The organism is Streptomyces sp. NRRL WC-3618, from assembly GCF_001280005.1.
Lineage (GTDB): Bacteria > Actinomycetota > Actinomycetes > Streptomycetales > Streptomycetaceae > Streptomyces.
The window spans coordinates 1-57,671 of record NZ_LGDW01000201.1; the positions used below are offsets into that span (position 1 = coordinate 1).

General features: G+C 71.7%; 42 protein-coding genes. 15 read left to right on the top strand and 27 right to left on the bottom strand.

Going from position 1 to position 57,671, the window contains the following annotated elements; translation table 11 throughout:
- The 4 genes from ADL01_RS19135 to ADL01_RS19150 all read right to left on the bottom strand — a co-directional run.
- Nucleotides 1-1,221, bottom strand: a 1,221-nt coding sequence (locus ADL01_RS19135; RefSeq protein WP_053743229.1) for a hypothetical protein, incomplete at its 3' end; no start/stop codon positions are given.
- Nucleotides 1,218-1,790: a sigma-70 family RNA polymerase sigma factor gene (locus tag ADL01_RS19140; RefSeq protein WP_063783547.1), complete on the bottom strand. Its 573-nt coding sequence runs from the start codon at nt 1,788-1,790 to the stop codon at nt 1,218-1,220. The genes ADL01_RS19140 and ADL01_RS19135, both read right to left, overlap by 4 nt.
- A gap of 335 nt (nt 1,791-2,125) precedes the next feature.
- Nucleotides 2,126-2,431: a hypothetical protein gene (locus ADL01_RS19145; protein ID WP_053743231.1), complete on the bottom strand. Its 306-nt coding sequence runs from the start codon at nt 2,429-2,431 to the stop codon at nt 2,126-2,128.
- 182 nt (nt 2,432-2,613) lie between these two features.
- Nucleotides 2,614-4,119 carry a hypothetical protein gene (locus ADL01_RS19150; RefSeq protein ID WP_053743232.1) on the bottom strand — a complete coding sequence of 502 codons (1,506 nt, stop codon included), beginning with the start codon at nt 4,117-4,119 and terminating at the stop codon, nt 2,614-2,616.
- A 304-nt stretch (nt 4,120-4,423) separates the two neighbouring features.
- Here ADL01_RS19150 and ADL01_RS19155 point away from each other — a divergent pair, with 304 nt between their 5' ends.
- The 3 genes from ADL01_RS19155 to ADL01_RS19165 are packed head-to-tail and all read left to right on the top strand — an operon-like array spanning nt 4,424 to nt 18,317.
- Nucleotides 4,424-14,683 (top strand): hypothetical protein, encoded by a 10,260-nt coding sequence (locus tag ADL01_RS19155; protein ID WP_053743233.1) that lies wholly within the window; start codon nt 4,424-4,426, stop codon nt 14,681-14,683.
- A 10-nt stretch (nt 14,684-14,693) separates the two neighbouring features.
- Nucleotides 14,694-17,372 carry a right-handed parallel beta-helix repeat-containing protein gene (locus ADL01_RS19160; RefSeq protein ID WP_053743234.1) on the top strand — a complete coding sequence of 893 codons (2,679 nt, stop codon included), beginning with the start codon at nt 14,694-14,696 and terminating at the stop codon, nt 17,370-17,372.
- Nucleotides 17,373-17,432: 60 nt separating this feature from the next.
- Complete coding sequence (locus tag ADL01_RS19165; RefSeq protein WP_053743235.1) at nt 17,433-18,317, top strand: hypothetical protein; 885 nt, start codon at nt 17,433-17,435, stop codon at nt 18,315-18,317.
- Between the two features lie 31 nt (nt 18,318-18,348).
- On the opposite strand, the gene ADL01_RS19170 is transcribed toward ADL01_RS19165, so the two are convergent.
- Together ADL01_RS19170 and ADL01_RS19175 are read right to left on the bottom strand one after the other, a co-directional pair.
- Nucleotides 18,349-19,083 carry a flavodoxin family protein gene (locus ADL01_RS19170; RefSeq protein ID WP_053743236.1) on the bottom strand — a complete coding sequence of 245 codons (735 nt, stop codon included), beginning with the start codon at nt 19,081-19,083 and terminating at the stop codon, nt 18,349-18,351.
- A gap of 155 nt (nt 19,084-19,238) precedes the next feature.
- Nucleotides 19,239-20,585 (bottom strand): hypothetical protein, encoded by a 1,347-nt coding sequence (locus ADL01_RS19175; protein WP_053743237.1) that lies wholly within the window; start codon nt 20,583-20,585, stop codon nt 19,239-19,241.
- 211 nt (nt 20,586-20,796) lie between these two features.
- On the opposite strand from ADL01_RS19175, the gene ADL01_RS19180 reads away from it, so the two are divergent.
- A complete protein-coding gene (locus tag ADL01_RS19180) occupies nt 20,797-22,707 on the top strand; it encodes a hypothetical protein (RefSeq protein ID WP_053743238.1) in 1,911 nt (636 codons plus the stop codon).
- 94 nt (nt 22,708-22,801) lie between these two features.
- Here the strand turns inward: ADL01_RS19180 and ADL01_RS19185 are convergent, their stop codons facing one another.
- The 7 genes from ADL01_RS19185 to ADL01_RS19215 form a co-directional block, all read right to left on the bottom strand.
- Complete coding sequence (locus ADL01_RS19185) at nt 22,802-23,590, bottom strand: YcnI family protein (RefSeq protein ID WP_053743239.1); 789 nt, start codon at nt 23,588-23,590, stop codon at nt 22,802-22,804.
- Nucleotides 23,591-23,632: 42 nt separating this feature from the next.
- The gene (locus ADL01_RS19190) at nt 23,633-24,232 is read right to left on the bottom strand and encodes a hypothetical protein (protein WP_053743240.1); all 600 of its coding nucleotides are present in this window, start codon (nt 24,230-24,232) and stop codon (nt 23,633-23,635) included.
- A 146-nt stretch (nt 24,233-24,378) separates the two neighbouring features.
- Nucleotides 24,379-26,451, bottom strand: coding sequence for an SWIM zinc finger family protein (locus tag ADL01_RS19195; RefSeq protein ID WP_078960612.1), 2,073 nt, complete (start codon nt 26,449-26,451; stop codon nt 24,379-24,381).
- A complete protein-coding gene (locus ADL01_RS19200) occupies nt 26,451-29,291 on the bottom strand; it encodes a DEAD/DEAH box helicase (protein WP_053743241.1) in 2,841 nt (946 codons plus the stop codon). The genes ADL01_RS19195 and ADL01_RS19200 overlap by 1 nt, the downstream gene beginning before the upstream one ends.
- Before the next feature lie 114 nt (nt 29,292-29,405).
- Nucleotides 29,406-30,008 carry a hypothetical protein gene (locus tag ADL01_RS19205; RefSeq protein WP_053743242.1) on the bottom strand — a complete coding sequence of 201 codons (603 nt, stop codon included), beginning with the start codon at nt 30,006-30,008 and terminating at the stop codon, nt 29,406-29,408.
- The gene (locus ADL01_RS19210) at nt 30,005-31,195 is read right to left on the bottom strand and encodes an ROK family glucokinase (RefSeq protein ID WP_053743243.1); all 1,191 of its coding nucleotides are present in this window, start codon (nt 31,193-31,195) and stop codon (nt 30,005-30,007) included. Before ADL01_RS19210 ends, ADL01_RS19205 begins: the two co-directional genes overlap by 4 nt.
- A gap of 145 nt (nt 31,196-31,340) precedes the next feature.
- Complete coding sequence (locus tag ADL01_RS19215; RefSeq protein ID WP_107090934.1) at nt 31,341-32,078, bottom strand: GntR family transcriptional regulator; 738 nt, start codon at nt 32,076-32,078, stop codon at nt 31,341-31,343.
- Between the two features lie 130 nt (nt 32,079-32,208).
- On the opposite strand from ADL01_RS19215, the gene ADL01_RS19220 reads away from it, so the two are divergent.
- Complete coding sequence (locus ADL01_RS19220; protein WP_053743245.1) at nt 32,209-33,222, top strand: Gfo/Idh/MocA family oxidoreductase; 1,014 nt, start codon at nt 32,209-32,211, stop codon at nt 33,220-33,222.
- Between the two features lie 52 nt (nt 33,223-33,274).
- On the opposite strand, the gene ADL01_RS19225 is transcribed toward ADL01_RS19220, so the two are convergent.
- Nucleotides 33,275-34,870: a sigma-70 family RNA polymerase sigma factor gene (locus ADL01_RS19225; protein WP_053743246.1), complete on the bottom strand. Its 1,596-nt coding sequence runs from the start codon at nt 34,868-34,870 to the stop codon at nt 33,275-33,277.
- Between the two features lie 280 nt (nt 34,871-35,150).
- A complete protein-coding gene (locus ADL01_RS19230) occupies nt 35,151-35,861 on the bottom strand; it encodes a response regulator (RefSeq protein WP_199834871.1) in 711 nt (236 codons plus the stop codon).
- Between the two features lie 97 nt (nt 35,862-35,958).
- Between ADL01_RS19230 and ADL01_RS19235 the strand changes: the two genes are divergently transcribed.
- Nucleotides 35,959-36,993, top strand: coding sequence for an aldo/keto reductase (locus ADL01_RS19235; RefSeq protein ID WP_053743247.1), 1,035 nt, complete (start codon nt 35,959-35,961; stop codon nt 36,991-36,993).
- 29 nt (nt 36,994-37,022) lie between these two features.
- Here the strand turns inward: ADL01_RS19235 and ADL01_RS19240 are convergent, their stop codons facing one another.
- The gene (locus ADL01_RS19240; protein WP_053743248.1) at nt 37,023-38,345 is read right to left on the bottom strand and encodes a histidine kinase; all 1,323 of its coding nucleotides are present in this window, start codon (nt 38,343-38,345) and stop codon (nt 37,023-37,025) included.
- A gap of 178 nt (nt 38,346-38,523) precedes the next feature.
- Here ADL01_RS19240 and ADL01_RS19245 point away from each other — a divergent pair, with 178 nt between their 5' ends.
- Entirely contained in the window at nt 38,524-38,724 is a 201-nt protein-coding gene (locus ADL01_RS19245) for a hypothetical protein (RefSeq protein WP_053743249.1), read from the top strand.
- A gap of 62 nt (nt 38,725-38,786) precedes the next feature.
- On the opposite strand, the gene ADL01_RS19250 is transcribed toward ADL01_RS19245, so the two are convergent.
- The 4 genes from ADL01_RS19250 to allB form a co-directional block, all read right to left on the bottom strand.
- Nucleotides 38,787-39,182, bottom strand: coding sequence for a ribonuclease domain-containing protein (locus tag ADL01_RS19250; protein WP_053743250.1), 396 nt, complete (start codon nt 39,180-39,182; stop codon nt 38,787-38,789).
- 180 nt (nt 39,183-39,362) lie between these two features.
- Nucleotides 39,363-39,989, bottom strand: coding sequence for a dihydrofolate reductase family protein (locus ADL01_RS19255; protein WP_053743251.1), 627 nt, complete (start codon nt 39,987-39,989; stop codon nt 39,363-39,365).
- 104 nt (nt 39,990-40,093) lie between these two features.
- On the bottom strand, nt 40,094-41,209 hold the full coding sequence (gene alc / locus ADL01_RS19260) for an allantoicase (protein WP_053743252.1): 1,116 nt from the start codon (nt 41,207-41,209) through the stop codon (nt 40,094-40,096).
- 73 nt (nt 41,210-41,282) lie between these two features.
- Nucleotides 41,283-42,623, bottom strand: a complete 1,341-nt coding sequence (gene allB / locus ADL01_RS19265) for an allantoinase AllB (RefSeq protein WP_053743253.1) — start codon at nt 42,621-42,623, stop codon at nt 41,283-41,285.
- A gap of 330 nt (nt 42,624-42,953) precedes the next feature.
- Here allB and ADL01_RS19270 point away from each other — a divergent pair, with 330 nt between their 5' ends.
- Nucleotides 42,954-43,760, top strand: coding sequence for an IclR family transcriptional regulator (locus ADL01_RS19270; RefSeq protein WP_053743254.1), 807 nt, complete (start codon nt 42,954-42,956; stop codon nt 43,758-43,760).
- Nucleotides 43,761-43,801: 41 nt separating this feature from the next.
- Here ADL01_RS19270 and ADL01_RS19275 read toward each other — a convergent pair whose 3' ends face one another.
- Nucleotides 43,802-44,116, bottom strand: coding sequence for a DUF5955 family protein (locus ADL01_RS19275; protein WP_053743255.1), 315 nt, complete (start codon nt 44,114-44,116; stop codon nt 43,802-43,804).
- 180 nt (nt 44,117-44,296) lie between these two features.
- Between ADL01_RS19275 and ADL01_RS19280 the strand changes: the two genes are divergently transcribed.
- Together ADL01_RS19280 and aceB are read left to right on the top strand one after the other, a co-directional pair.
- Nucleotides 44,297-44,896 (top strand): nucleotidyltransferase family protein, encoded by a 600-nt coding sequence (locus ADL01_RS19280; RefSeq protein WP_053743256.1) that lies wholly within the window; start codon nt 44,297-44,299, stop codon nt 44,894-44,896.
- A 151-nt stretch (nt 44,897-45,047) separates the two neighbouring features.
- Entirely contained in the window at nt 45,048-46,679 is a 1,632-nt protein-coding gene (gene aceB, locus ADL01_RS19285) for a malate synthase A (RefSeq protein WP_053743257.1), read from the top strand.
- Between the two features lie 18 nt (nt 46,680-46,697).
- On the opposite strand, the gene ADL01_RS19290 is transcribed toward aceB, so the two are convergent.
- Together ADL01_RS19290 and ADL01_RS19295 are read right to left on the bottom strand one after the other, a co-directional pair.
- Nucleotides 46,698-47,003, bottom strand: coding sequence for a SelT/SelW/SelH family protein (locus ADL01_RS19290; RefSeq protein ID WP_053743258.1), 306 nt, complete (start codon nt 47,001-47,003; stop codon nt 46,698-46,700).
- The gene (locus tag ADL01_RS19295) at nt 47,000-47,914 is read right to left on the bottom strand and encodes a HipA family kinase (protein ID WP_053743259.1); all 915 of its coding nucleotides are present in this window, start codon (nt 47,912-47,914) and stop codon (nt 47,000-47,002) included. The genes ADL01_RS19290 and ADL01_RS19295 overlap by 4 nt, the downstream gene beginning before the upstream one ends.
- Before the next feature lie 181 nt (nt 47,915-48,095).
- Here ADL01_RS19295 and ADL01_RS19300 point away from each other — a divergent pair, with 181 nt between their 5' ends.
- Nucleotides 48,096-48,362 (top strand): LuxR C-terminal-related transcriptional regulator, encoded by a 267-nt coding sequence (locus tag ADL01_RS19300; RefSeq protein ID WP_053743260.1) that lies wholly within the window; start codon nt 48,096-48,098, stop codon nt 48,360-48,362.
- Nucleotides 48,363-48,416: 54 nt separating this feature from the next.
- Here the strand turns inward: ADL01_RS19300 and ADL01_RS19305 are convergent, their stop codons facing one another.
- The 3 genes from ADL01_RS19305 to ADL01_RS19315 all read right to left on the bottom strand — a co-directional run bounded on the left by ADL01_RS19305 (nt 48,417) and on the right by ADL01_RS19315 (nt 51,803).
- Complete coding sequence (locus tag ADL01_RS19305; protein ID WP_053743261.1) at nt 48,417-49,166, bottom strand: TIGR03943 family putative permease subunit; 750 nt, start codon at nt 49,164-49,166, stop codon at nt 48,417-48,419.
- Entirely contained in the window at nt 49,163-50,206 is a 1,044-nt protein-coding gene (locus ADL01_RS19310; protein ID WP_053743262.1) for a permease, read from the bottom strand. Before ADL01_RS19310 ends, ADL01_RS19305 begins: the two co-directional genes overlap by 4 nt.
- Before the next feature lie 85 nt (nt 50,207-50,291).
- The gene (locus tag ADL01_RS19315) at nt 50,292-51,803 is read right to left on the bottom strand and encodes an IucA/IucC family protein (protein ID WP_053743287.1); all 1,512 of its coding nucleotides are present in this window, start codon (nt 51,801-51,803) and stop codon (nt 50,292-50,294) included.
- Between the two features lie 148 nt (nt 51,804-51,951).
- On the opposite strand from ADL01_RS19315, the gene ADL01_RS19320 reads away from it, so the two are divergent.
- From ADL01_RS19320 to ADL01_RS19330, 3 genes are read left to right on the top strand one after another with little or no spacing between them, the layout of a single operon-like run.
- Nucleotides 51,952-53,469, top strand: a complete 1,518-nt coding sequence (locus tag ADL01_RS19320) for an IucA/IucC family protein (RefSeq protein ID WP_053743263.1) — start codon at nt 51,952-51,954, stop codon at nt 53,467-53,469.
- Between the two features lie 47 nt (nt 53,470-53,516).
- Nucleotides 53,517-54,779 (top strand): vWA domain-containing protein, encoded by a 1,263-nt coding sequence (locus tag ADL01_RS19325; RefSeq protein WP_053743264.1) that lies wholly within the window; start codon nt 53,517-53,519, stop codon nt 54,777-54,779.
- A gap of 32 nt (nt 54,780-54,811) precedes the next feature.
- On the top strand, nt 54,812-55,615 hold the full coding sequence (locus tag ADL01_RS19330; protein ID WP_053743288.1) for a hypothetical protein: 804 nt from the start codon (nt 54,812-54,814) through the stop codon (nt 55,613-55,615).
- A gap of 112 nt (nt 55,616-55,727) precedes the next feature.
- Here the strand turns inward: ADL01_RS19330 and ADL01_RS19335 are convergent, their stop codons facing one another.
- On the bottom strand, nt 55,728-56,372 hold the full coding sequence (locus tag ADL01_RS19335) for a winged helix-turn-helix transcriptional regulator (protein ID WP_053743265.1): 645 nt from the start codon (nt 56,370-56,372) through the stop codon (nt 55,728-55,730).
- Between the two features lie 87 nt (nt 56,373-56,459).
- Here ADL01_RS19335 and ADL01_RS19340 point away from each other — a divergent pair, with 87 nt between their 5' ends.
- Entirely contained in the window at nt 56,460-57,668 is a 1,209-nt protein-coding gene (locus ADL01_RS19340) for a pyridoxal phosphate-dependent aminotransferase (RefSeq protein WP_053743266.1), read from the top strand.
- Nucleotides 57,669-57,671: the final 3 nt, after the last annotated feature.

Sequence of the window (57,671 nt, forward strand, 5' to 3'; positions counted from 1 at the left end):
CGCCCGGGTGGGGCGCGTGGGGGCGGTGGCCGGCTCGTACAGCAGGTCGGCACCGGTCGGGGGCGGGGCCGGGAGCACGGGTTCCTCCACGAGTTCCGGTGACAGGAGCGCCTTCTGCTCCGGCAGCACGCCGGTCTCGGCGGCCGGCTCGGCCGGTCCGCGCCGCTCGGGCGCGCGGCGCGAGCGGCGCCGGTCCGCCCGTACGGCTGCGGCGACGGCCCTGCCGAGCGGGGCGCAGTCCGCGCGCAACCCGAGTTCCGGGGCGGTGACCCAGCCACGGGCGTCGACGCGCAGGGCCCAGCTCTGCCCGGGTGCGGGGCCGTCCACGAGACAGACGACCGTGCCCGAGGCGGTGAGCGCTGCCAGCCGCCGGGTCTGTTCCCGGGTGGGTGCGGCACAGACCAGCACCGTGGTGGCGGCGGAGACCGTCTCCTCCGACTCCACGGGGGGTGTGTCCTCCAGGTCCCGCAGCACCGTCTCCAGCCGCTCCCCGTGGTAGTGCGGGTGGACGCCGTCCGTCACGGTCACCGACGCTCCGCTGCCGGGGCGGTCGAGCTGTGCGGCCAGCGCCTGCAACAGGCGTGTCCGGGCGGCGGAGTCGCCCTCGACCGTGATCATCCGGGGCCCGGCGGCGAGGTCGAGATGGACGCAGGCGTCGTCCGACATACCGACGGTGACGGGCAGCGGCCGGATGCGGGCGCCGGCTCGGGGGGTGGGGTCGGGCAGGGCCGTCCCGTCTTCGAGGCGGTCGAGTTCCAGGTACCAGGACTGCGCGCCCGGTACCTCGTCGTCCTCCCAGGGGGCGGGCGGCGCGGGCAGCCGACGGGCGGCGATCTGGACGCCGGCCCCGCCCGGCTCCGTCCGCAGTCCGTAGGGAAAGGCGCCGGGCACATCGCCGAGGGCTGCCTCGGCCGCGCCCAGCAACCGCCGCACCAGCAGGCCGGCCCGGGGGTCGCGCAGGTGCCGGGCCAGGGTCCGTACGCCGCGGCGGTGGCGCCGGAAGGCCCGCAGGGGCTCGCCGAACGCCTGCCGGGTCAGGGCGAGCTCCTGGGAGACGCGGCGCCGGCACCGCCGCCAGCCACCGTGCCTGCGTACCAGGTGCCGCAGCAGGAGGAACAGCAGCAGAAGCACGACGACGGCGACCAGGATCCCCGTCATCAGCGACTTGTCGGGCTTGGCCAGCGCGATCAGGTGCGCGTGGAGCCGGGTGTCCGTCGTCATGCCGCCACCAGCGTGTGCTGAGGGTGCCGCCGGCGCAGCTCCCGTATCGCGTGATGGGTGCGGGACTTCACCGTGCCCGGCGGTATGGACAGCGCGTCCGCGGTGTCCGGGCCGGTCCAGCCCAGCACGTAGAGGTAGAAGAGGACCTCGCGGTGGGACGGCGAGAGACGGGAGAGGGCGTCCACGAGGAAGCAGCGGTGCACCGCCTCGCTGATCGGGTCGACGAGCTCGGCGTGTGCCTCCAGGAGTTCCTGATGGCGCTCGGGGCGTGACTGCTCGCGTCGCGTCCAGTCGACCACCAGGTTGTGCGCGACCCGGAACAGCCAGGCCCGCGAGGGCGCCCAGTCCGCCGGCTGGTCGGCGGTGCTCAGCCAGGCGCGCAGCAGTGTTTCCTGGACGAAGTCCTCGGCGCGCTGGCGGTCGCCGTGCAGCAGGCCGCTGACGTAGCGCAGGAGAGGTCCGTGGTGTCGCTCGTAGAGCAGTCGGGTCTGCCCCTCGCCGCAGGGAACGGACACGCCGGCGGTGGGAGCACTCGGGGGCGCGGCCGGGCCGGATGAAGTCGTTCTCATGGGATGTGCCTCCCCCAGTACCGGCATCGGTCTCATGATCCGGTCGCGTTGGGCGCCGCGCGTGCGGCTTGAGTTGAGCGGGACGAACGCGGGAATTCGGAGCCACGACATCCACAAGCGGAAGAAGTGGTTCCTATTGGGGCGTGAGTCTATGTAGGCCGTCGAGACTTTCAAGGGGCCTTGAGGTGAACGTGAGGTTTTGCACGCGGTGGAAATCGGGGTGAAAAGGTCAGCGCCGCGTCCGGCACCCCGTCCGGACAGCAGGCATGACAAAGGGGTGCCGGCCCGGGAAGGGGATTCCGGGCCGACACCCCTGGATGCCGGCAGAGCCTTGGTCACTTGCCAGTGGGGATGCTCTGCCTGATCTGGGCGTCCAGGTTCTTCACGGAGTCCTTGACCGACACGAACTGCTTGGCGAACTCCCTGATGTTCTGCACGGCTTCGGTCACCGATTTGTTGAAGCTCTGGTAGGAATCCTGCAGCGCGGGGCTGGTCTGGGCCAGCACCAGGCCGTTGCCGAGAAGGTCCACGACCTCGCGCTGCAGGCTCTCCAGCTGGGGTACGAGGGTGCTGTCGACGGCGCTGGTGAGTTTGGCGGCCGTCGCGTCGACCTGCTCGTCGTCCACATGGGTCTTGGGCATGGTGTCCTCTTTCGCCTTTCGGTGCGACCGGTCATGCCGACCGGTGCGCGGTGGTGAGGGTGGAAGCCGGTGCGCGACCGGGTGGAAGCGCTCCGGTGGGCCCTGCGGGCGCCGGGAGGGAGGGGCGCCCGCAGGGAGTCATGGGTGGGGAAGCCGGGGAGGGGCGTCCGTCCGGGGGACGGTCACCGCCAGTTGTCCCCGAGCGTCCCGAGGGGAGGTTCGTCGCCGTAGCGGATGAGCTGGGAGGCGGAATCCTTCAGGTACCAGCCCCCGGCCCGGTTCTTGTACCAGACCTCCTGGATCTCGTTGCTCCCGTCGGCGACGTAACGGACGGTGTCCGTCGTGACGACCGTGAGCTCGGAGCCGTCGGGACGCGTGTAGTCCGTCCGGGTGCTGCCGCCCGACAGCTCGGTGGTCTTCGCCCCGGGGGAGTAGCCGTCGAGCGGCCGCCCCGCGCCGTTGACGAGCGGCTTCTCGACCGTCAGGTACGCGGGCGGCCTGCCCACGCCCTCCTCGGCTTCCTCCTCGCCGGAGGGATCACTGTTTCTGTCCCAGACCATCCCCCACTCACCATCCGGTGACTTGCTCCAGGTCTGGAGCGCGGCGCCCTTTTCGTCGGTGATGTAGCGGATCGATTCCCCCGGGCCCAAGCCCTCGGGATTGTTGTCCACATAGATTTTGGTGACCGACCCGTCGGAGGCCCGGATCGTCGTCACGGAGTCCCCGTCACCGGCCAGTGAACGGTTGGTCTCGGAGTAGGTCAGGCCGTTCTTGTTGGTGACGGTGGTGGTCGTCTCGAGGGGATTTCCGTTCTTGTCCAGCTCGATCTCGCCGTTCTCGTCGAGCTTGTAGGAAACCTCGGTCCTGCCGTCCGCGGTCTCCCGCACCAGGCCATTGGGCACCGGCGCCGGTGGAGTGTCCGGATCATCGGCCAATTCCCGGCGCCCACGCACCCAGCCGGTGTCGTCCCGCAACGACTCGGGCGGAGTTTTCCGCAGTTCGTCGAGTTCGTCGGTGTAGTCCTTCAGGAAGCCCTCGGACCGTTCGCGCAGCGGCTCCCCTTCTTTGTCGAGCCGGTCCTGCGCCTCGTCGAGCCGGTCCTGGTCCTTCCACAGGCCTTCCTGCTCCCGCCGCAGATCGCCGACATCCGCGTCCGGCGTTTTCTGCCGGTCGTCGTACCGCTTGTTCAGGTCCTCCTGGCGCTTGTTCAGGACCTGCTGCTCGTTGTCGAGTGCCGCCCGTTTCCTGTCCAGTTCGGCCTGCTGCTTGTCCACGGTCGCCTGCCTGGCCGCGTAGCGCTGCCGCAGGTCCTCGGCCTTCGCCTGGACCAGCCGGGCATCCTTCTTCTGCTCATAGGCCTGGTTCTCCCGCGCGGACTCCTGGCGCACCATGGCCGCTTCCTGCTGGCGCGAGGAGACGGCACCCTGTGCGTCCTGGTCGTAGAACGCCTTGCCCATCTCGTCGAGGAGGTTCCCGAGATCGGTCATCACCTGCCAGGCGTCGTCGAACGAGTTCTTCCAGGCGCCGTAGAAGTAGGTCAGCGCCCCGGCGGTCTCTTCTCGGGGGCCGATGTCCGACGGTGTGAAGCCGTGGTACCCGCGCGAGGTGTCGAGCAGCCTGTCGCGGAGAGCCCAGATGTCCCGCGCGAGCTGGTACATCAGGTCGTAGTCGACGGATATGCGACCCATGTCTTCCGTCCTTTCTCCAGGGCTCGGTGGCATTACGGGCCGGTGGCACTACGGGCCGGTGGCATGACAGGCCGGGCATCTTTCGGCACAGGCCGGGCGCCTCTCGGCTCCGGCGTCATGTCCGCCCTGTAGACGCAGTCACGGGCCCGAAGGGTTCAAAGAAATTTTCCTCACCCCCGCACCGACCTGCGGATATGTGGCGTCCATCACTCCGTTGAACTGCCGCTCCCCGTTTTTACGTCACCACCACGTCATCCGCGTATGTGCGGGCGACCCCTGAGTCCTGGACATCTTGGAGGACCCCGTGGCCAGCCCCGACGACTGGACAAAAGTCGGTTACAACGGAAATCCGGTCTCCGGGAACCCCGGTGTCATCGACGACATCGCCAGGGACTTCCGCCATCTCCAGGATCTTGCCGCCGAGGCTGCGAGAGGGCTCGACGCCTTCCTGCTCAAATCGGAGAACGGGGGCTTCGAGGGACAGACCGCGGACGGCCTGCGCGACTACATCCAGCGCGAGCTCCGGACGACGTTCGTGCCGAACATCCAGCGCTCCTTCGACCAGGCCGCCTCGGCCGCGGAGCGCTACGCGAACGCCCTGAGGGACGCCCAGGGCAGAGCGGACAGCGCGGCGAGGCGAGGCGGCGCCGTGGCGATTCCCCCGGCGGGTGTCGTGGCGAGCGACGCCCCGCCGCCCTGGGAGGCGGCGTTGGGCCTCGTGAGCCGGAAGAAGGCGCTGCCCCCCGAGCTGGCCGCCGCGAAGAACGATGTGCGAGCCGAGGTCGACTTCATCACCGGCGAGGCCAAGCTCCTCGAGAACGCCCTGGAGGACGCGGCCAAGCTGGTGTCCAAGCCTGTCCCCAAGCCGAGGAAGAGCGGCTGGCAGAAGTTCTGGCAGGCCCTGGAGATCATCGCGCTGGTGGTCTCGATCCTCGCGATCGTCTTCACCGGCCCGTTGGGGCTGATGGCCCTGGGCCTGAACGCGGCCCTCTTCCTCAAGGCCGTGGCGGACTACGCGTCCGGCAAGACAGACGCCAGGGGTCTGGGCCTGGCCACCCTGGGCCTTTTCGGGCCGTCGACCAAGGGGCTCACCACCTTCGGCAAGATGGCGGGCCTGTTCAAGACAGCTGCCGCTGCCGGCGCCAGAGGCCTTCGCGCTGGCGTCAGAGCGATTCCCCGCATCCTGGCGGGAAGCGGGAACCTGGTGCTGCAGGGCGGCAAGCTGCTGCTGCGCCCCGACACCCTGGCCGTTATGACCGGTCAGGCTCTGACCAGGTGGTCATCGAGGATCGGCGGCCTGGCCTCCCGGGGACTGTCCCGCGTACCCGGTCTCACGGCGAGAGCGACCCGGATGCTGGGGGGCGCGCTGCGGTCCATCCCCGGGTTCCTCAAGGGCGTGTGGCAGCAGGGGCGGTTCGCGCTGCGTCGCGACTTCTTCATGTCCACGGCGTTCGTCGGCGGAAGCACGGCCAAGCGTCTCGGCGTCTACGCGGTCATCAACGCGGGCCGGGCCTTCGACCTCGCGGTGGCCGCCGTACTGCCGGTCCGGTACGGGGAACTCGCCGCGTTCGGCTACCGGGGGGCCTTCCGCATGGGCTTCCTCGAGCGCGGCCTGCTCATGCGGCCCTCGGTCGGCCGCTCGATCAGCCGGGGTACGGGCGCCGCCGGGGGCGGCGTCTTCGACCTGACGAGGAAGGGCCTGTACACACCCGGCGCCGGACGGCCGGGCGAGGACATCGGCAAGCTGGTTCTTCCGGGCACCAATGCCTGGGACGACGCGATCGGCGACCTGGCCGAGTTCGTGCCCCCGCCGACCGCGGTGCCGCGCACCCCGGGCGTGAGCTCCCTGTCCCCCGTCTCCGGCATCTCCAGGGCGACGCCCGGCCGGTTCGCCAACGGCCTCGACGACCTGGCGGAACCGACCTTCTTCGACGACCTCGACACGGCGGGTTCCTCCTTCGGCAGGCCGCTCGGCGAGCAGGGCATCGACGTACTGGACCTGGAGCCGGGCGGACTGCTGCCCCCACAGATGCGCCAGACCCTGGACACCCTCGACACCCTCGACGAGCTGGGCAGCGCGAGCATCCCCGGCCCCCGGTCCGCGCTGCTGGAGCAACCGCAGAGCGCACTCACCCGGCTGCGGCACCTGGACACCGTGATGGGTCTGGACCGCACCGGCGCCGGCCTGCTGAAGCCTGTCGACGACCTGGCGGACCTCGGTCTCGACGGTGACTTCGGCGGCCTGAGCGTCGCCCAGGTGGGCAAGATCCTCGACGGTGAGATCGACCTCGTGAAGGTCACGCCGGACGGGGTCGTCCTGCGTATCGGGAAGACCGACCCGGTGGACGTCCAGATCCGGCTGAAGGGCGAGGTGACGGTCCGTGTCCTGGACCCCACCGAGACCGTCGCCGGTCTTCCCTCGTTCGCGGGGACGATGGCCGGACCGCACACCGCCGGTCCCGGCATCAAGCTCGACGACCTGGTACGGCTGCTTCCCGACGCCGGTGGCGACATCCGCCGCGCGCGGGAGTTGCTGGGCCTGGGGCCGGTGAGGACCGGCCACGTCGCCGGGGCGGCCACGACGCCGACCGGGTTCCCGCCGCTCACCCTGCGGGAGGTCATCACGGGCGGTGAGGTCGGCAAAACCGCCACGGACCGTTTCCATGCCTGGCTGCGGGTGCAGGACGCCGAGATCGGGCTGGACGCGGCCGGCCGCGAACTCTCCCGGCTCACCGAGCTGCCCGACGTACCTCCACTGAACCGCGCTCAGGCCGAACTGGACCTGAGTGCGGCGGAGTTGAGGTTCAACGAGGCACGGATGGACTTCGAGGACCTCGGGCTGAACCTGGACACCGTCCGCCAGAACGTGACGGTGATGATGGCCCGGATGGACGGTCCGGGAGCGCACCTGCCGATCGGTGAACTGCACCTGACGGACGCGCTGGGGCACCCCACCGGCCGGTGGATCACGATGGAGGGCGGGGAGACCGTCACGTGGGTGGTCAGGTCGGAGACCGGAATCGTCCCCGGCATCAGGGTGGAGATGGCCGAGGACGGCTTCCTCCTCACCGGCACCGACGGCATCGTCACCAAAATCGGCCCCGGGGGCGAGACCCTGCCCCCTGAACTGCCGCTCCACCTCGAGTCGTTGCCAGGTCCGTCAGTTCCCCAGCGGGTCGTCGGCCCACAGGACCCGCACGTCGCTCCGGTGGTGCCCGCGCCGTCCGTGCCGCAGGTGCACTGGCTGGTGCGGCAGGACATCGACTTCACGGCTCAGAGCCTCAAGTCCGGCCTGAAGACGCGGCTGACCGAGGAGGGCCTCGTACCGGTCAGGCTCGACGGCACCGTCACACCGCTCCAGGCGGTGACCACGGTCAACGCCAAGGCGTTCAAGGAGAACAGCCCGTTCACCGCGTTCTCCCCGCCCGCCACTCTGGCAAAGCCCTACGGAACCAACGAGATCGGACTTGATCTGGCCGCCCTCAGCAGGGACATCAGGACCGGAGCCGACAGCGTCAAGGACGTGGAGATCGTCTCCAACGCGCAGTTGCAGCGGGCGATCCTGGACGAGATCCGGCAGCGGGTGGGCAACCCCCAACTGGACGTCCCGCCGCACTTCACCCACACGACCGGCAACAAGGACATCCAGAACCTCCTCACCGGCGAATACGGGATCACCAAGGGAATCGCCACCAAGGTCACCCCGGACGTCAAGGCGCTCCTCCAGGTACGCCGCGACAACACCTGGCTGGTCAAGGGCGCCGTCCCCAAGGAGTACCTGACCGGCCCCTACCCGGCCGCCGACTCCCTGAAGTTCGTACCGGAGGCCCCGAGCACTCCGCTCGCGCCGGTGTCGGACCTGCTGGACTCCGCGGGCCGGGCCTCGGGATCCGGGCTGCCGTCCGTGGACCTGCCGAACCTGGCTCCCCGGCCGGACCACTCCTTCATCAACCGGTTCGAGCTGGAGGAGCTGCGGGGTGTCAGGCTCGTCCGGCAGGACAACGTCCCGTTCCAGCGGATCCTCGATGTGGACAAGGGCCTGGTCAAGTCACACTTCGACCCGGCCGTCGGCATGATCCCGGCCAATCCGACGGGACTGACCTCCGCGTTCGATCATGTGCGTGGCGCCCAGAACGTCAAGCTGAAGAGCGACAGCCCGTTCACGTCCTTCGCGGAGGCCACCAACGACGCGCACAAGGTGTACGGGAACTTCGAGTTCACCCTCGACGCCCACCGGCTGGGCGCGGACATCAAGGCCGGAAGGCTGCCGGACGTCGGTATCCTCCCGGCGCGCGACCTCCAGCAGCTGATCCGTGAACAGCTCGACTGGACGATCCGCAAGCAACTCGACTTCGGATCACTGCGCGCGGACAGTTCCACGCAGGACGTCATCAGGTTCCTCAAGCAGAACGACGTCAAGCTCGTGGGCCGAGGTGGCAAGGACATGACCACCAGGATCGCCCACGACGTCCGCGCCCTGCTGAACACCACCCGGGACCAGGAGTGGCTGGTCAAGGGTGTGATTCCCCGGGCCTATCTCGACGGCCCGAACCCCACTGCGGCCGAGGTCGGTGCGGGTCACGTCCTCGACGAGGCCGCCGGAGATCTCCGGCCGGTGGCCACGATCAAGGCGGACTTCACGCCGAAGCCTCTCGTCGTCGAACCGCGCGGCCTCGATGGCGTGAACGCCGGGAGCCTGCCGACCCCGCACGTCGGCGCGCTGACACTGCTGGACGACCTGAAGCGGCCCACCGGGCAGTGGATCGCGTTCGAGCCGGGCGCGGAGATCAACTGGGCCCTGCACGACGGCAACGGGATCGTCCCCGGCACCAGTGTGCGGATGGGCGACGACGGCTTCGTGGTCCACACCCCCGAGGGCGTCTACGGGGTCGGCCCGACGGGTGAGCGCATCGCCGTGGAGAGCCCGGCCGACGTGCACATGACCGTGGAGAGCCCGGCCGTCCCACGCCCGGCGGATCTCGGAGTTCCCAGCGACCTGACGATCACCCGCCTGACACCGTTCGACGGCGCGCACCTGTCCGGGGTGGGCGACCTGGCGGGCCGGGAGTTGCGGATCACGCATGTCACCGCCCGTGACGGCTCGCCCGGCCCGTTCCGGCTGGAGGTCGGGGCCGCGCAGGTCCCTCCGACCCGGGGTGTGCCGGACGGGGGGCCGCGGTTCACGGTGGAGGGGATGGCGAACGGCGGGTTCCGTGTCACCGACCCGGCCGGTACCGCCCGGTGGGAGTTCGACGCCGGTGGCACCTTCGCCGCCCGCGAGACGGCGCTCGTGGACCACGATCTGGGGCTGCCGTCCGACCTGTGGTTCAGGGTGACGAAGACCTCTGTCACCCCCGACGGGACGATGAGCCGCTTTGTGGGGCTGGTCGGTCGCGACAGCGTGTCCTCGGCCGTGGCCGACTCCTTCCGGCTCACGTCGGTGGAACGGAGCCTCCAGGAGCGGCTGCCGGGCGGCTTCACCCTGGCCGAGTCCGTCACCGGCGGTCGCTTCCACTTCGACGCGCACGGCACCCTGATGCTCCGGGACCTGCCGGCCCGCGACGGTTCCGGCTTCCTCCGCTTCACCGAGGGAGCCGACGTCCCGCCGACCCGGCTCGACGACCTCGACGGTGCGTCCGGCCACTTCACGGACGGCGCCCTGGACGACCTGACGCGGATTTTCCACCGCACGCTCGACGAGGCGTCCGGCGCCACCCGCGCCGTGCCCGAGGCCGGTGACCTCGGCCTGGGCCACCTGCGCCTGCCGGACGGAACGGTCTCCAGTCTCGGCGCCGACAGCCTGCCCGAACTCGACGACGCGGCCCTGCGGGCCCGGTTGGAGGAGCACTGGCAGACGCTTCTGGACGCGCAGCCCGTCATCCGCCCCTCCGGCGTGGACGACCTCGCGGACTTCGAGATACGGACCGTACGCGTCCCCGGCACCGACACGGAGGGCACTCGTCTGGCCCTCGAACTGGTCCACCGCGACCCGGCGGCGGACTCGACGCTCAGGGGGGCGGACTTCACCGTCGAACGCATGTCGGGCGGTGAATACCTCGTCACGCATCCGACCGGAAACACGTCGTGGGTGTTCGACGACCAGGGCCACTTCCTGGCCCGCGAGACGGTTCTGTCGGGGGACGGACTGCCCACCGACCTTCCGATCGTCGTACGTATGGTCACCGGAGCGGGTGGGGAGGCGCTGACCGATGTCGAGGTGAGGGGTACGTCGGGCGTCCTCAACTCGATGCCGCTCACCCCGACCGAGGGAGCGCTGGCCGGACACCTGCCCGGCGGGTTCACTCTCACCGACGCCGTCACGGGCAGCCGTTTCCACTTCGACCGCACCGGCCGCCTCGCCTTCCGGGACCTGCCGGCCCGCGACGGCTCCGGCTTCCTCCGCTTCACCGAGGGAGTTCCCGGCACCCCGCCCACCCGGCTCGTCGACCCGCCGTCCGAGCGGTTCCCGCTCACCTCCGTCCCCGAGGAAGGCGTCCTGGACGAGGACTTCGGCGATGTGGCGCACATCTTCGAGCGCACGCTCGACGAGGCAGCAGGCACACCCCACGTGCCCGAAGGTGCGGCCACGGACCTGTCGGACATCGCTCCGGCCATGGACTTCCTGCATGCCGGCGCCGACTCCCCCGCCTTCCGGACACCGGATCTCCCCCAGATCCAGCAGCTCGCCGCCGACGCCACGCGGTCGCTCGACAGGTTCGGTCTGGGCCCGGGGCTTCTCCACGACCAGCTCCGCGCGATGACCTCGCAGGCTCACCTCGGGATGCGACAGGGGGCAGCCACCACCCTGCGCGAATATCTGGACCTGCCGCTCGCCACGCGTCTCGAGGACCTCCGAAGCGAGGTCGGCCGCACCCTCGGCGACTTCACCGTCACGCCGACACCACACGGCGGGCCCGGCGGCAGCCGTTACACCGTCACCCATACGGGCACCGACCTGAGCACGGGCTTCGGCCCGAACGGCGAGCGTCTCCACCAGGAGATCTTCCTGCGGGGCGGCCCCGACGGCGTCGACGGGCTGAAGGTCCAGATCACCGGCCGCACGGCCGAAGGCGGGACCTGGACTCCCGACTCGTTCGCGTTCTCGGGCGCACACCCGGCCGACGACACCCTCACGATCACGCGTCTCGCCCCGGAAGCCCCGGCGGAGCTGCGCGGCGGCTTCACGATCACCGACGCCTCCGGCGTCACCAAGTGGCACTACGGGCCCGAGGGCATGGCCGCCCTGCGGGATGTGAAACTCCCCGCCGACCGGGGCGGCCTCCGCTTCGACCTGGGCGCACCCGACGGCGTACCGCGGGCGCTCGACCGGGCGGGCCTCGCGTCCACCGCGCCGCGCGTGGAGCGGCTCGACGACGGCCGGATCGCCCTGTCCTCCACCGGAGCGGCGGCGCACACGCTGGAGCGGGCGGTGTTCGACTCGGACGGTGGCCGGCTGCTGGAGGAGGTCATCGCCGTGCGCGGCAAGGCAGGCGGGTTCACGGGCGAGTTCTGGAAGATCGACCACGCCGCAGGCAAGGCCGTCCGCACCCACGCCGACGGCACCCCCCTCACCGGCACCTTCCACACCGCCGCCGTGGAGCGGTCCGGTACCGGCCAGTTCAGGCTGACCAGCACCAGTCAGGGCAAGGTGCCCCTCTTCGAGCGCGAGGTGCTGGGGAACGGCAACACCCTGCACATCGACTGGCGCCCGTCCGGCCGCGCCCGGTGGAGCGAGTTCGACGCCGCCGGCAACCGGCTCCGGCACGGCCTGCGCATCGGGGACGTCAACCAGCGCACGTTCCACGACGTGACGACCGGTACCTGGCGCCCCCTCAACACCTTCGACGTACGGACGTACAACAAGGCGGTCGACGGCGGGCTCGTGCGGGCCGAGAAGGGGGCGGACGGGCACTGGACGTGGCAGCGTTTCGACAAGAGCGGCGCCGAGGTGCTGGCCGGGGAGCGCCACTGGAGCTGGAACCACGTCGCGTTCCAGGACACCTACCGTGATCCGGCCACCGGCCTGGAGACGGTGGCCCAGCAGCGCGGACAGACCTGGCCGTTCGACGGTCTGCACGGCTCCGGGATGTACAAGGAACACACGTTCCTGCCCGGCCACTCCCCCGCCGGAGCCCGGATCGATCCCGGCGACTACACCGGTATCGGCCCGGCGAACGCCCAGATCGAGCGGATGGAGGCCTTGGCGGACGGCGGCAGCCTGCGCGTCGCGCGGTTCGCCGACATGCGTCCGCCCGCCTTCATGTGGAAGGGGGCGGCGGGCCGCAACCCGTTCGACGGCTTCTTCCGCGACCTGTTCGGCGGGGAGTCCCTGAACCGGGTCAGCTACTGGACCGAGACCGCCACCGACGGCACCAAGCTGACCGGTGTCCGGCTCCACCCGACCGGCTCCAACTGGGTCGACCTCGACCAGTACGGCCGCGTCGTGCGCGAGGTCAGGAAGCTGGAGAACGGCCATGTCGTCGAGGTCGGACGCAGCCTGGAGACACCCTCACGCTGGGCTCCGGCACCCGAGTACCACAGCGGCGCCTCGTACGAACTGCACTGGAAGGACACGACCTCCGGCCAGAGCGGCATCCGCCATGTCGACGGCGACGGACGGTGGAAGGACGTCTTCACCGACCCCCAGGGCATCGAACGGGTACGGCTGCGCGGCGAGGGCGTGGGTGCGGGAACGCGGGAGTACCTGTACGAAGCTCCCACCACCGAGGAACTCCGCCTCCACGACAACGCGGGTGTCTGGGTCGACCGGAACGCCGTGCAGCACCTCTCCGGTCGCCGCGACCTGGTGGACGGCCGGATCGTGGAATCGTCCGGCAACCCCTACCGCTCCCGGTGGACCTGGAAGGCCTACGACCCGGCCGCCCCGGAGACGGTCGTCGGCGAGGGCCTGCGCAAGCAGAACCGGGGTTCGGTGTACGCGCTGCCCTGGGACGACTCGTTCAAGGACTTCGACCTCGCCGGCAACCTCGTCCGCGAACGCAACGCCACCGACACGGGAAGCTCCTGGATCGACGCGGTGAAGCAGCAGGACGGCACCTGGAAGTGGACCAAGAAGGCGGACGACGGCACCGTCCACTCCGCGGGCGTCCGCGTCCACGACGACCTCGAGGCCGGGCGTTGGCGCGACCTCGTCGACGACCAGGTGGTCCGACAGCGGGTCGGCGAGCGGGTCCGCGAGTTCAAGTACGAGATCGTCACCCCCGACCCGGTGACGCCGCCGGCCCCCCGTCCCACGGGGGGAACGCTGCGCGACCTGCTCGACGCCTCCGGCCGCCACGAGGCGCCCGCCACCGCGGAAGCCGGCCGTCTCACCCTGCGCGACCTGCTCGCCGACGCCTCCCGCCACTTCGAGCCGCCCGTCACCGTGCGCGTCGACCCGGACGTCTGGAAGGAGTTCGACGCCGGCAAGGTGTTCCGCGAGAAGGTCTCCGTGGACGGCGTCCCCGGCCGCTACCGAGTGATCGACAAGCAGTGGGGCCAGTGGGCGGAGTTCCAGAACAGCCACCTCGTCCAGTGGCGGACCGTCGACGGACGCGTCTGGTCGACCGACGCGTTCGGCCGTTTCGGCACGTCCGGCCGTGCCAGAATCCTCCAGTTCCTGGAAGGGGGCCTGCCTCGGATCGGCGGCGAGATCGGCCTGCCCGGCGCCAGGGGCGGCTGGGCCCGGATCGGCCGGGAGGCCGACTTCCGTGGCATGGACGTCGAGATCATGGGCCACCTGCGGGAGATACAGGACGTGTGGCACGGCCCGTTCACCGGCTTCAGGAACGGCGACGTCGTCGAGATGCCCATGTGGCAGCGCGAACTCCGCAGCGGTCTGACCTCGTTCGGCACCGGCTTCGTCACCGACCTCACCGCGGGCCTTGCCATCACGGCCGCCACCAACAACGGCACCGTCACCGACATCGACGTCTACAAGGCGCTGCTCTCCGGCACGGTCGGCGGAACCTTCGGCACCGGCCTCAACCTGCTCTACAACCACACCCGGCTGGGCCTGCTGAAGACGCGCATGGGCGTGAGCGACTGGGGCGGGCACCCCAACCAGACCCTCGCCACCCAGACCGACGACTGGGCGACCGAGTTCGCCGCCCAGGACAAGCCCACCCGCTGGCGCAGCGCCACCTACGCCAACACGGTCGGCCTGGCCACGGGGGCGCTCAGCGGCTTCGTCAGCACCGCCATCAGCTCCGCCGTCTTCGGCGTCAACGGCCACGAGATCAAGGGCTGGGACGCGCTGAAGGCCGGCGCGTGGGGCGCCGCGGGTTCCCTGTTCGGCGGTGTGAGCACCGGTCTGGCGAGGAACGCCTGGCATCTGTCCACCGGCTCCAGGGTCTTCCACAAGGGCGGCCTCGGCGAGCTCGGGATGAACTGGGTCGAGTCCGCGCTGTCCCGGTACATCTCCTACGAGATCACCCAGGCGGCCGGCAAGTACGGCGGCGAGCTGCCCAGCCCGGGTCGCGCGTTCCCGCGCGTCACCCCGGCGCCACCACTGCCACCGCCGCCTCCGCCCGCGCCCGACCGACCCGCCTCCCCCACCACGTAATGGAGCTTCCGTGACCGCCACCGCCACCGTGCACCAGGTCGCCCCCCGGGGCCGCGGCGCCCACCGCAGCATCACCGCCGCCGTGCGCGCCGCCGCCCACGGTGACGAGATCCGTATCGCCCCGGGCGAGTACGTCGAAGCGCTGGTCCTGGACCGGGCGGTGTCCCTGCTCCCGCAGGACGGGACGCCGTTTTCCGTACGGGTGCTCGCGGCGGACCCGGGCCGTCCCGCCCTGGAGGTCACCGCCCCCGGCGTCCACGTCGGCGGTGTCGCGCTGACGGGCCAGGACCCCGGGCTGCCCGCCGTACTGGTGACGGCCGGCGGCCTGGACCTGGACGGCTGCGACATCTCCGGCGGCCGGGTCGAGGCGAGCGGTGACGCGGCGCTGACCCTGCGCGGCTGCCGTGTCTCCGGCGCCGCCCTGGCCGGGGTGCACGCGAACACCACGGGCCCGACCGAGCTGACCGACACGGTGGTCGAGGACGTCGACGGCACGGGTGTCGTGCTCGGCTCCGCCACGGCCGCGCACGCCACCGGGCTGACGGTCCGCCAGGTCACGGGCTCGGGCGTGAGGGTACGGGGCCGGGCCGGCGCCGTACTGCGCGACTGCCGTGTCACCGCCCCCGGCCGCAGCGGGCTGCTGGTCGAGGACGCCGCGACCGTGAGTGCGCTGGACTGCCGGGTGGAGGAGACGGGCGCGGAAGGCGTCCGGGTGCTGGGGAGCTCACCCCGCGCCCAGGAGGCCCCGGAGCGCCCGGACTCCGCGGACGGAGGGGTCGTGCTCGCCGACTGCCAGGTGCTGCGCACCGGCGCGGACGGGGTGTCCGTCTCCGGCTCCGGTGACGTCCTGCTGCTGAACTGCCGCCTGCGGGACGGCTCCGGTCCCGGGGTGAGCGCGGACGACGACAGCAGGGCCGTCCTGGTGGACTGCCAGGTGGACCGGGCGCACGGCTCCTGCCTGGTGGCCCGGGGCCACGCCCGGCTGTCCGCGCAGGGCACCTCGACGCACGGCAGCCACACAGGGGGTCTGCCGGCGGACGACCGCTCCCGGGTGCGGCTGTCGTCGAGCGATGTGCCGGGCGGTGGTTTCGGCGCGGTCCACGTCTGCGACGACGCCCGGCTGTCGCTCACGTCCTGCCGTATCGGCAGTACGCCCGAGCACGGCGTCCGGGCCACCGACCGGGCCGAGCTCACCGTGGAGGGCGTACGCCTCAGCGACTGCGGTCTGTCGGGCCTGCGGGTCGACGCGGCGGCGGGGGCCCATGTGCGCGGTCTGTCGGTGGTGCGGGGCGGTACGGGGATCAGCGCCGATTCCAGCGGGTCGGTGGTCCTGGAGGAGTGCGACGTCGCGGACACCGAACGCGCCGGCATCAGTTGCGGCACCGGTACGTCGGCCGTACTGCGGGACTGCCGGATCAGCGGCACCGGCACCGCCGGGCTGGTGGTCGGGGAGCGGGCGACGCCCAGCATCGAGGGCTGCACGGTGCGCGACGCCACCGGCTCCGGGCTGGTCCTGGGCCCGGCGGCCGAACCGCGCGTCAAGTTCGTCACCGTGGCGCGTTCCGGCAAGAACAGCCTGTTCGTCGGCGAGAAGGCGCGGGGCACCTTCGAGGACTGCGTCTTCACCGGCGCGGGCAGCGAGGGCCCGGCGTTCCCGGCCGTCCATGTGTCGGCGGGGAGCGCGCCCGTACTGCGCGGCTGCCTGGTACGGGACGCCGAGGAGGACGTGGCCGCGGAGAAGGGAGCCCGGCCGGTGTTCGACGACTGCCTGGCGCGGAACGTGACCAACCCGGCCCTGCCGACCCGGCGTACGGAGGCACTCCCGTCCGCCTCGGACAGCGACCCGGCCTCCGGGACGACCGCGCGGGAGACCGAGGCACCGGCCGAGGACTCCCTGGAGGACCTGCTCGCCGAGCTCGACGGGCTGGCGGGGCTGGAGCGCGTCAAACACGATGTGTCGTCCCTGGTGAAACTGATGCGGACGGTGCGCCTGCGCGAGGACATGGGGCTGGCCGCTCCCCCGCTCAGCCGCCATCTGGTCTTCACCGGCAACCCGGGCACCGGCAAGACCACCGTGGCCCGGCTCTACGGACGCATCCTGGCCGCCGTCGGCCTGCTCGGGCGCGGCCACCTCGTCGAGGCCGACCGCTCCGCGCTGGTCGGCGAGTACGTCGGCCACACCGGCCCCAAGACCGCGCGCGTGTTCGAACAGGCGCGCGGTGGTGTCCTCTTCATCGACGAGGCGTACTCCCTCACCCAGTACGCCGGTACCAACGACTTCGGCCAGGAGGCGATCGCCACCCTGCTGAAGCTGATGGAGGACCACCGTGACGACGTGGTGGTGATCGTCGCCGGATACCCCAAGGAGATGGAGTCGTTCGTCCGCTCCAACCCCGGACTGGCCTCCCGCTTCACCCGTACCGTGCTGTTCGACGACTACGGGTCCGCCGAGCTGGTCAGCATCGTGGAGCACCAGGCCGCGCAGCACCAGTACGAGTTCACCGCGGCTGCCCGCGAGGCTCTGACGGCGCATTTCGACGCGGTGCCCCGGGGGCGGGGGTTCGGCAACGGACGCGCTGCCCGCCAGCTGTTCCAGTCGATGACGGAACGTCAGGCCTACCGCGTCGCCGACCTTCCCGACGCCTCGGAGTCCGACCTCATGACCCTGGTGCCGGAAGACCTCCCGTAGCGCGCCCTTCAGCCCGTTCTCAGCCTCTCCTCAATCCTCTCGTCGTGAAGGACCCAGCTCATGCCACAGACTTCGGTTCGCCCCGCGCGCTCGGACGGCGAGTTCGCCGACGTGTTCGCCCGCAGGGCGCGCACTCCCCTGCGCGGGTTCCTGCCCGGCCGCCGGGTCTGGAGCGCCGTCGGGGGCTCGGCGGCCGCGGTCGTGGTGATCGCCGGGGCCACGGCGCTCATCGCCCGGATCGACTGGAGCGGCGGTCCCGAAACCGTGACCACCACCGCCGCCGCGAAGAAGGCGGGCGCGACGAAACAGGGCTCCACCAAGGCCGGCGGTGACACAGCCACCACCGCTCCCTCGGCCGCCGCGAGCGCGGGGAAGGACAAGGGGCCCGACGTCGTGTATCTCCCGCCCCCGGGTGGCTACGGGAGCGGCACCTCCGTCGGCGGGCCCGCCTCCAGCGCTTCCGGTTCCGGCTCCCGTTCCGGTTCCGGAACGAGCAGTGGCGGGACAGCGGCCGGGGACGCGCAGAAGTCCGCATCGCAGTCGGCGGGCGCCACCTCACAGCAGTCGACCCCCTACCTGTCGTCGGACGGGAGCGTGGTGGCCGACACCAACAACTACTGGGACCAGAGCCTCGTCACCGTGAAGTCCACGAAGGCGCTCAGCGGCCTCAAGGTCGTCTTCAAGATCATCCAGACCGGCGGTGTCGCCAACACCGGCACCTGGAGCTCTCTTGAGGGCAAGGTGTCGGTCTCCTCCGGGGCGAGCAGCGGTGAGCTGGACTACGTGATCACGCTGAAGCCGGGAGTCACCCTGGAGCCCGGCACCTACAGCTTCGCCGTCCAGTACAACCACGCCCCGGGCCACCGCGACGCGGGCGGCGACCGCTACAACGTCACCACCACGTCCACCACTTCGGTCACGGAGTACGGCAAGGGCGGCTTCTGAGGATCCGGACCGGACGGCTTCCGGGTCCGGCTCAGCGGTGCTCGGGGTTCTCTGCCCCCGGCCGGCAGCCGGCGTCCCACTCCGAGCGCTGGTTGCCGTGTGCGGGGACACCTCCGGCGCGTTTGAGCAGGGCCGCCATATGCATCAGGTTCCAGGTCATGAAGCTGGTGTTGCGGTTGGTGAAGTCGTTCTCCGGGCCGCCCGAACCGGGATCCAGGTACGAGGGACCGGGCCCCGCCGCTCCGATCCAGCCCGCGTCCGCCTGCGGCGGGATGGTGTAGCCCAGGTGCTGGAGGCTGTAGAGGACGTTCATCGCGCAGTGCTTGACGCCGTCCTCGTTCCCGGTGATCAGACAGCCACCGACCCGCCCGTAATAGGCGTACTGGCCTTGGGAGTTGAGGAGGCTGGAGCAGCTGTAGAGCCGCTCGATGATCAGCTTGGTGACAGAGCTGTTGTCGCCCAGCCAGATCGGTCCGGCCAGCACGAGGATGTCGGCCGCCATCACCTTCTCGTACAGCGCGGGCCAGGCGTCCGTGGCGAAGCCGTGCTCGGTCATGTCCGGATAGACGCCGACGGCGATGTCGTGGTCGACGGCACGGATCTCGTCCGTGGCCACCCCACACGCATCCATGATCGCCCGGCTCTTGTCGATCAGCCCCTGGGTGTGGCTGAGCTGGGGAGAGGGTTTGAGCGTGCAGTTGACGAAGAGCGCACGCAGGTCGTCGAAACGGTAACTGTCCCCGGTCGGGGAGGGCGTTGCTGTCATGGCGGGCTCCAGGTGGAGTGGTCAGGGTGGGGCGGGCAGGCGCCTGCGCGCCGTCCCGGCGGCAGCGTCTCGCGGAACGTGTGCGTTGTCCCGCTGCGACGCACCGGCGCACGGGGCTTTCCGCCGAGACGCTCGTCCCCTCGGTCGGCGCCGTGTCACCACCCCGTCACCAGCAGGTGGTTGAGGAGCAGGGCGAGGGCGGCCTGTGCGGTGAGCCAGGCGCGGGGTCGGTTCAGGAAGGCGGCGGCCGGGAGCAGCCACACCACGAACGGTAGCCAGATGCGCTCCGTTTCCGCTTTGCTCATGCCGGAGAGGTCGGCGGCGAGAAGCGCGAGCAGGGCGGCGCCGACGAGCAGGGCGAGACGGGGTTCGCCGTCGGGGCGGCGCAGGCACCCGCGAACACCCTGGCGGACGGGAGCCGCACCGGCGCGGCGCAGCCCGGCCACCGTCGCCGGACCCACGAGGAGCACCGTGCACGCGAGGTTCGCCCACACCCAGTACCAGTACGGACGAATACCGCCGGCCCCTTGGTAGTAGCGGGTGACCAGCAGGCGGTACGCCTCCCACCAGTTGAAGCCCACGAACGTGAACACGGCCGGCAGGACGACGAATCCGGCGATGACGTAGGGCAGGGGCTTAAGCCGTCGGGAGCCGAGCAGCAGGACACCGCCGGCGATCACCGCGAACAGTGTCAGGCCGTACGACAGATACACGACCAGGCCGAACAGGAGCCCGGAGGCAAGACCCGCCGACCGGGGCCGGTGTCCCGTGACCGCGAGGGCGAGGAAGGCGACGGCCCAGGCGGCGACCGCCGTGAAGTACCCGTCGGCCGAGGTGCCCATCCACACGGCGGCCGGGGCCAGCACCAGGAAGGGCGCGGCACGGCGGGCGAGTTGCTCCCCGCACAGTGCTCGTACGGTGACGAGAACCGCCGCCGCCGCTGTCGCCCCGACGGTGATGCACCAGACGCCCGCCCAGGCGCCGCCGCCCAGCCCGATCCGGTCGAGGAGGACGAAGGTGAGGGTCGCCGCGGGTGGATGTCCGGCCACATGAGCCGGCCAGGCGTCGGGTGAGTGGATCACGATGTGGTGAGTGAAGTCCCGCAGGGCGGCCGGGATGTCGTGGAAGCGGTTGACGGGGTTGATGACCTGGAGGTACTCGTACTTGGTCGTCAGCCGCAGGGCGATTCCCCGCTGCCATCCGTCGACCAGGGCGAGCGAGAACGTCCACGCCATGGCGGTGCCCCAGGCGCTCCACAGCAGCGCGCGCCAGGGCAGCCGGGCGGCCAGGGACGGCCCGTACGCGACGACCGCGACGGCCACCAGGATCGCGGCGGGGGTGCCGGGGCCGAGATGCGGCTCCCAGTGGCCGTACAGCGGCGGCCAGCTGACATGAAGGTTTCCGTAACGGTGTTCGAGGAAGGTGCCGACCACAGCCGCCGTCGTGACGAGCAGCGCTGCGGCCAGGGCCGCGGACAGGTCGCGGAGAAGATCGCGGTTCACACCGGCACGCTAGGCCCGGAAGGGCCGCCTGAGGCTCCGGCGAGCCTGAACGTCAGTGTTTCGTCATGAGTTGCCGGGCCCGTCCTCGGCCGGTTCCCGGCACGGTGAGGAGCCCGAGGCGCCGACTCCCCGCCCGAGCGCGGGTATGTCGATCTCCTGTACGGGGGATCGTCAGAAGTACGGGACGGGGGAACGTACGGGGGGATGTGCCATGGGGCGGGGACTCAGCGCGCCCGCGGCCACTGACGGCGGCGGTTTCTGGGAAGGCTTCTGGCAGCAGAGCGGCGGCACCGCCGTGTGGGTGCTCGGCATCTTCGCGGTCACCGTGGTCGTCGTCATGGTGCGCCTGGGGTCCGGGCTGCTGCTGCGCCACCAGAGCAACCGGTTACTGCCGGTGGTGGTGTGCGAGGACCGCGGTCTCCTCGGCGGTCAGGGCGGCGGGCACCGGGGCAACGGCATCGGGCAGGGCGGCGCGGACCACGCCCGGCAGTCCGCGCGTACCGGGGAACTGGCCGCCTACATCACGGAGCACATGGCCGCCGACGGGCTCGGCCCGCGCGTCCTGACCCCCGGCAGCGGCACCACCACCGGCCCCGACCCGGCCCCGGAGACCGCCTCCTCCCCGCACGGCTGGGTGGACGTGATGAAGCGCCTCGCCTTCTTCCAGCCCCGGGCGTATCACGTGATGCTGCACTGCGTGTCGGCCGACAGGACGCAGCCCAGCTTCTCCGTACGGATTATGTACATGCCGAAGAACGTCATCGTGGCCGCCGCCGTCCTGGAGGGCGAGACCCTCGCGCCCGGGGCGACGACCGAGGAAAGACGCAGACGCGACAAGAAGCTGTACGAGCGGATCGCCTGCTACTGCACCGTCAAGATCCTCGGCGACCCGCGCTCCCAGGACCGCATCCCCCGCTGGGAGAGCTGGGGCGACGACCTCGACTCGTACCGCTTCTACCGCATGGGCATCAGGGCGCAGGAACGGGCACTGGCCGCGAAGAAGCAGCGCGACCCCGATCAGGAACTCGCCCACTACCGGCACGCCCTCAAGCACTACGACGAGGCCGCGGCCCTGGTCCCCGGCAACCTCACCGTCCGGCTCCAGCAGGCCGGTGTCCGGGAACTCATCGGCCAGGACGGCGGCACGGAGGAGCCCGCCACCCACATCCAGCGCGCCATCGAGATCTACGAGGACTGCGTCCAACTGTGGCCCGAGCACGTCGAGACCGCTTACCGCTTGTCCATCGCCTGCGCCGAGCAGCGCCGGCACCGGGAACAGGGACGCCACTGGCCGGCGGACTACGAACGGGAGTCGCGCGAGCATCTGAGGCTGCTTCAGAAGCGCCTGTCCTGGTCGGTCATGGCCCGCCGCTACGCCCGCACCTGGCTTCCGGGCCGCCGCAATCTCGGCGAACGCCGTTACTGGCTCCAGTGGTTCACCTTCGAGCGGCCCCACCCCTCGCTGCGCAGTCGCCGCCGTTCCTTCCTCGCGGCGGTGCGCATCGCCGAGGCCGCCGACCAACTGCGGATGCTCCAACCGCCGGAGCCCGAGAAGCTGCGGGAGGCGTTCAGAACGGTGGCCAAGGAAGTGACCGGCGGTGTCTGGGCGCGCTGGGGCTGGCTCTGGGGCGGTCCGAACTGGGGGATACGCCGTCTGCTGCACGCCGACCACCGACGCGGCGGCGACCACGCGGGCTATGGCTCCCCCATGCCGACGTCCCGGCAGCGGGGAGCGCATGCGCGTACCCACGCCGAGGTGCTGATCGCCGGCCCGTCGCCACGGCACCGCGTGCCCACCCGCGCCTCCACCGGCTATCTCGTCTACTACAACGCCGCCTGCTTCCTCAGCCTGGCACTCGGGGTGGAGCCCCCCTCGGGCTCCGTGACCTGGTCCGGTGACGAATGGCGGGAGGACTGCGCGAGGGCGGCCGTGGCCCACCTCAACAGCAGCCTGCGGGTCACCCGCAGCCAGTTCTCGGCGGCCTGGGCCGAACGTGACACCGACCTGCGCCCACTGTTCACCGGCCGCCTGCGCGACGACACCGTGGCCGCCGACCCGCCGCGTTGGGCGCGGATCGGGCGCAACTGGGCCGGTTTCGCGGGGATCCACGTCACCGACTGAGGCCGTCCGATCCGCGCGCGGCCGACGCCGGGCCGGCCGGTCCTGCCGTCGGGTGACGTACGGCAGGACCACCGCCCGGCCTACTCGGACCGGCCTACTCGGACCGGGATCCGGCGGAGCGGGATCCGGCGGAGCGGGTCCGGACGATGGCGAAGGCCGCCGCCGCCAGCCCGAGCGCGCCCACGACCAGCCCGGCGATGCCGAGCCCACGGGCGGTCGAGTCGCTGCTGGAGGCGGTGGCCGTGGCGGCGCCGGAGCTCTTCGCGGTGGCCGAGCCGGTGACGGCGGTCTTCGCCCCGCCTTCCGTGGCGTCCGTGCCGCCGGTGCCCTCCGTGCCCTTCGCGGTGAGCTTGAGCACTGGCGCCGGATTTTCCGGCTCGTCCCCGCCCGAGGACGCCTCCTCGATCCAGCGGACGGTCGTGCCGTCGGAGTACGTCTGCAGGGTCTTCAAGGTCAACTGGCCGACGTCGTCGGGGAGTTGACCGAAAACCACGTCGAAGTCCTCGAACTGCCCGGCGCCGATCCGACCGCCGGTCCAGGTGATCTCGGAGACGGCGTCGGAGATGGTGCCGTCGTCGGTCTTGACCGGCGTCTTGAGCTTGGTGTTCGTGACCTTGGGGGTCCAGCCGTCGTGCGGCGAGACGAGCACACCGAGCACCGGGTGGTCGGTCGGCAGGAAGACCTGCACCTTCGTGGTGCGCGCGGTGTCCTCCTCGTTGGGGACACGGAAGGTCAGGACGCCGTCCGTGGCGCCCTTCGCGTAGCTCTCGGGGTGCACGGTGACATGCGCGGAGGCGACACCGGCGGCGGCGAGGACCCCGGCGGCGGCGAGAGCGGCGACGACGCCGGCGCGGCGCAGGGTGGTGGTGCGAGTCGTGGACATGGCTGAGTGGATCTCCGTACTGGGGAGAAGGGATGTCGGGTGTCAGATCGCGTACGACATCCCCGTCGGCGGTCCGCGCCGGTGCACGGCGTACCGCAACCGCACCTGTCGCGGCCGCCACGCCCCCTCGGCGGCGGAACGCACGGAACCCGGCGTACCCGAAGCGCCCCGGAATCCCCGCACCACCTGCCACCAGGCGGCGAGCCCGGGCAGGAACGCGACCGCCCGTCGCAGCAGCGACCACAGCGCGGCCTCGCCGCGCCGCAGCCACCAGGTCAGTACCAGGGCCGCCCCGACATGCGCGGCGGTGGCGTGCGGGGTCAGCGCGTGGGAGTGGGACATCCGCATACCGTGCATGACCATCGCGGCATGCGGCCGGGCGACGCCGAAGGTCAGATGCAGCCCGCCCTGGGACGCCAGCGTCGCGCCGCCGATCCCGGTCAGCGACCGCTCCCGCCCGCCGAGCAGACAGCCCACCGCGAAGACCGGAAGGGCCCCCGCGACCTGCGCCCACACCGGCGGCGCCACTCCTACGGCCAGCGCGTGTCCCCCGGCGGCGAGCAGCACGCACAGCACGGCGAACACCGCCGCACGCAGGCTCCGTACCGCCAGGGAGGCACTCACGTCGCACGATGCTGCCATGCGGCGCGAGGGTCTCTCCCCCTGCCCCCGCATACGCATCACGCCACGGCCGATCGGATCGAACCTGCTCCCTCCTTACGGGTCGGACACGGACGCCGTTCAGTACCGAGACCTGTCCCCGGTCACTTCTCCGCCCGGGTGGCCGCTCAGTCGTCTGTCGGGTTGCCCAGGCCTGTGAGAGCGCCGACGGGGTCCAGGTCGGGGGTGTCGCGGGGCCACCAGTCGTCGTGGCCCGGTTCGGACTCGTACGCGTACCACAGGCCGTCCTGGCCCAGGCGCAGTTGTATGTGGCCGCGTGGGTGGGTGAGGTGGTTGCGCCAGGGTCTGAAGGCGGGGAGGTCGGCGGCGAGGAGGAGGGGGCGGGCCCGGTCGAAGCGTCCGGCCGGCGGGTCCCAGGCCTCCTCGAGGACCGCGAGTCCGTCGAGCCCGCCCTGCCGCCAGGCGGCCACCGCGCGCGCCAGTTCGGCCGGGGTGCGGCCGGCGCCTCTGGCGAGCGAGGAGTAGAGGGCGCGGGTGCCGGCGGTGAGGCCGGAACCGGGGCGGGCGGCGGCGAGACGCACCGCGTCCTGCCACAGGGTCAGTTCGCCGACCGGGTCGTGGCCGGTGGTGAGCAGGGTGTGGGCGCGGGCGGCGGCGTCCGTCGCCAACTGGTCCAGCGCGAAGGGGTCGGGGCCGCCCGGGGACGCCGGGTAGGCCGGGGGTGGCTCGGGGTCCGGGCGGGGCGGCAGCGGCGCCGGGAGCGGCGAGAGGAGGCGCGGGGCGAGCGCGTCGGAGGCCCGGACACCGGGGAAGGACGCCGGCCGCTGCTCCTGGGCGGCACGGGCGGCGTGCGCGGCGTTGCGCCGGGACAGCTCGTCGAGCACCTCTTTTTCGCCCCGGCCCCGCAGCAGGAGCAGCACGAAGGGGTCGGCGTCGAGGAGGCGGGCGGTCTGGTAGCAGAGGGCGGCGGCGTGCTTGCAGGGGTGCCCGGAGTCGGGGCAGCTGCACCGGGGGTCGAGGTCGCCCGGAGCGGGCAGCAGCGGTGCTCCGCAGTCGGCGAGGGACTGGGGCATCTCCTTGTCGAGCAGCGCGGCGATGTGCCCGGGCCGCGCCACGGCGGCGTCCAGGAACCGTTCCCACTCCTGGTCGCCGAGGGTGCGCAGCCGCACCTGGACGCGGTACGGCCGCGGCCGGGAGCCCTGCACGTAGGCGAGCACGAGTCCCGGCGTCACGGTGATGGCGTCGACGTGCCCCTTCGCGGCGTATCCGCGTCCCCGTGTCAGCCGGGCGGCGTCCAGGGCGCCCTCTTCCAGGGCCGCCACCCAGGCGTTTCCCCACCAGCTCTCCGCGAAGCCGCCGCCGCTGGATGCCGTCTGCCGGTTCCCCGAGGCCGGCAGAGCGGGGAAGGTGCGGCGCAGCTCACCGTCGCGGCCGGGAGCGGCCATGGAGGAGGACACGGAAGAGGAAGAGGAAGCGGTACGTGGGCTGCCGGGACGGCCGTCGAGGGGTGCCCCCTGCCGGAACGCGGCGGTGGTACGGGGGTCCGCCGCACCCGGGGCTTCCGGGGCGTTCGGGGCGTTCGGGATGTCCCGCGACGCGCCCGTTGACGCCTCCGGAGCCGCGACGCCCACGGTGGCGTACCGCGAGGCCGGCGAGGCGACGGCACGCAGGACATCCCCGACGGTCACCGGCGTCGAGGTGTCCGGGCGCGGCTCGTCGTCGTCAGGAATGGAACCGGCGAGCAGTTCCCGTACATCACGCACCGGTTCCCTGGGACCGCGCTCCCGTGGGTCCCGCGCGGGCGGGGCGGGCCGCCGGGTGGCCTCGGCTGCCGCCGCCTCCGCGTCGAGACGGGCCCGCAGAGCCTCGCCCCGCGCGGCGCGCAGCGCCTCTCGGGCCACGTCACCGGGACGCCCACCCTTGCGCGCCCCGTCGCCCACCCGTCCCTCCGGAACCTTCCGGGCCGCCGAGCCGGTGTCGTCCGCCGGTGGTGTCGAGCGCCGCAGGGCCGCGCGGGCCGCGTCTCCCGGCCGGGCCTCGCGCCCGGCGGTCCCGGCGGCGCCACTTGTCCCGATCGTCTCCTGGCCCGCGCGCTCCCGTGCCGCCCGCAACGCCCTGCGCGCGGCGTCGGCGGGCCGGTCCTGCTCGGCTTCGTCCGCCAGGGGCTGCCGACCCGCCACCGGCTCCTCCCACACCGCGTCGTGTCCTTCCGCGCCCTCCGGGCGCTCCTGCGACGACATCACACCGCCCCCCTCAGCGAGACCAGGTCGGACAGTGCCCGGTCCGTCAGTTCCGTGAGGGACGACTCGCCGGAGGCGAGGATCGCGTCGGCCAGGGCCCGCTTTGACTCCAGCATTTCCGCGATGCGGTCCTCGACGGTGCCCTCGGTGATCAGGCGGTGCACCTGGACCGGCTGGGTCTGGCCGATGCGGTAGGCGCGGTCCGTGGCCTGTTCCTCGACCGCCGGGTTCCACCAGCGGTCGAAGTGGATGACGTGGCCCGCGCGCGTGAGGTTCAGGCCGGTGCCGGCGGCCTTCAGGGAGAGGATCAGGACCGGGGTCGCGCCGTCCTGGAAGCGGTCCACCATGCGTTCCCGTTCCGGGACGGGCGTGCCGCCGTGCAGCAGTTCCACCGGGACCGCGCGGGCCGCGAGGTGGGCCGTGATCAGCCGGGCCATCCCCACATACTGCGTGAACACCAGTGCCGAGCCGTCCTCGGCGAGCAGGGTGTCCAACAGCTCGTCCAGCAGGGCGAGTTTGCCGGATCGGGCGGCGAGCCGGTCGCCCGCGGCGGGCCCGGGGGCGTCCTCCTTCAGGTACAGGGCGGGGTGGTCGCAGATCTGCTTGAGGGAGGTCAGCAGCTTCAGCACCAGGCCCCGGCGGGCGATGCCGTCCGCCGTCTCGATGGCGAGCAGCGACTCGCGCACCACCGCCTCGTACAGCGCGGCCTGTTCGCGGGTCAGCGGGACCGGGTGGTCCGTCTCCGTCTTCGGCGGCAGTTCCGGGACGATGCCCGGGTCGGACTTCTTGCGGCGCAGGAGGAACGGGCGGACCAGGCGGGCGAGGCGGGCCACCGCCTCCTCGTCGTCGCCGGTCTCCACCGCGCGGGCGTGCCGGGCGCGGAACGACTTCAGGGGGCCCAGAAGACCGGGGGTCGTCCAGTCGAGCAGCGCCCAGAGTTCGGAGAGGTTGTTCTCCACGGGGGTGCCGGTGAGCGCCACGCGCGCGGGGGTCGGGATCGTGCGCAGTGCCTTCGCCGTCGCGGAGTACGGGTTCTTGACGTGTTGCGCCTCGTCCGCGACGACCATCCCCCACCGCTGCTCGGCGAGCCTTGGTGCCGCCGAGCGCATGGTGCCGTACGTCGTGAGGACGAAGCCGCCCGCCATGTCCTCCAGGGTGCGGTCCGGGCCGTGATAGCGGCGGACGGGCACACCGGGCGCGAACTTGGTGATCTCGCGCTGCCAGTTGCCCAGCAGGGAGGCCGGGCAGACCACCAGCGTGGGTTCGCCGTGGTCCCGCCGCAGATGCAGGGCGATGACGGTGATCGTCTTGCCGAGCCCCATGTCGTCGGCGAGGCAGCCGCCGAGGCCGAGGGAGGTCATGAGGTCCAGCCAGGCCAGTCCCCGAAGCTGGTAGTCCCGCAGGCGGGCCCGCAGCCCCGGGGGCGGTTCCACCGGGGTGATGCCCGCCGTCAGCCGGTCACGCAGGGCCGCCAGCGCGCCGACGGGGACCGCCTCGACGCTCTCGCCGTCGACCTCCACGCGGCCGGTGAGTGCCGCGGAGAGCGCGTCGACCGGGTCGAGCAGGCCCAGTTCGCGTTTGCGCGCCTTGCGCACGAGCGCCGGGTCGACCAGCACCCACTGGTCCTTGAGGCGGACGACGGGACGGTGGGCCTCCGCCAGGACGTCCATCTCGGCCTCGGTGAGCGGATCTCCGCCGAGCGCCAACTGCCAGCGGAACTGGAGGAGTTCCTCGCTCTCGAAGAAGCCGGTGCCGTCCTTCGCCGAGCCGGGCGCCGGACGGACGACGGCCTGGACGGTCAGGTCCTGGGCGAGGTCCCGGGGCCAGTGGACGGCGACTCCGGCGGCGGCGAGCCTGGTCGCGGCCACCCCGAGCAGGTCGTACAGCTCCTCCTCGGAGAGGGCCAGGACGTCGGGCGTTTCCTGCTCGGTGAGGCGGTCGAGCGGGGGCCAGACCCGGGCCGCGCGGCGCACCGCGAGGGCGGCGTCCACGCGTGCGCGTGCCCCGAAGGCCGCGTCGGCGGTGCCCGCCCACAGGGTCGCCGCGTCGGTCACGAGGGTGGGGTCGGCGAGGCTGTGCACCTGGACGACCGCCGCGCCCGCGGTGCGCACCCGGTCGGGGTCGTCGAACAGCTCGTACGCCGACAGGTCGAGGCGGAGCGAGATCCGCACGCCCGCGTCCATGCCCGCGGCGACCTCCGCCGCCCAGTCGTGGGCGTCCGGCAGCCGCTGGGCGGGGCGCGCGGCGAAGGGCAGCCCTGACGCGTAGGGCGCCGCCGGGGTGCGCGGCAGGGTGTCCGCGACGGCGTCCAGGAAGGCGCGCAGCAGCGCCTCCGGCTCGGGCAGCAGCAGGGGGCCTGAGCCGGGCAGGGGCACCGCGTGGCCTTCGTACGGAAGGGCTGCGGCGATGGCCCTGAGGTGGGCGATGTCGTCGGGGTCCAGGGGGCCCGCGCGCCAGGCGTCGTGACCGGTGGGGGTCAGGCCGGGGAGCAGCCGGCCGCGAGCGGTGAGGCGCAGGGCGTGCAGCGCGGCGGCGCCCCAGCAGGCCGTGGCGGGGTGGGCGGCGGGGTCGCGGCGGGCCCGCACGAGCAACGGCAGCGCCGCGTCGACGGGCAACGTCAGCGCGGGGGTGGTGCGGCGGCGGACGCCGGCGCCGTGCCGTCGTACGACCGTCAGTTCCGTATGCCCACCCGGTCCGTCGCCCTCGTCCGGGAGGCCCGTGTCCCCTTCCGGGTCCCAGAAGGCGATGCGGCCCTCGCGCGGGAGGGGGGCGGGGAGGAAGACGGCCGCGAGGCGCACGGACACGTCCGCCACCGCTGTCGCCGGTGTCTGCCGACTCATGCGTGCGTCACCTCCCGCCCTCGTGTCGTGTCCGTCGAGTCGGACGTCTTCGACTGTACGGGCGGGGTCTGACAATCGGTCCCGGCGACCGGCCGGAGGGGGTCGCGCGGCCGGTCAGGGGGTCGTGCGCGAGACGACGTACACCATGTAGTGGTTGGGCTTCGCCCACTTCACGACGATGTGCTGCGTGGGCGCCGGGTTCTTCTGCTTGTGGGCGAGACCCCACCACGGGCCGGGCTGCTTGAACTTCCAGCCGACGATCTTCTGGTCCCGGGCGCTGATGGGGAACTGGTCCTTCTTCAGGCTGGTGCGGGGGACGCCCATGGCCTTGAAGAAGTGGTCGAGCCCCGCGTTCGTGGTCATGAACTGGACGTACAGGCGGCTGGTGCGCCAGTTGTTCGTCTCGTAGTACGCGACCTTCGTCGACAGGATTCCCGGGCCGTCGGCCTTGCGCGGGACGGGCACCTCGTAGATGTGCCGCTGGACCTTGGAGGGCCAGGCCGTGGTCAGGCCGCGCGCCGCCCATTTCCGTTCCTTGTCCTTGCCGCTGTCACGGCTCTGGTTGGCGGAGATCACCAGATAGCCGGCCGGGACACCGATGAGCAGCACGATGATCAGCAGGGTCAGGGCGCGGCGGCGGATCATGTGCCTGCGGTCCTCGGGCTGCCCGGGCTGCTCTTCGAGGGCCATGACCTGGCGCGGCAGGGAGGCGGTCACAGCGGCCCCTGGGTGGCGCGCCGGGTGGTCTCGACGAACTTCTCGAAGCGCTCGTACCGCTCGACGCGGCGCCGGTTGGCGCGCCGGAAGCGGCGGGCGACCAGCCGGGCGAGGTCGGCGGCGCCCACCATGCCGGCCTCCGGGCCGAGCTGGGCGCGCGCGATGCGGGCCTCGGGCCGGTAGCCGCGGCCGGTGAGATGGCGGCGGAAGGCGTCCCGGGCGGGGCCGATGAGCAGGTCGTCGGCCGCGGAGACACCGCCGCCGATGACGAAGCAGGAGGGGTCAAGGGCGGCGGCCAGGTTGGCGATGCCGACGCCGAGCCACTGGCCGATGTCCTGGAGCAGCTCGATGCACATGGCGTCGCCCTCGCGGGCCAGCTCGGTGATCATCGGGCCGGTGATGTCGGCGATGTTGCCCTTGACGTGCTCGATGATCCCGTACGCCACCGGGGAGTCGGCGGCCGCGAGTTCCCGCGCCTCTCTGACCAGCGCGTTTCCGGAGCTGTACTGCTCCCAGCAGCCGCGGTTGCCGCACGGGCAGCGGTGGCCGCTCGGGACGACCTGCATATGGCCGAACTCGCCGGCGACGCCGAACTTGCCGCGCTTGACCTGGCCGTCCTCGAGGATCGCGCCGCCGATACCGGTGCCGAGCGTGATCATGACGAGGTGGTCCTCGCCGCGTCCGGCGCCGAAGCGCCACTCCGCCCAGGCGGCGGTGTTGGCGTCGTTGTCGACCAGTACGGGGACGGCGAGCCGGCCCGCGAGGCGGTCGCGCAGGGGCTCGTTGCGCCACGACAGGTGGGGGGCGAACAGGACGCGGCTGCGTTCGGCGTCGACCCAGCCGGCCGCGCCGATGCCGACGGCGTGCACGTCGTGCCGGTCGGACAGGTCGAGGACCAGCTCGGTGATGGTGTCCTCGACGACCTTGGGGCTCTTGGACTTGTCCGGCGTCTCGGTCCGGATCTTCTCCAGGATGTTGCCGTCGGCGTCGACCACTCCGGCCATCACCTTCGTGCCGCCGATGTCGATGCCGACGGTGGGCACCCGGGGGGCCGTGAGGTGGGAACGGCGCTCGCGCGTGCCGACGGTACGCAGCGCCGGTGCCCGGCGGGAGCCGATGGGGGCGCTGCCCTCTCGGGCGGAGCCGGCCAGTGCCCTGGGGAGTGGGAGATCGCGGTAGCTGCTCATCGGGAGTGATTCTGCCTCACCGGCAATGGGCGTGCGTTGCGGGGGAGCGAGGGGGCAGTGCGGGGCGTTCGCCGGGTGCGGGTGCGTCGGGGTCGCTCGCACGGTTCCCCGCGCCCCTGAGGGGAACGGGGCCGCGTCCCTCCCCTCAGGGGCGTACCAGTAGCTGGAACTCGAACGAGTAGCGGGTGGGGCGGTAGGTGTGGGTGCCGAACTCGACCGCTCGGCCCGTGTCGTCGAAGGTCGTGCGCTGCATCGTGAGGAGCGGGGCGCCCTCGTGTTCGGCGAGGCGTTCCGCCTCCTCGGGCGTCGCCCCCCGGGCGCCGATCGACTGCCGGGCGCTGTGCAGGGTGATTCCGGCGGTGCGCATCAGCCGGTACAGCCCGGTGGCCTCCAGCTGGCCGGTGTCCAGGTCGAACAGGTTGGGCGGCAGGTAGTTGCAGAGGTACGCCATCGGCTCGCCGTGGGCCATCCGCAGCCGTTCCACGCGGTGTACGTCGCTGTCCTCGGCCACGTTGAGCGCGGCGGCGACCTCGGCGGAGGCCCGCACGACGGTGTTGACGAGGACCTTGGTCGCGGGGCGCTGGCCCGCCGCCTCCAGGTCGTCGTACAGGCTGCTCAGCTCCAGGGGGCGTTTGACCTGGCTGTGCACGACCTGCGTACCGACGCCCCGGCGGCGTACGAGCAGGCCCTTGTCCACCAGGGACTGGATCGCCTGGCGCACGGTGGGGCGGGACAGGCCGAGCCGCCCGGCCAGCTCTATCTCGTTGCCCAGCAGGCTGCCGGGGGTGAGTGCGCCGTGCTCGATGGCGGCTTCGAGCTGCTGGGACAGCTGGAAGTACAGCGGTACCGGACTGCTCCGGTCCACATGGAGTTCCAGGGGCACTGTCGGATCCACATCTGGTTTCGGCACGGCCTGAGCGTAGCTCCGGTGATTGTTGACGGGAAGTCGTGTAGTTCGATTGTCCTGACATACGCATTGACAGCGCGCCCGGTCGGACCCCAGTTTGGTTCTCATGCGCATCGGAGTCATCGGGACCGGCCGTATCGGTACATTCCACGCGAACACCCTGAGCCGCCATCGCGAGGTCGGGGGCTCCCTCATCGTCACGGACGCGGACAGTGGGCGGGCGCAGGATCTCGCGCACCGTCTGGGGGCGACGGCCGCGCCGGGTGTCGACGAGATCTTCACCTGGGGCGTGGACGCCGTGGTGGTCACGGCGGCGACCTCGGCCCACGCCGAACTGATCGGTCGGGCAGCACGGTCGGGCCTCCCGGTGTTCTGCGAGAAGCCCATAGCGCTCGATCTGCCTGCCACGCTGTCCGCGATCGCCGAGGTCGAGGCGGCCGGGACGATCCTCCAGATGGGCTTCCAGCGCCGTTTCGACACCGGTTACACGGGTGCCCGCGACGTCGTGCGCTCCGGGAAGCTGGGCCGTCTGCACACCGTCCGCATGATGACGTCCGACCAGACGCCGCCCGCGCCCGAGTATCTGCCGCTGTCCGGCGGCCTCTACCGGGACGCCCTGATCCAGGACTTCGACATCCTGCGCTGGGTCACGGGGCAGGAGATCGTCGAGGTGTACGCGACGGGGTCGGACGCCGGGCCCCCGATGTTCCGCGAGGCCGGCGACATCGATACGGCCGCCGCGGTACTCACCCTGGCCGACGGCACGCTCGCCACGGCGACGGCGACGCGGATGAACGGCGCGGGCTACGACGTCCGCATGGAGCTGGCCGGCGAGCTGGACCAGGTCGGCGTCGGCCTGGACGACCGTACGCCGATCGCGTCCACCGAACCGGCCGGACCGCCGGCCGCGAGCAAGCCGTGGACGGGCTTCCTGGAGCGCTTCGGCCCCGCCTACGAGGCGGAACTGTCGGCCTTCGTCGAGGTGGTGCGCGGTGAACGCGCCAATCCGTGCGACGGGCGCGAGGCCCTCTCGGCCCTGCGCGTCGCCGAGGCCTGCGAACTGTCCAGACGGGAGCACAGACCCGTACGCCTCACGGAGATCGCGGGCGGGCGGGAGTAAGGGCCGGGGCGAACAGCCTCCGTCACTTCTCCACCAACAGGCGAACGCCCTGTCAGGTCCAGGGCGCCACGACGACGAAGGAGCGGTCGGCCCGGTACGCGGCGGTGTTCTCGACACGGTCGAGCCACAGCTGAAGGTTGTCCCGGTGGCGGAGGTAGCGGCCCGGGTAGTTGTACGACTCCAGGGAGACCGAACCGGCCGTGGCACCGGAACGGGGGCAGAAGGTCGCGTCCTTGTGGAAGAGGACGGATCCGTCGCCGGTGTCCAGCCGGATACGGAAGGCGTAGTGCCGCAGATACCTGCCCGTGGCGTCCCTGAATGAGTAGCAGCGGGGGTCGGCCAGGCCGGGAACGACGGTGAAGGTGGCCGCCCGCCGGGTGGCCGCGGAGCTGGTGGCGCCGACCGGGCCCAGGATGCCGAGCCCGCCGGACTGGCTCACGTAGTCGCCGGGGTTGTCGACCGACCGAAGGGCATGCCGCCCCAAAACCCGCGCCGCAGCCGTCGCCGCCGGGGCTGCTGTCGGCGTCGATGTCGGAGTGGATACCGATGTCGGGGTCGGGGACGGGGTAGATGTCGGTTTCGGTGCCGCGGACGTTCCCGAGGACGGCGGCACGGACGAGGTGGCGGGCGACAGCGGGGCCGCGGCGGCGGGTCGCGGGGCCGGCTCGTGCGATCCCGTGGCGGTGTACCAGACCACTCCGGCGGCCGCGAGCGTGACGGCCCCTGCGGCTGCCGTCATCGCGGGTTTGGCGGCCAGCCTGCCGATCGTCCGCGCCGTACGGCTCGCAGCGCTCGTCGTCCGTGTGCCCGGGCCGACGGTCGCCCCGGCCGAGCCCGCCCCCAGCGTCCTGGCCAGTACCAGGCCGGTCAGGCCGACCGGCACCGGCACCAGCGCGAGGCCGGCCAGCAGCCCCTCCGCCGGTACCAGGTCGGACGAGCGCAACAGGCACTGCGGACAGTCTCGGACATGGCGGGCCAGCCGCTTGCGCCACAGCCCGGACGGCCGCCCGTCCCACGACGCGAGCACGGCGGACAGGTCTGGACAGCGCGGCGAGGCCGTCACCGCTCGTACGACGGTGCGCGCCGTCTCCAGCCGTTCCTTGACCCGCTGGACGCGGACCGCGGCGTGCTGCGGTGTGAGGCCGCAGGCCGCCGAGAGCTCGCCGCGGTTCAGTTCACCGGCGCTCTCCATCCACCACAGCGCGAGTACCTCGCGTTCCTCGTCCTCCAGCCAACGGGTCGCCTCCACCGCTTCACGCCGCTGGCCCGACAGCGCGAGCCGGAGAATCGCCAGGTCGGAGAAGTCGGCCTGGGAGTCCGTGTCGTGGGCGTTCTCGTCCAGGGGTTCCGCGGGGAGGCGGGCGCGCCCGCTCCGCCACCGGTCACGGATCTGTCGCACGGTGATGGCGACGAGCCAGGACCGGAACCGATCCGGTCGCTCCAGTCCGGGCAACCCGTCCAGGACCCGCATCATCGTGTCCTGGACCACGTCGTCGACGTCGCTGTGCCCGTCCAGCGCCCGCCCGACGATGTTGTAGACCAACGGCAGACAGCCCCGTATCAGCTGGTCCGAGGCCTGCCGGTCCCCGGCCCGCGCCGCCATGACGACGGCGACGTCCGGTCGTTCCTGCGTGTTCTGCGGGCGCACCCCGCCCCACCTGCCCCGTCCCGTTGCCGACGTGTCGAGGGCGACAGTCTCTCAGGAGCGAACCCGGAGGACTTGCCTGGGTCGCTTCCCAGGACCGCCCCACACCTCGGTCCGTGCCGTGGTTTCCGTTGTGCGCGCCGCGCCGGTGCGTCTCCTGAGCGGACGACCGCTGCGGACGACCCCGTCCGAGGACTGACGGAGGCGACGCGCCATGGCTCTCGGAACAGCATTCGACACAGCGAACGCCTGGAAAGGATGTGCCGTGCTCCTGGCGCCGGCCCTACAGTCCGGCCCTACTGTCCGCCTGTCCGTCCTCTTCCCGTTCTTCCAGTTCTTCCAGGAGTCCGGCGTCGTATGCCAACAGGGCGATCTGCACGCGGTTGTTGAGGTCGAGTTTGGCCAGGACGCGGGAGACGTGCGTCTTGACGGTCGCGACGCTCATGAACAGGGCGGCGGCGATCTCGGCGTTCGAGAGGCCCTGGCCGACGGCGACCGCGACCTCGCGTTCCCGGTCGTTCAGCGCGCCGATCCGCTCCCGGGCGCCGGCCCGCCGGGTGCCGGCCGTGCCGCCCGCCGCGTGGGCCATCAACTGGCGGGTCACCGCAGGTGAGAGGACGGGGTCCCCGGCCGCGACGCGGCGTACCGCCGCCAGGATCTCGGCGGGCGGGGTGTCCTTGAGGACGAAGCCGGCGGCGCCCGCGCGCAGGGCGCGCAGTACCTGGTCGTCGGCGTGGAAGGTGGTGAGGACGACGACCTGCGGGGCGTTCTTGAGGGCCCGCAGGCGTTCGGTGGCGGCGAGGCCGTCCATCGTCGGCATCCGGATGTCCATGAGCACGACGTCCGGGCCGGTGCGGCCGACGAGCGCCTCGACCTCGCTGCCGTCGGCGGCCTCGCCGACGATCTCGATGTCGTCGGCGCCGCCCATCATGAAGGACAGGCCCGCCCGTACCAGGGGGTCGTCGTCGACAAGGAGCAGTCTGATCACGGTCATGGCCCCACGTAATCACGGTTGTGCGGCACCCGGAGCCGTCCTGGGCGCCGCACCGCTAGATTGCGGACCTGAACTCCCGTGAAGTGAGGGGCCTTTCGTGCGTTACCGACTGCTGGGCCGGACCGGCCTACGTGTCTCCGAGCTCTTCCTCGGGGCCATGACCTTCGGTGAACAGGGCGGGGTGGGGGCACCCCGGGAGGAGTGCGCGCGCCTTCTCGACGCGTACGAGGACGCGGGCGGGAACGTCGTCGACACCGCGATCAACTACCGCGGTGGTGCGAGCGAGCGGATCCTCGGCGAACTCCTCAGAGGGCGGCGCGACCGGCTCGTACTGTCCACGAAGTACACGATCTCGCGCGACGGCTCCGACCCCAACGCCGCCGGCAACCACCGCAAGAACCTCGCGCTGTCCCTGGAGACGAGCCTGCGCAGGCTCGGCACGGACTACGTCGACGTGTACTGGGTGCACATCTGGGACCGTGCCACGCCCGTCGAGGAGACCATGCGCGCCCTTGACGACGCCGTGCGCTCGGGGAAGGTGCTGTACGTCGGTATCGCGGACGCGCCGGCCTGGGTGGTGTCCCGGGCCAACACCCTCGCGGAGTGGCGGGGTTGGTCACAGTTCGCCGCGCTGCAGGTGCCGTACAGCCTGCTGAACCGGGACATCGAGCGTGAACTGCTGCCCATGGCGGAGGCGTTCGGGATGTCGGTGGCGGCCTGGAGTCCGCTGCACAACGGCATTCTGTCCGGCAAGTACACGCGCGCGCGTGGCATCGCCCCCGACGAGTCGGTACGGCTGTCCGCGGACGCGATCGGCGAGCGCGAGCACACGGTCGCGCGGGCGGTGCAGTCGGCGGCGGACGAACTCGGCGTGTCCCCGGCGCAGGTGGCCATCGCGTGGACCATGGCGCACTCCCCCGCCGTGCACCCCATCGTGGGCGCGCGCCGGGTCGAGCAGCTCACCGACAACCTGGGCGCGGCCGAACTGGCGCTGCCCGCCGACCTGGTGGCGAGGCTGGACGAGACGACCGGTTTCCGGCCGGGCTTCCCGACCGAGTTCATCGAGGAGACCTCGGCCTGGGTGTACGGGGAGGCGGGACAACGGGTGGTCCCGCGTACGGGGCGCGGCTGACAGCGCCCTCTTCTGTGCCGACCGGCCCGTCAGGAACCCCATGGCAGCCAGGCCCGTACGGCGAACCCCTTGTCCCCCGCCACGCCGTGCTCCAGCCGGCCGCCCGCCAGGGTCGCGCGTTCGGTCAGGCCGATGAGGCCCTGTCCGGAGCCGGGGACGTGCGGGACCTCTCCGGGAGGTGCGGGATTGCGTACGGAGACGGTCAGGCCGTCGCCCGGGGCTCCCGCGAGACGGACCGTGACCTCCGCGCCCGGGGCGTGCTTGCGGGCGTTGGTGAGGCTCTCCTGGACGATCCGGTAGGCGGTGCGGCCGACGGAGGCGGGGACGGCGGCCGGTGCCGTCACGCGGCTTTCCAGCACGATCTTCATGCCGGCCGCGCGGGACTCGGTCACGAGCGGGTCGAGCGCGGCGAGCGTCGGCTGCGGGCGCCCCGCCTCCTCCGCGTCGCCGGTCCGCAGGACGCCGATGATCTCCCGCAGGTCCTGGAGGGCCTCGTGGGCGCTCTCGCGGATGACCCCGGCCGCCCGCGCGACCTCCTCGCGGGGTGCGTCGGGCCGAAACTCCAGGCCGCCGGCGTGGACGCTCAGCAGGGTGAGGCGATGGGCGAGCACGTCGTGCATCTCGCGCGCGATGGCCTCGCGGGCGAGCCTCTGGGCCTGCTCGGCCCGCAGCGCCGCCTCCGTCTCGGCCCGCCGCAGCCGGTCCCGCAGACTCAGTGTCAGCTGCCGCTTGGCCCGCACGAACATGCCCCAGCCGACCGCGGTCGCGGACAGCAGGACGCTGAGGGCCACCGCGGCGAAGTACGGCAGGTCTGGGTCCGGTCGCAGCCAGAAGTAGCACGGGATCACCGCGGCGGAGGCCCCGCCGACGAGGCCGACGTACCGGAAGGGCCGGTGCACGGCGAGGGAGAAGAGGGCGACCAGGCCCGCGCCGCCCGCTGTGCTCGACACGAGGCTCACCGCGAGCATCGCGACGGCGAGGCCCAGCGGCCAGCGGCGGCGGAGCCAGACGGCGGCGCAGGAGAGGGCGCCGAGGCACTGGTCGGCGACGGCGATCGCGTGGGGTGTGTGCGGGTCGCCGGCCAGGGCGTTGGCGCCCAGCACGCCGACGAGAACGGCCAGCAGGAAGCAGGTGAAGTCGACGACCCAGTCGCGCGCGGTGCGCCGGGGCTGTGCGGACCTGCCGAAGCGTCCGGCGCGCTGTTGCCCGGGGCCACGACCGGTGTCGGATCCGGGGTCGGTTCCGGGTTGCGGTCCGAGTGCGTCGAGCACTGCCGACGGGAAGAGCCATCGCCGCCCGGGGAATGCCGTCGGGGCGTCGGGAACGGACGTCGTCGACCTGTCACCACTCACGGTCGACAAATCTACGCGGGGATGGGCGGCGCCGGACGTGCCGCATCATGATCGTCGACCAAAGTCGCACCGGCGCAGACTTTAGGCGCCCGTGCCGGAAGGGATCGGCGACTTCGGGAGGGCGGGCATCACCCTGCGGCCGATGGAGGCGAGGGGTCCGGGGGGCGAGGATCCCCGCATGAAGCAGCTACTGGAAGTCCTCGGTTTTGTCGCCCTGGTGCAGGGCGTCGCGGGCCTGCTGAGCGAATTCACCGACCTGGACTGGGGCTTCGTACACAGGATCGGATTTCTCGACGGCTACGAGACCTACGCGAGCGTGGCGCTGCTCGTGCTGGCGCTGGCGCTGTTCGCCGCCGCCGAGAGCCGGAAGTCCGGGTGACCGAAGTGGGGTTCGGCTCGCCCGGGCTTCCGGCCTGTCGTGCTCTTCAGTCGGCGGCGGTGTCAGCAGCCGTAGTTGACCAGGTCGAACGTCGCGTAGTGGTCGGAGGTGTAGTAGTCCTCCTGGGACTCCTCACCCGTGATGATGCGGCGCGCGCCGCGCGTGGAGGAGCCAGGGGTCTTGACCGTGTACTCGTGGTAGTAGCCGGAGGACTGCGCGGGCAGGACACGCTCCCGGTTCTGGAAGACGACGCCGTCCTGCGAGTACGGGAAGGGCCCGCCCCGCGCGATCAGGTCGAGCGTGGTGTGGGCCTGCGACGGCAGGTCGCCGTAGCAGATGCTGCCGACCGACGAGGTGGCGGCACCGGCCGGGCCGGCGGTGACGGTGCCGCCGACCAGGAGGGCGGACAGGACGGCGGCCGAGGCGCCGATGCGGGTGATCCGTGGGGGGAATCTCATGCCCCCATGATGACGCGCGTAGATAGTGGCATGTCAACGTCAACTCTGCAGAGTTTGCCGTCCCGTCCGCCGAGTTTTCACGGTGTTAACCTGCGGCCCGAGCTCTCCACCTCTCCCCGCACGCGCACACGTGACGAGCCGTCACGTATCGCCGTCACATTCCGCCGCGCGGCCGCCCCGTCAAGCGTTCTGCGGAAGCTCGTACGTGCCGTACTCCGGGCGGCCCGCGAACTCGTACGTCTGGATGGAGACGCCCGCCGCCGTCGTACGGCCCCCGGCGTGCCGGAAGGCGGTCGGGACGACGCCCTCCGCGAAGAGGCGGCGGCCGGTGCCGAGGACGACCGGGAAGGTCAGCAGGTGGACCTTGTCCACGAGGTCCAGGGCCAGGAGGGACTGGGCGAGGAGGCCACTGCCGTGCACCTGGACCTCACGGTCGGTGCGCTCCTTGAGTGCGGCCACCTCCTTGCCGAGGTCGCCGCTCAGCACGGTCGTGTTGGCCCACTCGGGCTCCTGGAGGCCGGCGGAGACGACGTACTTCGGCAGGGTGTTCAGCTTGGACGCGATCGGGTCGGCGGGATCGGTGACCTTGGGCCAGTAGGAGGCGAAGATGTTGTACGTACGGCGGCCCAGGAGGAACGCGTCGACGCGTTCGAAGACCTCGACCACGAACCGGCCGAAGTCCTCGTCCCCGTACGGGACGCTCCAGCCGCCGTGCTCGAAGCCGCCTCGTGGGTCCTCCTTGGGGCCTCCGGGGGCCTGGTAGACGCCGTCGAGGGTGACGAAGGACGTGAGGGTGAGGGTGCCCATGGCGGGTGCCTGCTCTCTGGGAGGGGTCAGCTCTCATCACCTCAGACCCCTCCGGCACCCGCAACTCATCGCGTACGCCGCCGGTGGTACCGGCGGCGGCCGTCTCAGCCCCCGAGCTCCTGATGCCGGGCCCGCAGTTCGGCCGCCCCCTCCTCCGTCAGGGAGCCGAACAGGCGCAGCCGTGAGATGCCGCCGTCCGGATAGATGTCCACGCGCGCGTGCGTGCCCGTCGCCGGGGCCGGCAGGACGAAGCGGTGGTTGGTGTCGGGCTGGAGACGGGTGCGCGGGAGGATCTCCGCCCACGCGCCGTTCTCGCCGTCCCGCAGCGACACCGTGGCCCAGCCCGCGCTGTTCCCCTTCAGATACGCCGTGTCGATCTCGACGGCCCGGATCTCCGAGCGGGCCACCAGCCGGTAGCGGATCCAGTCGTTGCCCCGGTCGCGGCGGCGGCGCGTCTCCCAGCCGTCGTCCATCTTGCGGGAGCGCCCCGGCTGGATGGTGTTCGACGCCGGTGAGTAGAAGCGGTCGGACGCGTCCTCGGCCCGGCCGCCGTTCTCCAGGGCGACCACGTCGAAGGTGCCCAGCACCGCGAGCCAGGCAGGGTCGGGGGCGACCTCGCCGTACACCCGCAGGCGCGCGATGCCGCCGTCCGGGTGCTGGTTGACCCGCAGGTGCGTGAAGCGCTGTTCGAGCGACACCTCGAAGCCGTTGGCCGCGTGCCCGCCCACCTTCGTGCGCGGGACGAGCGTCGTCCACTTCACGTCGTCCGACAGCAGTTCCTCGGGGGACGGGGTGCCGGGCACCGACACGCCCTCCACCGACACCGCCTGTGGGTAGTTGCCGCGGAAGTGGGCCGTGTCGACCACGATGCCGCGTACGACGCCCGGCGCGCCGAGCCGTACCAGCGCCCAGTCGTGGTCCTCCTCGGTCGGCCAGGGGTGCTCGGCCGACGCGCCGCGCCGGCGCCGCGTCTCCCAGCCGTCCATGATCTTGCCCTTGTGGCCGAAGTTCTCGGGGACGAACTCGGCGGGCTCCGGCACGAGCATGTTCTCGCGGTCGGCGAAGAACTCGTCGTTGGCGGCGATCACGCCGGCGCCGAGGCGGCGGTCGGCGAGGTTGGCGTACTGGGTGAAGGGGAAGTCCGCGGTGCGGTGGTCCGCGTACGGGTCGCCGCCTCCGTAGGGTTTCGCGTCGCCGGTGAAGCTCGGAATCGCGGTCACGGTGATCAGTTCTGCCTTTCGGACTTCGGAGTCGGCCGGTGCGGGTGCCGTGGGAGGGGAGCCATGGGGGCAGTCATGGGGTACGGGTGAGGAGGCGGCCCTTCGGTTCGGTGAACTCGCCCTGCGCCACGATGCGTTCGCCGCGCAGCCAGGTCGACTTGACGACGCCGCTGAGGGTTTTGCCCGCGTACGCTGTCACGCGGTTGCGGTGCTGCAGGGCGGCCGGGTCCACGGTGAACGTCTCGTCCGGCGCGAGTACGGCGAAGTCGGCGTCCCGGCCCGCCTCGATGGTGCCCTTGCGTGCGTCGAGGCCCACCAGGGCGGCCGTACGGGTGGACATCCAGCGCACGACGTCCTCCAGGGAGTGGCCCCTGCCCCGCGCCTCGGTCCACACCGCCGCGAGGCTCAGCTGGAGCCCCGAGATGCCTCCCCACGCGGTCGCGAAGTCGGCGGTCTTCAGGTCGGCGGTGGACGGCGAGTGGTCGGTGACCACACAGTCGATCGTGCCGTCGGCCAGCGCCTGCCACAGGAGGTCCTGGTTGGCTGCCTCCCGGATGGGCGGGCAGCACTTGAACTCGCTGGCGCCGTCCGGGACTTCCTCGGCGGTGAGGGTCAGATAGTGGGGGCACGTCTCCACGGTGATCCGCACCCCCTCCGCCTTCGCCGCGGCGATCAGCGGCAGTGCGTCGCTCGACGACAGGTGCAGGACGTGCACGCGCGCGTGCAGGCGCTTCGCCTGCTCGATCACGTTGGCGATCGCCCGGTCCTCCGCGCCGCGCGGGCGCGAGGCGAGGAAGTGGGCGTACTCAGGACCGCCCCGCTGCGGGGCCGTGTCGAGGTGGTGGGGGTCCTCGGCGTGCACGATGAGCAGGCCGTCGAAGCCGGCGATCTCGGCCATCGACAGCGCCAGTCGCTCCTGGTCGAGGTGCGGGAACTCGTCCACGCCGGACGGCGACAGGAAGGCCTTGAAGCCGAAGACCCCGGCGTCGTGCAGGGGGCGCAGGTCCTTGACGTTGTCGGGCAGCGCGCCGCCCCAGAAGCCGACGTCGATGTGCGCCTTGGCCTCTGCCACGTCCCGCTTCGTACGGAGGTGGTCGACCGTGGTCGTCGGCGGCAGGGAGTTGAGGGGCATGTCGACGAGGGTCGTGATGCCGCCGGCCGCCGCGGCGCGCGTGGCGGTCCAGAAGCCCTCCCACTCCGTGCGTCCGGGGTCGTTGACGTGCACATGGGTGTCGACCAGTCCGGGCAGCAGGACGTCGTCGCCGAAGTCCTCCAGCCGAGCGCCGGGCGGTACGTCGGCCTCGTACGGCAGTACGGCCGCGATCCGGCCGTCGGCGACCGCGACGGTGGCCGCACGCGTCCCCTCGGGCGTGATGACGCGCGTCGAGCGCAACACCAGTTCGATGCCGGACACCCGGACCCCTCTCTGTCACCGTGAATGTCGGAATGTCGCCGAATCCCGCAGTATCCCGATCCCGCGGAATCCCGCGTTAACTTCCACGTAACGGAATTCAACTTTCTGTTGACGGAGTCTTCACCGGCCGCGCCGTACCGTCAAGACTCACCCTGCCCACCCGCCCGGCCCGCCGCCAGCCCGGCGGGGCCACCACGGCAACAACCTGAATGTTTCCACAGGACGGAATGAGATTTCCAGAAAAACAGAACGTAGCCACGCACCAGCACTCCGTCAAGCAACCGCCCGGTAGGCTGCACCATCGCCTGTCAGCCGTGAAAGGAACGCGCCGTGCCGACGCCCAGCGCCAGCTCCACCGACGCCGCCAAATCCGCCGCCGCGAGCGGTGGTGTCCAGTCCCTGGAGCGTGCCTTCGATCTGCTGGAGCGCATGGCGGACGCGGGCGGTGAAGTCGGCCTCAGTGAACTGTCCGTGAGCAGCGGACTGCCCCTGCCGACCATCCACCGGCTCATGCGCACGCTCGTGTCCTGCGGTTATGTACGACAGCAGCCCAACCGCCGGTACGCGCTGGGCCCGCGCCTGATCCGCCTCGGTGAGTCCGCGTCCCGGCTGCTCGGCACCTGGGCCCGCCCCTATCTGGCCCGGCTGGTCGAGGAGACCGGCGAGACGGCCAACATGGCGCTCCTGGACGGCGACGAGATCGTGTACGTGGCGCAGGTTCCGTCCAAGCACTCGATGCGCATGTTCACGGAGGTGGGCCGGCGCGTCCTGCCGCACTCCACCGGCGTCGGCAAGGCGCTCCTCGCCAACCTCCCGCCGGACGAGGTGCGTTCACTGCTCGCTCGTACCGGAATGCCGGCCGCGACGGAGAAGACGCTCACGACCCCGGACGGCTTTTTGGCCGCCCTGGCGGACGTACGCCGTCTCGGTTACGCGGTCGACGACAACGAGCAGGAGATCGGCGTCCGCTGTCTCGCGGTCTCCGTCCCCGACTCCCCCACCGCCGCCGCGATCTCGATCTCGGGCCCGGCGGGCCGGGTCACCGAGGAGGCGACGGACAAGATCGTGCCCGTGCTGAAGCAGGTCGCGGCCGAACTGTCGGTGGCGCTGGCCAGCTCGGGCAACCCGGCCCACTGACACTCCGCGACCGACACTCGGCCACTGGTCCTCGGCCGTCCTCAGCGTCGCGGCGGACGGCCGAACAGTTCCACTGCCGCGCGGACCTCCGACAGACCCCGGGCGAGCGCGCTGACGGAGCCGATCGCGCCGGCGATCAGGAGTAACGAGCGGCGCAGGCGCGGGACTTCGGGGCTGCCGGTGATCACCATCGCGGCCAGACTGGCCAGTTCGTCCTCGGCGATGCCCCGGTCGGGGAACTCGGCCGGATGCGCGGCGAGTTCACGGCGCAGCCGGGACACCGCCGTCCGCAACCGCGCCACTCTCGGATCTTCGTCGCTGCCGGTCACCGACCTCTGCCCCAAGCTCCGCAACACAGCACTCCCCCACTGGCCCCCCACGTGCGCCCCTCACGCCCGCCGCACCCCCCCTTGCGCCGACCCAGCGCCGGGGACGCGGGACAGTAAACGCCACCCACGCGACCGACGCCACACCACGGACCGAAATTCAGCCCGCGAACGCCGCCGGTCCGACTCCGGGTCAGGTATGCAGGAGGCATGACGGAGAAACCGGACCAGGTGGCAGGGCTGTTGCTCGCGGCGGGCGGGGGGCGACGGCTCGGCGGGCGACCCAAGGCCCTGCTCGAACACCGCGGCCACCTTCTCGTCGAACGCGCGGTCGCCGCCCTGCGCGCGGCGGGCTGCGCCCCGGTCCATGTCGTCCTCGGGGCCCGGGCCGACGAGGTGCGCAAGCGGGCCGCACTGCCCGGGTGCGTGCTGGTGGACAACCCGGAGTGGGCGACGGGCATGGGGTCCTCGCTGCGGGCCGGGCTGGCGTCCCTGCGCGACACGGGAGCCCACGCGGCCCTCGTCTCACTGGTCGACCAGCCGGGGGTCGGGCCGGAGGCCATGGCCCGCGTCCTCGCCGCGTACACGTCCGAGGGGTCCCTCGCGGCGGCCTCGTACGACGGAACGCGCGGGCATCCGGTGCTGTTCGGTGCCGCCCACTGGGCGGGCGTCGCGGCGGGCGCGGTCGGTGACCGGGGTGCCCGCGACTACCTCAGGGCGCACGGCGACACGATCACCCTCGTCGAGTGCGGTGACGTGGCACAGCCGTACGACATCGACACGCCGTCCGACCTGGACCGCCTGGGATGACGGCTTCCCGCCCCTTCTCTCCCCGAAGAATCTCGACAATCAACAAATTATTGAACTTCCACGATGAGGAAACTAGAATCCACTAATCAGAAACATCAGAAACTGTCGTCGCAAGCAACCCACAGCAGCCCGCTGAAGGAAGTGACCGCTCATGTCCGCACCAGCGCCCTCCCCGCTGGCCATCGTCGACGCCGAGCCCCTGCCCCGGCAGGAGGAGGTGCTCACCGACGCGGCGCTCGCCTTCGTGGCCGAGCTGCACCGGCGGTTCACGCCCCGGCGTGACGAGCTCCTCGCGCGCCGTGCGGAGCGTCGCGCCGAGATCGCCCGCACCTCGACCCTCGACTTCCTCCCCGAGACGGCCGCGATCCGCGCCGACGACTCCTGGCGCGTCGCCGAGGCCCCCGCCGCCCTGAACGACCGGCGCGTGGAGATCACCGGCCCGACCGACCGCAAGATGACGATCAACGCCCTCAACTCGGGCGCGAAGATCTGGCTCGCGGACTTCGAGGACGCCTCCGCGCCCACCTGGGAGAACGTGGTCCTCGGTCAGGTCAACCTGGCCGACGCCTACACCCGGAAGATCGACTTCACCGACCCGGTGAGCGGCAAGTCGTATGCCCTCAAGCCCGATGCCGACCTCGCGACCGTTGTCATGCGTCCGCGCGGCTGGCACCTGAACGAACGCCACCTCCAGCTCGACGGGGAGCAGGTGCCCGGCGCCCTCGTCGACTTCGGCCTGTACTTCTTCCACAACGCGCAGCGGCTGCTGGACCTCGGCAAGGGCCCGTACTTCTACCTCCCCAAGACCGAGTCGCACCTCGAAGCCCGCCTGTGGAACGACGTGTTCGTCTTCGCGCAGGACCACGTCGGCATCCCGCAGGGCACCGTCCGCGCGACCGTCCTCATCGAGACGATCACGGCCGCGTACGAGATGGAGGAGATCCTCTACGAACTTCGCGACCATGCCTCGGGGTTGAACGCGGGCCGTTGGGACTACCTCTTCTCCATCGTCAAGAACTTCCGTGACGGCGGGCCCAAGTTCGTCCTGCCCGACCGCAACGCCGTGACGATGACAGCCCCGTTCATGCGCGCCTACACCGAACTCCTCGTGCGCACCTGCCACAAGCGCGGCGCCCACGCGATCGGCGGCATGGCGGCGTTCATCCCGTCCCGGCGCGACGAAGAGGTCAACAAGGTCGCCTTCGAGAAGGTCAAGGCCGACAAGGACCGCGAGGCCGGCGACGGTTTCGACGGCTCCTGGGTCGCCCACCCCGACCTCGTCCCGATCGCCATGGCCTCCTTCGACGCGGTCCTCGGCGACAAGCCGAACCAGAAGGACCGCCTGCGCGAGGACGTCCACGTCGAGGCCGCCGACCTGATCGCCGTCGACTCCCTGAAGGCCAGTCCGACGTACGACGGACTCGTCAACGCCGTGCAGGTGGGCATCCGTTACATCGAGGCGTGGCTGCGCGGGCTCGGTGCGGTCGCCATCTTCAACCTCATGGAGGACGCGGCCACCGCCGAGATCTCCCGCTCCCAGATCTGGCAGTGGATCAACGCGGGCGTCGAGTTCGAGCACGCCGGCAGCACGGTGAAGGCCACGCCCGAGCTGGCCCGTAAGGTCGCCGCCGAGGAACTCGCGAGCATTCGCGCCGAGATCGGCGAGGAGGCCTTCGCGGCCGGTCACTGGCAGCAGGCCCACGACCTGCTCCTCACGGTCGCCCTCGACGACGACTACGCGGACTTCCTGACCCTGCCGGCGTACGAGCAGCTCAACGGATAGTCACAGCGACGGAGTTGTTCACTTCTCCGAGTGGCCCAGGGACTTGTCCGGGGCCACTCGGTCGCGTACGAGCCGCTTCACCGCAGTCGGTTCGGGGAAGCCCTGCTCGCGCCGGTCCCAGACCACCTCGTCGTTGACGCGGACGACGAAGACGCCGCCCGTGCCGGGCTTCAGGGACAGTTCCGTCAGTTCGGTCTCGAAGGTCGTCAGGAGCTCCTGCGCGAGCCAGGCGGCGCGGGGCAGCCAGCGGCACTGGGTGCAGTACTCGATCTCCACCCGGTGCTCGGCGTCCGTCTCGATCTCCACCGTCTGTGTGTCCGTCATCCGAGATGCACCGACCAATCCTGTTCCGCCGCCGGTTTGCCGTGCAGGTCGGGTACCCGCTTGAGCCAGTTCGGCCGGCCTTGCTGTGTCTTCGCCGCGCGTCGGGCGTCCTCGGCGGCCAGTTCCTCGCCGCCGGGGAAATCGGTGGGCAGCCAGGACGCGGACGCCCGCACGCGCGCGTGGAGGTACGCCACATAGGCGTCCCGGACCTCGTCGGGGGTCGTGAAGCCCGCCTCGAGCTCCAGCCAGGCGTCCGGCACCTCGGCGAGGACCTCGCGCAGCAGCCGCTCCGTCACGCGGGGTGCCAGTTCGGCGTCGGCGGCGCGGGTGTCCGGGGCGTAGCGGCCGAGGGCGTGGCGGCGGAAGTCGTACGCCTTCTCCGGCGCCGACAGGTCCCACCTGTGGTGGAAGACGAGGGCGGCGCCGTGGTCGATCAGCCACAGGCGCGGGGGCGCGATGCCGAACGTGGGCCAGACCATCAGGTTGGAGCTGTGCGTCGTACGGTCCACGTTGACGGTCAGGGCGTCCAGCCAGACGATCCGGCCCGCCTCCAGGGGATCGACGTCGAACGCGGCCGCCGTGTCGGGGGTGAAGTCCTTGGCGCCCGGCAGGTAGTCCATGCCGAGGTTGAGGCCGGCGCTGGCGTGCAGCAGGTCCTGGACCTCCTGGTGAGGCTCGTGGGCGCCGGTCGCCGGGTCGAAGTGGACGAGGACCAGCTCGGGGAAGCGCAGCCCGAGGGCGCGCGACAGCTCCCCGACGACGATCTCGGCGACCAGCGCCTTGCGGCCCTGCGCCGACCCGGTGAACTTGACGACGTACGTCCCGAGGTCGTCGGCCTCGACGAGCCCCGGCAGCGAACCGCCCTCACGCAGGGGCGTGAGATAGCGGGTCGCGTTGACCTCTTTCAGCATTTTCCCAGGCCACCCGTCTCTTCAGCCTTGACATCCACGAACACTGCCAGGGAGGCGCCGCAGTGGGACGAGGAGCATAGTAACCAAGGGCTGTTCGGTGGCTCTCGTGGGTCACAGTCTCGGGCGTCTCCTCCGGCCGCGCAGGACGACGGCCGTCGGGGTGTCGAGGACGCTCAGGTCCGTGCGGGGCTCGCACGTCCTCGAAGGGCTCGCCGCCGGGCTCTCCACCCAGCAGCTCGCCTCCCGGCTGGGCCTCAGCAGCCACGGCGTCGAGTACCACGTCAGCAGCATGCTCCGGAAACTCAAGGCACCCAACCGGTCGGCTCTCGTCGCCCGCGCCTACGCCCTGGACATCCTCGTCCCCAACTGCTGGCCACCGCAGGTTCGCCCGCAGTACTCCACGCGTTCCGCAGCCGTCACCGAACCCTTCCCGACCTGGGCAGGCTGACCACGGCCCACCCGTCCCACACCCTCACGGCCGCCGCCCCGCGACGGCGGAGGCTCACCTCGTGAGGGTGAGGGGAAGAGCGTCGGTGTACGAGTTCGCCGGCTTGGCGACCTTCCGCACGGAACGTGCGTCGAGCGCGGCGGAGGCGGAGCTCGTGCCGAGGGTTCCGCCGGGGTGCCAGGTGCCCGTGACGGCCACCCAGGTGTTGGCGGACGGGGCCGGGGTGCCGTGGATCCGTACCTTCACGGACTGGGCGTCCGCCGCGCAGCAGGAGATCATGATCCGGGTCAGGAACCAGCTGTCGCTCTGCTCGGCGAAGGTGACGAAGCCGGTCATCCGAACCGGGCGGCCCTCGATGGCCCGGGAGCGGTCCTGCTGGACGCGACTGGTGAAGTCGGAGAGCGTGATCGGAATCGGTGAGGTCGCGGGCAGCGGGTCGAAGTCGTCCTGCGGCGCGACGGCCTTGGCCGGTTCGCGGGAGGCGGTGTACGCGCCGAGCGCGGGCGGAGCGTAGACCAGCAGACTGAGCGCCGGGAGGAACAGCAGCCACGCGATACGGGGTGCGCCGGAGTCGGGGTGCCCGTGGCCGTCGTCACCGTGGCCCGCGTGCTCGTCCGCCTCGCGCCGCCGCAGGGACGACACCGCGTCCGCCACGCCGAGCAGGATCAGCAGCGCGCCGGAGGCGATGAGCAGCGGGCGCATCCCCTCCTTGACGTAGCGCAGATACAGGTCGGTGAAGAGAGCGATGTGCAGCAGCCCGACGCCGCTGAGGACGAGCAGAACCATCTGAAGCGGGCGTCTCACAGCAGTGCTCCTCCGATCAGCGCGCTGGACAGGACCGCCACGACCACCGTGGCGGCGGAGAACCGGACCGCGAAGGCGCGGCCGAAGGTGCCCGCCTGGAGGGCGATCAGCTTCACGTCTACCATCGGGCCGACCACCATGAACGCCAGCCGCGCGGTGGGCGAGAACCCGCTCAGCGAGGCCGCCACGAACGCGTCCGCCTCCGAACACACCGCCAGGACGATCGCCAGAGCGGCCAGGAACAGCACCGACAGCCAGGGCGAACCGGAGAACACGTCCAGCACGGACCGCGGGACCGCCACATTGAACGTGGCCGCCGCCATCGCACCCACCACCAGGAAACCTCCCGCGTGCAGGAAGTCGTGCTGGAAGCCGACCCGGAACTCCCGCCACCGACTGGCATCGTGCTGGTGCCCGGCGTGCCGCACGACCGGCCGCAGCCACTCCGCCCGCCCGAGCCAAAGCCACAGCCAGCCCATCACCGACGCCGTGGCCAGTGAGGCCAGCAGGCGCGCGGCGACCATGCCGGGCTGCCCCGGGAAGGCGACCGCCGTCGCGGTCAGCACCACCGGGTTGATCGCGGGCGCCGACAGCAGGAACGCGAACGCGGCGGCGGGCGCGACACCCCGCCCGATCAGACTGCTCGCCACCGGCACCGACGCGCACTCGCACCCCGGTAACACGACCCCCGCCAGGCCGGCCACCGGCACGGCGAGCACCGGCCGGCGGGGCAGCACACGGCTGAACACATGGGCCGGCACGAACGCGTTGATGGCGCCGGACAGAGCCGTGCCCAGCAGCAGGAAGGGCAGCGCCTGCACGGTCACGGCCAGACAGACGGTCCGCCACGCCTGCATCGCCGGCGTCTCCATCCACCGGCCCACGACATAGAGCACCGTGCCGGGAACGATGGCCGCCCCCAGGAACAGCAACGGCCAGGGCCGGGGCCGACCGGGAGCGGAGTCGTCCCCCACCCCTGCGTCGGCCTCGGCCTCTTCGACCTCCACAGCCTCATCGGCCCGTTCTCCAGTTGTCCGCATGCCCGCCCCGCCTGTGAGATGTTCGCGTCAACATAGCGGGAGCCGACGACCAGGCGATCCAAACAGGCCATTCGCGCCCGGCGACCTATTCGCGCAGCGGATTCGGCAGGGGCAGATAGCGGGCGTCGGCCCCGTCCGCGCCCGTCCAGCGGAGCAGCAGGTTCGTCTTGCCGGGGAGGGTGGGCGCCGCGAGCAGGGCGGCGGCCTCGGGGAGGTCCAGGCGGTGGCTCTGGCGTGCGAATTCGGTACGTACGGCGGGCCACGGGTCGAGGTCCGGGTGGCGCTCGCGCAGTGCCTCGGCGATCTCGAGGAGATGGTTGACGACCAGGCAGTACATCAGCCGCTCCCACCCGGCCGCCCGGCTCACCTCCGGCAGCAGCTTCACGCCCTCCGCGTCCCGGAACAGCGCCTGTACGGGGGTGCGGTTGCCGTCGACGGCGATCAGGCAGTTCTGGAGGTGGGCCTCGATCACGACACCGTGCCGGGCGAACAGTTCGAGCGCCGGGGGCACGACCGCCCGCAGATACGCCGTCCACCAGGCGGCGGGGTCTCTCAGGCCGTCGAGCGGGGTGCCGTCGAACCCCTCCACCAGGGCGGCGGCGAGCAACGGGGTGGCGCCGGGGACGAGATGGTCGCCCAGGCCGTCCCGGACGAGTACCGCCAGCTCCTCGAAGGCGAAGCCGACGGTGCGATAGCCGCGGTCGCTCAGCCAGGCCCCGGAGGTCCGGGCCGCGGCGGCGGCCACCGCGCCGTCCGTACGGCGCAGTTTCAGCAGGTCGTGGCGCCAGAGCCGGCGGACGTCGTTGGTGATGCGGACGTCGAGGCTGAACTTGACGAAGACGTCGTGCTCGGGCGCGTACAGCGTGCGGATCGCCGCCGTGGGCCAGGTGTCGAACCCGGTCGTGCCCAGCCGGATCAGTCGGCCGTCGGCGAAGGCCTCCGCGAGGCTCGGGCCGACGAGGTCGAGCTGCCAGGGGTGGGCGGGCAGCAGCCGGTAGCCGGGCGGGGCCGTGCCGAAGGCGTCCAGGGCCGACACGTCGCCCTCCTCGACGAGCGCGTCCTCCCGCACGCCGAGCAGGACCAGCGGGAAGGCGGCGTACGCCTCGGGCGCGTACGGCAGCCAGCCCGCGACAGGGCCGCCGCCGCGCGCCTTGGGCGCCGGGTGGTAGGGGTGCCCGGTGAGAAGGGACTGCTCGGAGCGCCGGTACGGGTCGCCGGGCGGGGTGACGGCGTCGCGGGCGGTGAGCAGCGCGGCGACCGCGTCCCGGCTGTCGGCCATCTCGGCGGGCAGCTCGGGGTTGGACAGACCGGTGTGCGCCTGGAGTTCCTCGGCGACAAGCTTGACGAGTTCGGCGTGGGCGACCCGGTGCCAGGCGCCACCCGTGTTCACCTCGGGCGCCGCGGGCCGCCGTCCCCCGCGCACACGCAGCAGACGCTCCCCGCTCGGCAGCCGGTACACCCGCGGCTCGCCCGGCCCGGTCACCGGCCGCGCCACTTCCCGGAGCAGGCAGTTGAGCAGGGGGGCGCTCGCGTACGCGTCGGCGCGCGCTCCGGTGCCGTCGTGCGCGGGCCTCGCCGGGGGCGCGGTGGGGGGCATGGTGGGGTCCACGCGTTCCCTCGTTTCTTACGGTGCTTCCCTACTGTCGCGGTTGCCCGCGGTGCGCTGTCGATCAGTATGTCTGTCGTCGTCCACACCCGCTCACCAGCACATACCCGCAGCCAAACCCGCACCCGAGGAGCCCGCCGTGTACCGTCCCGTCAGCGCAGAGGCCGAGGTCGCCGACGAACTGGCCGCCGTGCGCCCCGACCTCGCCGCGCGCTACGCGGCCGAGCTGCCCGGCGCGCGGGCCGCCGTCCTGACCCGGTTGTGGCGGGCGCTCGTCCACGAGCCACTGCCGTGGATCGTCCGCCGTGAGCTCGGCGCCGATCTCCTGCTGGCGGACGGACGCCGGCTGGAGGGCCCGTACGCCGATCCGTACGCCGTCGACGGCCGCGTCACCGCCGTACGGCTCGGGACCCGGTTCGGGACGGTGTCGTACGACGAACCGGCGCTGCTGATGACGGAGCTGGCCGTCCCGCACGGTCCCGCTCTCGCGGCCGAACTCGGCCACAGTGTGGCCTCGTTGGCGCTGTCGCGCGCGAACCAGGACAGTGCCGATCGGGCCCCGGTCACCGGGTGGGAGTGGGAGCAGCGGGTCGTCGACGGGCACCCCTTCCACCCCAACTGCCGTTCCCGGCCCGGGTTCTCGGTGGCCGAGCAGCTGGCGTACGGGCCCGAGCACCGCCCGGTCGTGGAGCTGGCGCTCGTGGCGGGGGACGAGCGTGCCGTGCGGGGCGAGTGGCCCGCGTGGCTGCGGGACGGAGGGCGTCCGCTGATCCCGGTGCATCCCTGGCAGGCGGAACACGTGCTCCGGCTCCCCAGCAGCGGGGGGTTGTCGGCGCATCCTCTGATGTCGCTGCGCAGCCTCGCCCTGCCGGACGGCGGACCGCATCTCAAGACGGCGTTGAGCGCGCGGCTCACCTCCTCGGTACGGGACATCTCCCCGTACTCGATCGAGACGGCGGCGACCGTGTCGGCGTTCATGGAGTCGATGGCCGCGCGTCTCGACGGCCTGCTGCACATCACCCGCACCCTCGGCGCGGTCACCGCCGACTCTCCCGATCTGGCGGCGGTGCTGAGGGAGCCGCCGGATCTGTACGCGGACTCGGAGTCGGGCGAGTACGTCGTTCCCGTCGGGGCCCTCTCCGCCACGGAACTGCCCCGATCTCCCTCCTGGCTGGCCGAGTTCACGCGTCTCACGCTCACCGTCGGGCTGCGTCTGCTCGATCTGGGTGTCGCCCTGGAGGCACACGGCCAGAACCTCCTCGTCGTGCTGTCGGCGACCGGGGACCCCCGGCGGCTGGTCTACCGCGACCTCGCCGACATCCGCGTCAGCCCGGCCCGGCTCGCCCGGCACGGCATCCGGCCGCCGAAGCTGTCCGGACGGATCGTCACCGACGACGAACCCACCCTGCGCGGCAAGCTGTTCGGATCACTGGTGGCGGGAGCACTGGGGGCGACCGCCGGCTCCGAGGCAGCGCTGCGGGCTGCGCTGGAGACCGCGGTACGCGGGCTGCCGCGTACGCCGGATCTCCGCGCGCTGCTCGAACAGCCCTTGCCGACCAAGGCGTTGACCCTGATGCGGCTGTCGCCGGGGACACCCGGGGACCTGTGGACCCAACTGCCCAACCCCTTGGGAGAGGTGAAGCGGGGAGGAAGTTGACAGGACCCGTTTTGAAGCGGGTCGCCACGGGTCAATAGGATCCATCGATGATCACAAGACAACGGCTGGCGGCGGGCGCCTGCGCCCTGTTCGCCGCCCTGGCGGCCGGGATCGCGGTCCCGGCCGAAGCCGTCGCCGACGAAACCACCGCACTCGCGCCAAAGGTCAACCTGGTCCTCGACGTCAGCGGTTCGATGCGGGCACGGGACATAGACGGCCAGTCGCGGATGGCCGCGGCGAAGAAGGCGTTCAACGAGGTGTTGGACGCGACCCCCGAGGAGGTCCGGCTCGGCATCCGCACACTGGGCGCCAACTACCCCGGCGACGACCGCAAGGAGGGCTGCAAGGACACCGCGCAGCTCTACCCGGTGGGCCCGCTCGACCGCGTCGAGGCCAAGACGGCGGTCGCGACACTCACGCCCACCGGCTGGACGCCGATCGGCCCCGCGCTGCTGAAGGCCGCCGCCGACCTCGACGGCGGTGAGGGCACCAAGCGCATCGTGCTGATCAGCGACGGCGAGGACACCTGCGCCCCGCTCGACCCGTGCGAGGTGGCCCGGGAGATCGCGGCCAAGGGCATCGGCCTCACCATCGACACCCTCGGCCTGGTCCCGAACACCAAGATGCGCCAGCAGCTCAGCTGTATCGCGGAGGCGACCGGCGGAACGTACACCTCGGTCGAGCACACCGACGAACTCACCGACAAGGTCAACCAGTTGGTCGTCCGGGCCGCCGACCCGGTGGTGACGCCGGTGGCCGTGGAGGGCGCGGCCGGATGCACGAACGCCCCGGCGGTGAAGTCCGGTCTGTACACGGACCGCGAGGAGTTCGGCCGACAGCGCTGGTACCGCGTCGACGTCGAGCCGGGGCAGGAACTGCGCGCCTCGGTGAGCGTGTCGGCCGACCGTGCCGTCAACCCCGACTACGGGGTGCTGCTGCGGGCGGTGACCACACACGGCCGCGAGATCGTCCGCGGCGAGGGCAACGGCACCGGGCGTACCGATGTCATCTCGACGGGCCTGCGCTATCCGAAGGCGGAGACCGACGACGACGAGTCGACGGCCGAGACGGTGTGCCTCCAGGTCACCAACTCCTTCTCGGCGGCCAGTGGTGTGCGGTCCACGCCCGGTCTGCCGCTCGAACTGACCGTCGACCTCGTCGACGGCCCGAGCCAGGCGAGCGACGTGGCCTCCTTCGGCCTCGGCCGTGGCTGGTGGCTGCTGGGCGCACTCGTCCTGTTCGGCTTCCTCACGGGTGTCCTGTGGGGCTGGATCTCGCGGTGGCGGGTCGCTGTGTGGAGGACCAACTGATGCGAGTGACGCGAGCTTTCAAGGACCAGCTGATGAGCGGTACCCGTGTGCTGGGATCGGCCGTGCTGCTGCTCGGCCTGGCCGCGGCCCCGGCCGTCGCCGACGCCTCGCCCTCCGCGAGCCCCTCGGACGGCAGCGCGGCCCCCACCTCGGCGGGCACGTCGTTCCGTACGGCGACGGAGTTCGACCAGGGCCAGCAGGCCACCGCGAGCGGCTCGGCGGGCGACTACCTGTACTGGTCGTTCCCCGCCGACGCCGGTCAGCGCCCCACCGTCAAGGCGACGGTGAAGCTGCCGGACACGCACGCGTCCGAGGTGTGGCAGCTCGACGTGTACGACGGTCTGCGGCGCCGCCAGGCCTGCCAGTACGGCGCGCAGACGCGCACCGCCGCCTCGGGCACCGCGACCGTGGAGCTGGCGTGCGTCCTGCGCACGGTCCGTGCCTGGTCGGAGCCATGGGCCAACGACCCGCTGCCGGGCACGTACTACGTCCGGCTGACGGCCGTGAACCTCCCGACCTCCGACCTCGGCCTTCCGGTCGGCGCCGAGGTCCGGGTCGATTCCAAGGACATCGGCGGTGCGGCGGCCGTGGACGGCTCGCTGGCCGAGCCGCTGGTTCCCGGGATCGCCGTCAAGTCCAAGGCCACCGAGGACAGTTCGAAGACGTCCGCAGTGCTGTCGAGCATCGAGCCCGACGACGGCTGGTCCTCCGGCTGGTGGTCCGACCGCTGGGTCTGGACGGCGATCGGCGGCGCGCTGGCCGCCCTGGCGGGCGTCGGCGGCTACGCCCTGACGCGCGGCTCGGGCCGGCCCAGGCAGGTTTCGCCGGGCGCCTGAGAAGTACCTGACAGATCTGACGGCCCGTCAACATGCCTGCCGCGTAAGGTCGCGCGGCGGGCATGTCCCGTTCCCGGACCTCGGTCCGGCCTCACCCCGCACGCCACACTCCTCACGCCTCACGCAGGGCCTTGGCGAGCGTCCCCTCGCCGGTGACCTCGACACGCCCGTCCCGTACGGCGTCGAGCACGCTCAGGTCTCCCCGGCCTACCGCCGCGCACGTCCCGGTGTCCATCGACAGCCGGGCGTCTGGCTCCCCGGGAGCGGGCCCGGCCCCGTACACCGGGACGTCCTCGGCACCGACGTACAGATGGAACTCGCCCTCCTCCAGCCGGACTTCGACCAGCCCCCCGCCGCTCACCCCGTCCACCGCGTCCAGCCCGCGCAGCAGCGGCAGCGCGAACCAGTGTGCCCGTACGGCGTCCGTGGCCCGGCGTTCGCCGAGCTCGGGTGCGCCCCACTCCCCCAGCGCCTGGAGAACGGGCAGCAACTGCCGCCCCCGGCCAGTGAGTTCGTACACGTACGCGGCGCCCGGCGGGGGCAGCCGGCGCCGGGTCGCGAGGCCGTCTCGCTCCATGTCCTTGAGCCGCGAGGCCAGTACGTCCGTGCTGACGCCCGGGAGATCCGCGTGCAGGTCGGTGTAGCGGCGCGGACCGGCCAGCAGCTCCCGGACGATCAGGAGGCTCCAGCGGTCGCCGACGGCATCGAGGGCGCGAGCGACGGAACAGTACTGGTCGTAGCTTCGGCGAGGTGACATGCGACGCAGTGTAGACATGTTGTTGGACTTTCCAAGCTGATACTTGGTAAAACCAAGCAACACCACGAACCGGAGGGGCGTAAGCGCATGGAGTTCCGGCAGTCGAGCAAGCTCAGCGAGGTCTGTTACGAGATCCGCGGACCGGTCATCGAGCACGCCAACGCACTGGAGGAGGCGGGCCACAGCGTCCTGCGCCTCAACACCGGCAACCCCGCGCTCTTCGGCTTCGAGGCACCGCCGGAGATCCTCCAGGACATGATCCGCATGCTGCCGCAGGCCCACGGCTACACGGACTCGCGCGGCATCCTCTCCGCCCGCCGAGCCGTCGCCCAGCGCTACCAGGACCGCGGCCTCGAGGTCGACGTCGACGACGTCTTCCTCGGCAACGGCGTCTCGGAACTCGTCTCGATGGCCGTACAGGCGCTGATCGAGGACGGCGACGAAATCCTCATCCCCGCCCCGGACTTCCCCCTCTGGACGGCCGTCACGACCCTCGCGGGCGGCAAGGCGGTCCACTACCTCTGCGACGAACAGGCCGACTGGTACCCGGACCTGGACGACATGGCCGCGAAGATCACCGACCGCACCCGGGCCGTGGTCATCATCAACCCGAACAACCCCACCGGAGCGGTCTATCCGAAGGAGATCATCGAGGGCATCCTCGACCTGGCCCGCCGCCACGGCCTGATGGTCTTCGCCGACGAGATCTACGACCAGATCCTGTACGACGACGAGGTGCACCACTCGGCCGCCGCGCTCGCCCCCGACCTGGTCGTCCTGACCTTCTGCGGCCTGTCGAAGACGTACCGGGTGGCCGGCTTCCGCTCGGGCTGGCTGGTGGTGACCGGTCCCAAGCAGCACGCGCGCAGCTACCTCGAGGGCCTGACGATGCTGGCCTCGATGCGCCTGTGCCCCAACGCGCCCGCGCAGTACGCCATTCAGGCGGCGCTCGGCGGCCGGCAGTCCATCCATGAACTCACCGCCCCCGGCGGCCGGTTGCGCGAACAGCGCGACCGCGCCTGGGAACGCCTCAACGAGATCCCGGGCGTCTCGTGCGTCAAGCCGAAGGGCGCGCTGTACGCGTTCCCGCGCCTCGACCCGGCCGTCCACAAGATCCACGACGACGAGAAGTTCGTCCTTGACCTGCTCCTCCAGGAGAAGATCCAGGTCGTCCAGGGCACGGGCTTCAACTGGCCTTCCCCCGACCACTTCCGCATCCTCACCCTCCCGTACGCGGACGACCTGGAGGTCGCGATCAGCCGGATCGGGCGGTTCCTGAGCGGTTATCGGCAGTAGCGC

Bases quoted from the DNA above. Each gene is read 5' to 3' on its own strand.
- ADL01_RS19170 (WP_053743236.1), bottom strand. From the start codon at position 19,083: ATGACAGCAACGCCCTCCCCGACCGGGGACAGTTACCGTTTCGACGAC.
- ADL01_RS19165 (WP_053743235.1), top strand. From the start codon at position 17,433: ATGCCACAGACTTCGGTTCGCCCCGCGCGCTCGGACGGCGAGTTCGCC.
- ADL01_RS19340 (WP_053743266.1), top strand. From the start codon at position 56,460: ATGGAGTTCCGGCAGTCGAGCAAGCTCAGCGAGGTCTGTTACGAGATC.
- ADL01_RS19335 (WP_053743265.1), bottom strand. From the start codon at position 56,372: ATGTCACCTCGCCGAAGCTACGACCAGTACTGTTCCGTCGCTCGCGCC.
- ADL01_RS19245 (WP_053743249.1), top strand. From the start codon at position 38,524: ATGAAGCAGCTACTGGAAGTCCTCGGTTTTGTCGCCCTGGTGCAGGGC.
- ADL01_RS19180 (WP_053743238.1), top strand. From the start codon at position 20,797: ATGGGGCGGGGACTCAGCGCGCCCGCGGCCACTGACGGCGGCGGTTTC.
- ADL01_RS19190 (WP_053743240.1), bottom strand. From the start codon at position 24,232: ATGGCAGCATCGTGCGACGTGAGTGCCTCCCTGGCGGTACGGAGCCTG.
- ADL01_RS19220 (WP_053743245.1), top strand. From the start codon at position 32,209: ATGCGCATCGGAGTCATCGGGACCGGCCGTATCGGTACATTCCACGCG.
- ADL01_RS19250 (WP_053743250.1), bottom strand. From the start codon at position 39,182: ATGAGATTCCCCCCACGGATCACCCGCATCGGCGCCTCGGCCGCCGTC.
- ADL01_RS19210 (WP_053743243.1), bottom strand. From the start codon at position 31,195: ATGAGCAGCTACCGCGATCTCCCACTCCCCAGGGCACTGGCCGGCTCC.
- ADL01_RS19255 (WP_053743251.1), bottom strand. From the start codon at position 39,989: ATGGGCACCCTCACCCTCACGTCCTTCGTCACCCTCGACGGCGTCTAC.
- ADL01_RS19230 (WP_199834871.1), bottom strand. From the start codon at position 35,861: ATGACCGTGATCAGACTGCTCCTTGTCGACGACGACCCCCTGGTACGG.
- ADL01_RS19145 (WP_053743231.1), bottom strand. From the start codon at position 2,431: ATGCCCAAGACCCATGTGGACGACGAGCAGGTCGACGCGACGGCCGCC.
- ADL01_RS19280 (WP_053743256.1), top strand. From the start codon at position 44,297: ATGACGGAGAAACCGGACCAGGTGGCAGGGCTGTTGCTCGCGGCGGGC.
- ADL01_RS19200 (WP_053743241.1), bottom strand. From the start codon at position 29,291: ATGAGTCGGCAGACACCGGCGACAGCGGTGGCGGACGTGTCCGTGCGC.
- ADL01_RS19295 (WP_053743259.1), bottom strand. From the start codon at position 47,914: ATGCTGAAAGAGGTCAACGCGACCCGCTATCTCACGCCCCTGCGTGAG.
- ADL01_RS19185 (WP_053743239.1), bottom strand. From the start codon at position 23,590: ATGTCCACGACTCGCACCACCACCCTGCGCCGCGCCGGCGTCGTCGCC.
- ADL01_RS19315 (WP_053743287.1), bottom strand. From the start codon at position 51,803: ATGCCCCCCACCGCGCCCCCGGCGAGGCCCGCGCACGACGGCACCGGA.
- ADL01_RS19140 (WP_063783547.1), bottom strand. From the start codon at position 1,790: ATGAGAACGACTTCATCCGGCCCGGCCGCGCCCCCGAGTGCTCCCACC.
- ADL01_RS19195 (WP_078960612.1), bottom strand. From the start codon at position 26,451: ATGTCGTCGCAGGAGCGCCCGGAGGGCGCGGAAGGACACGACGCGGTG.
- ADL01_RS19310 (WP_053743262.1), bottom strand. From the start codon at position 50,206: ATGCGGACAACTGGAGAACGGGCCGATGAGGCTGTGGAGGTCGAAGAG.
- ADL01_RS19290 (WP_053743258.1), bottom strand. From the start codon at position 47,003: ATGACGGACACACAGACGGTGGAGATCGAGACGGACGCCGAGCACCGG.
- ADL01_RS19150 (WP_053743232.1), bottom strand. From the start codon at position 4,119: ATGGGTCGCATATCCGTCGACTACGACCTGATGTACCAGCTCGCGCGG.
- ADL01_RS19325 (WP_053743264.1), top strand. From the start codon at position 53,517: ATGATCACAAGACAACGGCTGGCGGCGGGCGCCTGCGCCCTGTTCGCC.
- aceB (WP_053743257.1), top strand. From the start codon at position 45,048: ATGTCCGCACCAGCGCCCTCCCCGCTGGCCATCGTCGACGCCGAGCCC.
- ADL01_RS19330 (WP_053743288.1), top strand. From the start codon at position 54,812: ATGAGCGGTACCCGTGTGCTGGGATCGGCCGTGCTGCTGCTCGGCCTG.